Genomic DNA, 57,671 nt, shown 5'->3' on the forward strand with positions numbered 1-57,671 from the left:
ACGTTTACCGCCACACTTGTGGATGAGGTCCTTACAATTTTAAGCATTCAGGCGCAGTCAAAAGGCCTGACCCTCCACAACAAAACCCACGACATGCACAAGCTGCTCATTGATCCTTTGCGCATAAAGCAGGTGATTTTGAATGTGATCGGCAATGCCATCAAATTCACCGATGCGGGGGAAATCACGATCACCAATCATTGCGATGAAACGGGACACAACATCTCCATAACGGACACCGGCATCGGCATGACTGAAGAGCAAATCAAAATTGCCTTGCAGCCCTTTCGCCAAGTCCACGGAACCGCTCTTGCCAGACGTTACCAGGGCACCGGATTGGGACTTTCTTTCAGCCAGAAAATCATGGAACTGCATGACGGCGCGTTAATTGTGACCGGCACCCTGGATACGGGCTCAACGATCACGCTTCACTTCCCGCCAGAAGCAACTGAGGGCTGCGACATATAACCCACGACTAAGCGATGTCTTCCGCCTTCAGCATTTGACCGATTTTTTTGGCTTTGAGGGTTTCGCGGGCTTTTTCGTATTTTTCGTCGTTCCAAAACATCAAGCAACCGTTACACCCCAGACCGCAACAACTGTCCAGCCCTTGGGCCGGGGTTTTGCCCGTGTGGGCGCGGCCTTTTAAGGTCGGGCGCGCTTCAGATCCGTCACGCAATCCGCGTTCCACATCCATGCTCATCAAGTTGCCTTGCAGCAGTGCTTGACGGTCTTCATTGAGCACCGCCTCGGTGCGGCCAACGCTGAACGGCGGCAACATGCGTTTTAAGTTGGCGCTGTCTTCGTTGTGAAACAGCGACGCCGGAATGCGCACCGCACGGCCTTGGCCGGGGGATGCTTTTTCCGTCACCTTGCCGGACGCCGCATCGATAAACTCGTAAAGGCGCAAACGAATGGGTTCAATGTCGTTGGGACCCAAAAACTCCACAACCGAGCCCGACACCAACGGATTGCGCAGACCAAAGATGATGTCGTCGCCGTCCCAGCGTTCAATCACGCCCGCAAACAGCCAGCCACCGACGGTGTCGGTGCGCTCATAATTGTGTGCGATATTGGTCAGTCGTCCTTCGTGAAAGCCCAAGGAATAGCCGCGATTTTGCAGGGTATAGATTTCGCGCAAATAAGGATCCGGCGTCCAACTTTCCGGGTCAGCGTACCACGCATCGATGGCCAAACGGTAGGCACGCGCCGTCACCGCGGCGTAATATTCACTTTTGTTGCGCCCTTCAACTTTTAAGCTGTCGATGCCGATGCGCAGATACTCATCCAACTTGGGCATCAAACACAAGTCTTTGGCGTTCAAGATGTAAGAACCGCGATCGTCTTCTTCCAGCTTCATCAATTCACCGGGGCGGAACTCTTCTTCCAAGAAAAAATCGAAGTCGTCTTTATTTTCAGGTGTGATCTCAACTTCGCTGCCGTCTTTGCGCCGTGCCCTGACTTTGTAATTCCACCGACAACTTTGCGCGCAATTGCCCTGGTTGGCCCCCCGTTCCGCCAGATAATTCGACAACAAGCAGCGCCCCGAATAGGTCATGCACATGGCCCCGTGAATGAACGCTTCCAATTTGATGTCGGGACATTTTTCGCGAATTTCCTTCAGTTCTTCAAAGCTGACTTCGCGCGCCAGCACGCATAACTTGGCCCCCATCTTGGCCCAACTTTGCACCGTCAGCCACGAACACGCATTGGCCTGGGTGGACACATGCACGTCCAGTTCCGGGGCGTATTCGGCCAGGTAATGCAGCACGCCTTGGTCCGCCACGATGACCCCATCGGGGGCCACTTTGCGCACGGTTTGGACAAATTCCGGCAGCTTTTCGATATCTCTGTTGTGGGTGAACAGATTCAGCGTCAGATAGATGCGTTTACCGTGGGCATGGACAAAGCGCACGCCTTCCAACAGCTCTTCCAAGCTGAATTCCGACTGGGTGCGCAACGACAAATCGGGCGTGCCAGCATAGACCGCGTCTGCGCCGTACAAAATCGCCGTTTTCAGCTTCGCCAAAGAGCCAGCAGGCATCAACAGCTCAGAACGGTGGGGGATGTTTTTTTGGGTCATGCGTCCTCATATCACTTTGCCTGCGATCATACCACGAAACAGTGCAGCTCTACTGTACCCGCCCTGCCATTTCGCTTAGGCTAGGCTCAATACCTATGTGGAGACGAAAAGCCACCATGTCACCCCTTGAAAAACGCGCCCAAATCCTGACCCTTTGCGCGACCGTACTGGTTTCCACGTCGTTTCCCGTGGGTGCTGCCATCGCGCCGGAACTGGACAGTGTGGTGCTGACCTTGCTGCGGTTTGCCTTGGCGGCGGTGATTTTCGGGCCGTTGGTGGCGTGGCGGATTGGTCTGCCCCGACCTACCCTCAAAGACTTGGGCCGTTATGCTTTGGTGAGCGCGGCGATGGTGGGCTTTTTTTGGGGCATGTTCGAAGCGTTGCGCTTCACCACCCCGCTCAACACCGCCACCATCTTCACCTTCACGCCGATGATTGCCGCCGCGGTGTCGGCAGTGTTGTTGAAAGAACGGCTGAAAAACCGTTCGTTCGTCGCTTTGGGGCTGGGCTGTGTGGGGGCTATTTGGGTTATTTTTCGCGGTAATTTTGCCGATTTAGGCGCGTTCGACCTCAACCGAGGCGACGCCATCTTTTGCGCCGCCACCGTGTCCATGGGCTTTTACGGTCCATTGGTGAAGTACCTGCACCGGGGCGAACCCATGGCGCGGATGAGTTTTTGGATCCTCGTCACCGGGACCGCGTGGTTATCCCTGTTGGCGCTGCCACGCATCGGCCATGTGGATTGGGCCAGCGTGCCATTGAACGTCTATGGGGGGATTTTGTATCTGGCGGTGTTCACCACCGTCATCACCTTTTTTGTGTTTCAGTGGAGCGCCCTGGTGCTGGGGCCGACCAAAGTGTTGTCATACACGTACTTAAACCCCGTGCTGGTGCTGATCATCGGTTTGGTGCTGGGCCATGACATGCCGCCCGCCCTCACCTATCCGGGACTTGTGTTGGTGTTGGGGGCAACGATTGTGTTGCAAATGGCTCAACCTAAATCAGCTAAAAGCGTTTAGGCGTTGTCGATTTCTTCGCGCAGCATTTCCAAAGTGAGCCACTGTTCTTCGGCCGCTTTCAATTCGGCTGACTTGGATTCCAATTTCCCCGCCAGCTTGTTGAAGGCTTGGGGATCGCGGGCATAAAAACCGGGGTCGTCCATTTTGGCCTGTAGGGCGTCAATTTCGCCGCTCAGCGTTTCCATGCGCGCGGGCAGGGTTTCCAGAGCAAACTTTTCTTTGTACGACAGCTTCAGCTTTGAAGGCTCCGCCGGGGCTTCCGCCTGTTTTGGCGACCTAACGCGCTTGCTCTGGCTGGCTGCAACGGGAGCACGGGCGCTGACGCCATGGCCGCGTTGCATGACCATGTCCGAATAGCCGCCCGGATATTCCTGCCATCGGCCTTGACCTTCGTTGATGATGACGGACGTCGCCACCCGATCCAAAAAGTCGCGATCATGGCTCACCAAAATCACCGTACCATCGAATTCGGCAATCATTTCTTGCAGCAAATCCAGCGTTTCCAAATCCAGATCGTTGGTCGGTTCGTCCAACACCAACAAATTGGCCGGCTGGGTCATGGCGCGCGCCAGCATCAAACGACCGCGTTCGCCCCCGGACAACGCCTGAACCGGCGTGTTGGCTTGTTCCGGGGCAAACAGGAAGTCTTGCATATAGCCCATCACGTGCTTTTGCTGTCCGCCGACGGTGACACTGTCGCCGTTGCGCCCGGTGAGCACATCCACCAACGTCCAATCGGGATTGAGCGCGTCGCGCATTTGGTCCAGGCTGGCCATTTCAATTTTGGTGCCCATCAACACGGTGCCGCTATCGGGCTCCAACGTGCCAATCAACATTTTCAGCAGCGTGGTCTTGCCCGCCCCGTTGGCCCCGACGATGCCCAGCCGGTCGCCGCGCAAAATGCGAGTGGAAAAATCTTTGACCACGGTGTTATCGCCGTAAGATTTGGAAATACCCTCGGCTTCCATCACCCGCTTTCCCGATTTGCCGGATTCTGACGCCGTCAGCTTGACGGAGCCCGTCGGCCCCATCTGGTCGCGGCGGTCTTGGCGCAATTGGTCCAAGGCGCGCAAACGGCCCATGTTGCGTTTGCGCCGCCCGGTGACGCCGCGTTGCAGCCAATGCAATTCGCGCACGATCTTGCGGTCCAGCTTGTGCTGATCCAGTTCGATTTGCCCCAAAGTTTCATCGCGCCAGGCTTCGAAGTGGGCAAACGATTTGGGCAGTTTGTGGGTCACGCCTTGGTAAATCCACACGCTGGACTGCGATACATTTTCCAAAAAGCGCCGATCATGGCTGATCACCACCAACGCTGCGTTGAGGGCATTCAGCTCTTGTTCCAACCATTCGATCACCGCCAGATCCAAATGGTTGGTGGGCTCGTCCAACAACAACACATCGGGTTTGGGAGCCAAGGCCCGGGCCAAAGCCGCGCGGCGCGCTTCACCACCGGAAAGCGTTTTGGGGTCTTCTTGACCATTAAGACCCAAATCCGTCAGCAACACCTGGGCGCGGTACAGATCATCATGGGGACCAAGCCCCGCTTCGACGTATTCAAGCGCCGTGGCAAAGCCGCTCAAATCCGGCTCTTGAGGCAGGTAATTGACCGAGGTTCCGGTTTGCAGCACCCGCTCCCCGTTGTCGGGTTCGATCAAACCTGCCGCGATTTTCAACAAGGTGGATTTGCCGCAGCCGTTGCGCCCAACCAGGCACATGCGTTCGCCCGCCGCCACGGTCAGGTCGGCACCTTCCAACAGCGGCGTGCCGCCAAAGGTCAGATGAATGTCGCGAAGGGTGAGTAAAGGTGCAGCCATGGGCCGTGTGTAGCGCGCCCAACACTTGGGAGCAAGGGGCTATTGAGAACTAGGGCGCAATATCGGCCTTGATACGATCAACCGTATCCAAAACAGCCAATTCCACATCCTTCGACAGCGGTGCGCCCAGGTTGAAATTATGCCCTTCAATGGCATAAATGATCAGATTTCTGGGCAATCGGTCGAGAACCCGCGCCATTTCAACGGCTTCGGCAACACCGAATTGATGGCTGGAATGGCGAAAAAAGTTGCGCGGCAAGACGTCAGAGTTGGCGTCAAAGCGGTGCACCGTGCCCAAGGGCGCGCCCGACACCGCCGCGTCGATGAGGATCACTTGCCCCTGATGCGCCCACATCTCCATCAGTTCCGCGCCATCGCCATCAAAATCAAACGCTTCGATGTTGTCAGCGCGCAACTGCGCCGCCACCGCCGCTCCCACACCGTCATCGCCGCGCATGGGGTTGCCGACGCCGATGATCCATGGACTCGGTTGTGTTGGAATTTCAGTCACGGGTTACGTTCAATTTCAAAAAATGCGTGGCGCACGAAATACAGGGGTCATAGTTGCGAATGGTCTGCTCACAGCGCCATTTCAATTTTTCGTCCGCCAAGTCCATATAACGCTCGACCACGCCATGCAAGTCAATCTCAATTTGTTTTTGGTTTTGCGCGGTCGGCGGCATGATGGTGGCCTTGGTGATCAAGCCGTTTTTGTCCAAACTATAGCGATGATAACAAATGCCCCGCGGCGCTTCGGTGCAGCCATGTCCGGTGCCCGCACGAGGCGTCACCTGAACACACGACGCGTCGGGTTCTTCGTAAGCCAAAGCGATGCGTAGAGATTCTTCAAAGGCATAGAGTGTTTCGACCATGCGCACGATGATGCTTTGAAACGGATTGATGCAGATTTTACCCAACCCGGCATCTTTAGCCGTCGCCTTGGCCAATTTTGACAACTGATCGAAGTTGTTGTTGTAGCGCGCCAACGGCCCCACCAAATACGCTTCGCCCGTTTTGGTCTTGCCGTGCAGGGCGTTGGAATGGGCGACATGTTCTTCCACAAAGTGATCGGGAAATTCAGACACCCCGATGTCCAGCCCCCGGTTCGAAATGATCCGTCCATCTTGAATGGCGTATTCATCCGGGTGGCGCATGGATACGCAGGTGTAATCATATTCATAGTCGGGAAATTCAAAACCACCGAACGCCAACGCCAAATCGCGGGATGCATCGATGGCCCATTTTAATGGTTCGATCAGCGAGCGCACGCGGGCCTTGGTGGGGACTTTATAAAAGCCGCCGACTTTTAAGTTCACCGGGTGCACCGCCCGCCCGCCGACAACTTCCAAAATTTCGTTGCCGAGCTTTTTCAGCTTCAAGGCTTTTTTCACCAGTTCGGGATTGGCCTTGGCGATTTGCAAGGCGTCGTCGAGTTCCAAAAAATCAGGGGCATGCAGCATGGCCGCGTGCAACACATGGCTTTCAACCCATTCACCGCAATAAATCAGCCGCCGCAAGTCGCGCAACGGCCCAGTGACAGAAACGCCCAGCGCATCTTCCATGGCTTGGCTGGAGCCCAACAAATAGGCGATGGGGCAAATGCCGCAAATGCGTGAGGTGATGTCCGGCGCTTCGGAAAAATCACGACCCCGAAGCAGGGCTTCGAAAAAGCGCGGCGGTTCAAAGATGCGAAATTTCAAGTCTTTGATTTTGCCGTCTCGAATGTGCAAGTCCAACGCGCCCTCGCCTTCCACTCGCGACAGGGCGTCAACTTTGATGATGCGCGACGTCGTTTTAGTCATGCTTCACGCTCTCTTTCGCAAACGGTTCGGCGGCAGCGTTGAAGGTGCGGAACAGATCGCTGCGTTGTTTGGAATCTAACCCCAATTCGCCCAAGCGGGCGGCCAGCGCCGATGTGTTGGACAATTCTTTAGGCCCAAAGCAGCCATAACAGCCGCGATCAAAGGTCGGGCAGATGGTGCCGCATCCGGCTTGGGTGACGGGACCCAAGCACGCTTGTCCCTTGGCCACCATCACACACACTTGGCCGGACATTTTGCATTCCATGCATTGGCTGTGATTGGGCACGTTGGGTTTGCGGCCTACCAACGTTGCGCCCAAAACTTCCAACAGCTGAACTTTGTTGATGGGGCAGCCGCGCAGTTCCAAGTCCACCGGGACGTGATCGGCGATGGCGGTGGATTTACTCAAGGTCTTAATGTATTCAGGATGAGCATAGACAGCCGAAATAAACTCATCCACGTCGGCGAAATTTTTCAGCGCCTGAATGCCACCTGCCGTAGCACACGCGCCGATGGTGATGAGGACTTTGGACTGTTTGCGCACTTGGTGAATGCGCTCTTCCTCTTCGGCCGTGGTGATGGAGCCTTCCACCAACGAAATGTCATAGGGACCGCTGACCTTGGCACGGGTGGCTTCCAAAAAATAGGCAAACTCAACTTGCTCGGCGACATCCAACAGCTCGTCTTCGCAGCCCAAAAGGCTAAGTTGACAGCCATCGCAAGAGGAGAATTTCCAAACTGCCAGCTTGGGTTTTTTGTGTGCCATCAGAGCCCCCTCACCTGCAACAGGGATTCAATGCGGCCATAGGGAAACACCGGGCCATCCTTGCACACGAAGTGCCCGCCGAACTGACAATGACCACAGTGGCCGATGGCGCACTTCATGTTGCGTTCCATGGACACGTAAATATCGTCCTTGTCCACACTTTGCGCGGTGAGTTCCTGGATGGTGAAACGCATCATGATTTCGGGGCCGCAGATGAGCACCTTGGTGTGATGGGGATCAAAATTGGCGCGCCCGATCAAGCGCGTCACCACGCCCACATTGCCCGCCCAATCGTGCCCGGCATGATCCACCGTGACGTCGACATAGGTGTCCAAGCGCCCGCGCCACGTTTGCAATTGCTTCATATACAAAACATCAGAAGGAGACCGGGCGCCATACAAAATGACGAACCGTCCATACTGTGTGCGGTTGGCCAAGATGGCATCAATGGCCGGGCGCAGTGGGGCCAAACCGATGCCGCCCGCGACGATCACCACGTCATGACCGATGGCTTCTTCTACCGGCCAGGCGCTGCCGAACGGGCCGCGCACCCCCAACATGTTCCCTTTTTTGAGATTTGAGATGGCATGCGTCACGGCCCCAACATCGCGAATGGTGTGGATCAATTTATGCGGCTTGGCCGGATCTCCACTGATGGAGATGGGCACCTCGCCCACGCCAAAAGCATAGAGCATGTTGAACTGACCGGGCTGAAAGACAAAGCCTTCAGAACGGTTTTCCGGCTCCAACTCTATGGTGAAGGTGTCCGCCAAATCCTGGGTGCGTTTGGTGATGGTGAACGGCACCGGAGTCATTGCATCAAGCGTCGTGGTATCAGATTCAGATTTTGAGCTTGCGATCATACCACCCCCTCAGGACTTGCCGTACATGTCGGTCAATTGCTGGCGCGTGCTGCTGAGACGTCTCGCCATCACAGGCACGAAGCGGCTATACAGCTCAAAGCCCAAACTGTGATCCTTTTTCAATTTTTTGCGCAAACACGTGGCGTCCAGACTGAACACGCGGGTGAGTTCAACCGCGCGGATGTCGTTGGACCATACATAAGGTTCCACCATCCACGACCAACCAAACACGTCGCCGTCATGCAGGGTTTCCAAAATCAAGCCATCGCGTCCCGGCACGTGATATTCCAACGCCACCGTGCCGGAGCGAATAAAATAAAACCGATCCGCCGGGCTGCCTTCATGGGCGATGTATTCACCCGCCAAAAAGCGTTCATTGCGCGCACACCCCGCCAAGGTCTTGCGCGAAGTATCGTCCATGCCTTTGAAAAAAGGATGGTCCGCCAGCAGCTTGTCAAGACCTTCAACTTTCACCATGGTGCACGCTCCTCATTTGTCTTTCGCAATCGCTCGAACTTCGGCGGTGATGTCGATGCCCACCGGGCACCACGTGATGCACCGCCCGCAGCCCACGCAGCCCGACACCCCAAACTGATCGTGCCAATGGGTTAGCTTGTGGGTCATCCACTGGCGATAGCGCTCAGCACCGTCGCGGCGAATGGCACCGCCGTGGATGTAGCTAAAATCCAACGTGAAGCACGAATCCCAGGTGCGCCAGCGTTCCGCATTTTGACCATCCAAGCTGGTGCTGTCCGATGTGGTGGAGCAAAAACACGTTGGGCACACCAGCGTGCAGTTGGCGCAATCCAGGCACCGCTTGGCGATGTCTTGCCAACGCGGGTGCTGTAAATGGTTCGCCAATGTTTTCGCCGCCCCCTTGGGCATCTCCCGGCCCATGGATTGAGCCGCTTTGTCAGAGGCTTTTTGGGCGGCTTTAAAATCAGCCGCCGCAGCAGGGCGACCCGTTAGGCGTTTGAGAATGGTTTGCCCGCTCGCACTGCCCGCCTCCAGCAAAAACTCATGGACTCCTTTGCGGGTCAGCTCGCTCAAGGCCAAATCATAACCGTCTTTGACTTTGGGGCCCGTGTCCATGGAGGTGCAAAAACAAGTCCCGCCTGCACGCCGACAGTTCACCGCCACAATCAGCGCCTGTTTGCGGCGCTGGGCGTAGCCGTTTGAGACATGCTCTCCTTCAACAAACACTTTGTCTTGAATGCGTATGGCCGCCAATTCGCACGCTCGCACGCCGATGAAGGCGTATTTGGGAGCGTCTATAGAGGCTTCGACCTGAAAGCCCTCTGCAGTTTTGTGCGCTGACCACAGCTTTTCTTTGGCGGGAAACAGAAACTGCTTCCACGACTGCGCGCCGTGGGTGAAATCAAAATAGGCGGGTTTTTTGGCTTTGCTGAGACGGTACGCACCCGGTTGTTGGTCATCAACCAACCCCAATGGCAGTTGGGCGGCAGAAGAAATTTCTTCCAACACGATGGAACCATCCCGCGTGGTGGGCGCAATTGTGGCGTAGCCGTCTTTGCGCAACACCTTCACCAAGTCGTCCAATTGGGCGGCCCCAATGACGATCGCAGCATTTTGTTGCGTGTTTTTAGTGTTCATTTCCGGAAAAGACCCCAGACCCCCCCAGGTTAAGGCGCAGCAACAGAAAGATCACACACAATTATAAAGGACTTATGACACGACGTCGAAAACATTCGTGCCTTGAGCCAAAAGGATTGGCGTTATTTTTTCTGAGCACGGGCAAAAGCTTCAGCAAGCGCGCCCCCGGATGCAGGCGCAGACGGTTTCGGTTTTTGCGGGGCGGGTCGCTTGGCTTCACGCGGCGCAGACGGTTTTGCCGGCATAGATGGCGCGCCGTCATCTTCTTTGGTGCGCATGGTCAACGAAATGCGTTTGCGTGCGGGGTCAACCTCTTGCACCCGCACGTGCACCACATCGCCCGGCTTGACCACTTCACGGGGGTCTTTGACAAACCTGTCCGCCAACTGGGAAATGTGCACCAGACCGTCTTGATGGACGCCGATGTCGACGAACGCGCCGAAGTTGGCGACGTTGGTGACGACCCCTTCCAAGCGCATACCCGGTTTCAAATCGCTGATTTTTTCCACGCCGTCTTTAAATTCAGCGGTTTTGAATTCCGGACGCGGATCGCGGCCGGGCTTTTCCAGTTCCGCCAAAATGTCCTTCACGGTTTCAACACCGTGGTTTTCATTGGCGAAATCCTGCACCTGAAGGGCACGCAACACTTTGGCGTTGCCCATCAAATCGGCCAAGGTCGTTTTTGAGACGGTCAAAATGCGTTCCACCACCGGATAGCTTTCCGGGTGCACCGACGATGCATCCAACGGATTGTCGCCGCCTTTGATGCGCAAAAAACCTGCGCATTGTTCAAAGGCTTTGTCACCCAGGCGCGGCACCTTCAACAACTCCTTGCGATTGCGAAAGGCCCCGTGAGCGTCCCGATAAGCAACCACGTTCGCCGCCAAGCTATCGCCCAGACCCGACACTTGGGCCAACAAAGGCTGTGACGCCATGTTCAAATCCACGCCCACGGCGTTGACGCAATCTTCCACCACCGCTTCCAAGGCGCGGCCCAGGCGATGCTGGGACAAATCGTGCTGATATTGGCCCACGCCGATTGCCTTGGGTTCGATTTTCACAAGTTCCGCCAACGGGTCTTGCAAACGTCTGCCGATGGATGCGGCCCCACGGATCGACACGTCAACGTCAGGGAATTCCTGGGACGCATAAGCCGATGCCGAATAGACAGACGCGCCCGCTTCCGACACCATAATCTTCTTCAGCCCCAGTTCCGGGTAACGCGCCATGATATCGCTGGCCAGCTTGTCGGTTTCGCGTGACGCCGTGCCGTTGCCGATGGACAGCAGCTCCACGGCGTGCTTTTGCGCCAAGGCGCCGATGACGGCGATACTTTCGTCCCACCGTTTTTGCGGTTCATGGGGATAAATGGTCGCCGTGTCCACCAGCTTGCCGGTGCTGTCCATCACCGCCACCTTGACGCCGGTGCGAAAGCCCGGGTCCAGGCCAATGGTGGCGCGCTGTCCGGCAGGGGCCGCCAGCAACAAATCGCGCAAGTTTTGGGCGAACACGCGGATGGCTTCTTCTTCGGCATCGGACCATAGGCGTTGCATCAAATCCAGTTCGATGTGTAACGAGATCTTCACCCGCCAGGCCCAGCGTGCCGCGTCCAGCAAAAAGCCATCCGCCGCACGACCGCCTTCGCTCAAGCCAAAATGCGCGGCGACTTGCGCCTCGAAAGGGTGCGGATACGGGGGCTGTTCTGGGTCGCCCACCACCATGGAAACCCGCAACACTTCTTCTTTGCGGCCGCGAAACAGCGCCAAGGCGCGATGCGACGGCACGGTTTTGATGGGCTCACTGTAACTGAAATAGTCAGAAAACTTGGCGCCGTCCGTTTCTTTGCCCTCAACAACTTTTGAGCACAACAGGGCTTCCCCCCACATGGCGTCGCGCAACCGCCCCACCAGTTCCGCGTCTTCGGCAAAGCGTTCAATCAAGATTTGCTTGGCCCCTTCCAGGGCGGCGTCCACGTCGGCAACTTCACCAACCACATAGGCTACCGCTTCGGCGCGGGGGTCCAGGCTCGGGTTTTCCAGCAAGCCCAAAGCCAACGGCTCCAGCCCGGCTTCGCGCGCGATTTGCGCCTTGGTGCGGCGTTTGGGCTTAAACGGCAGATAAAGGTCTTCCAGACGCGCCTTGGTCTCGGCTGCGTTGAGCTTGGCGCGCAACTCGTCGCTGAGTTTGCCTTGTTCGTCGATGCTTTTGAGGATAGCGATGCGCCGCTCTTCCATATCGCGCAAATACTGCAGCCGCTCTTCCAAGGTGCGCAGTTGAATATCGTCCAGCCCGCCCGTGGCTTCTTTGCGGTAACGCGCAATAAACGGCACCGTTGAACCGCCGTCCAACAGCTCAACCGTGCTCACAACCTGGGCATCGCGAACACCCAGTTCTTCCGCTATTTTTTGCGCAATGGTCTGCATCGTATCGGTCAAGGGCTTCTCCTGAAGGACGGTAAAATCCGATGCTATGTACGGCCTGCATGGCGTTGGTGCAAGACGATTGTGTAACATCCCGTCAAACCACCAGAAAGCCCCAGAACTGGGGACAAACACCACCCTGTAGACCATCATTTTACGCGAATCGAAAGGCCCCTCCAGTTCAATACATTTATCCATCATCACATAACCGTCATCATTTGCGGTTATGGGGTGGCGATGAACCATCTTTCGATTGCCACCTTCAACACTTGGAACTGCCAAGGCAGTCTGGATCGGCGTTTGCCGCTGATGGTGGCTGGCTTGGCCGCTCTCGACGCGGATATCATTTTGATGCAAGAGGTCTTTGCTCAAATCCCCCGCGGTTTGAATGTCGCCCAGCGTTTGGCGAATGAGCTCAATATGGATTTCGTCTATAGCCCTGCACGGGAAAAAATCCGTCTGCTGGGCGACGCCCCACTGTTGTGCCATTCAGGGTTAGCCGTGTTGGTGAAGGGCGCTGTCAAAAAACATGAAACGGTTTCTCTTCCCGAAGACGCCCGCGACGGTGAACGCTTGGGCCAGTGGGTATCGGTCAAAACAGGAGACATGAGCGTCTTGATCGGCAATACGCATCTCAGTCATCTGCAAGACGAAGATCAACTGCGCGAAAAACAACTTCAAACCCTGATCCATCACAGAGAAACCCAGGGACGACACGACGTGTGTCTCCTCGGCGGGGATATGAACCTCAAAACGGAGCACCCCATTTTTCAGCGCCTCCTCAAAAGCAGTGGATTACAGGCCATTTCGTTTGCACAAGACCAAAGCCCCAGAACGTCCCTCAATCCCATTGACGACAAAGCACCGGACGCTGGGATCATTGATCATCTGTTTGTGAAATCAGACAGAAAAAACATTGTCACGGCGCACGCCCGTCCCGCATTGCACACACTGGATGGCCGCAAAGGGCTTTATCCCAGTGATCACATGGCCATCGTTGCGGATCTTGAACTGCGTTAACGCCGCAATTGGTATTACCGTCATGAAACGGCAACGCGTGTTTCATAGAGTTCTGCCCCTAAATTCAAGAATTAGGAACGACAATGGACAATCAATGGTCACGCACGCTGGGAACACAAGCGTGCATCCACCCCACCGCCAACGTAACGGCAGATTGCACCTTGGGCCTTTGGACGGAGGTTGGCGAGCGGACAAAGTTGTCCGAAACGGTGATGGGCGACTATTCGTACATCTGTAACGATGGAGATGTCATTTACACCACCATCGGAAAATTTTGTTCCATCGCAGCCCATGTGCGGATCAATCCCGGCAATCATCCTTTGGAACGCGCCGCGCTGCATCACTTCACCTATCGCACCGCCTTGTTTGAATTGGGCGAAGACGATCCCGGTTTTTTTGATTGGCGGCGCGGTTTTCCCGTCACCATCGGCAACGACGTCTGGGTGGGCCACGGGGTGACGGTTATGGGCAACGTCACCATCGGCGACGGGGCCGCCATTGGCTCAGGGGCCGTGGTGACAAAAGATGTCGCCCCTTACACGATCATTGGCGGCGTGCCCGGCAAACCCATTCGCAAACGCTTTGACGACGAAACGTGCGAAAAGCTGGCGGCTTTAAAGTGGTGGGACTGGCCACGCGAGTTGATCAACGAACGCATGGACGATTTTCGTCGCCTCGATGCCGGTGCGTTTGCCGATAAGTATTTGTAGCGGTCCCAAGGCCTCAACAAATCCCCAACTTGTCGGCACTTGTTCACACGGCTGTTACACGAGCGACCAACAAGAGTCATACGACACGGATAAATTCCCCCAAATAGTATGGAGGAATTCGTGATGACCAACAGCATTCAAGTCACAGGTCTCAATAAGACCTTTAAGGGCACCAAGGCTCTTGATGTGATCGACTTCACCGCAGCCCAAGGTGAGATGGTGGCTTTGATTGGCGCGTCCGGCTCCGGCAAGTCAACACTGATCCGTCACATTGCCGGGTTGATGGCAGGCGATCGCCATCGCGACAACGGAACGGTCGAAGTGCATGGCAAAATCATTCAATCCCAAGGCCGCATCATGCGCAATGTGCGCCAGCATCGCCACCACATCAGCGTAATTTTCCAGCAGTTCAATTTGGTCAGCCGCATGTCGGTGATGAACAACGTGCTGCTGGGCAAGCTGGGCACCATCCCCAATTGGCGCGGCTCCTTGGGCACGTTCACCAAAAGCGAAAAGCTGGAAGCCTTGAACGCACTTGATCGCGTCGGCATGGCGAAATATGCAGGTCAACGCGCTTCGACATTATCCGGTGGACAGCAGCAACGCGTCGCCATCGCGCGGGCCTTGGTGCAGAAATCCGACATCATCCTCGCTGACGAACCCATTGCATCGCTGGACCCGGAATCATCCAGAAAGGTTATGGAAACCCTCGCCCGCATTCACAAAGAAGACGGCAAGACCGTGGTTGTGTCCCTGCATCAGGTTGATTACGCCCTGAAATATTGCCCACGCACCTTAGCCCTCAAAAATGGCAAGACTCATTACGACGGCCCCTCACGAGATCTGTCGGTTGAGTTTCTCAACAATCTATATGGGGCCAGCAGCCTCGATATGCACATTCCTGTAGAGCTTGAAATCCCCGATGAAGCACCCATTTTGGCGGCGCCTCATACAGTGGCGCGCCCTACACCAAAATTCGACGTTCGCTCGGAGCCCGTCATGGGTTCGGCATAAACGTCGACATTTCTCGGGGGCGGGTGGTCCGTCTCTCGAAACATTTAAGGAGCTACGTTACATGATGAAGAAAACCCTGTTGGCCGTTTCAGCCGCAGCCATGATGATGGCAACCGCCGCCAAAGCTGAATTCAAACCGTTGGACAAAGATCCCGAAGTCATCAACTTCGGCATCATTTCCACCGAATCCACGTCCAACTTGAAAGACCAGTGGATTCCGTTGATGCAAGACATGGAAAAAGCCATCGGCATGCCCGTGAAACCTTTTTTCGCCCCCGATTATGCGGGCGTTATCGAAGCCATGCGCTTCGGTAAAGTTCACGTCGCTTGGTTCGGCAACAAGTCCGGCATGGAAGCTGTTGACCGTTCCGGCGGTGAAGTGTTCGTGCAGACGTCCAAAGCCGACGGTTCGCAGGGCTACTACAGCCACATCATCACCAACGTGAAAAACACCAACATCAACAAGCTTGAAGACATCTTCAAATGCGACAAATCTTTGAACTTCGGCATTGGTGACCCGAACTCCACGTCCGGCTTCTTGGTCCCGTCTTACTATGTGTTCGCCCAAAACGGCGTTGACCCGAAGACGTGTTTCAAGACCGTTCGTTCCGCCAACCACGAAACCAACTTGATGGCCGTCGCCAACGACCAAGTTGATGTCGCGTCCAACAACTCCGAACAAGTTGGTCGTTCACAGTTGAAGGCTCCCGAAGCCGCTGCAAAAATCAAAATCATCTGGACTTCTCCGCTGATTCCGTCCGATCCGATGGTTTATCGCAAAGACATGTCCAAAGAACTGAAATCCAAAATCAAAGCCTTCTTCTTGGGCTATGGCCGCCTGGGCGACACCGCACATGCGACGAAAGTTCTGCACGATATCTCTGATGGTCAGGGCTATTTCATGGAAAGCAACAACACTCAGCTTTACCCGATCCGCCAGCTCGCTTTGTTTAAAAACAAGCTGAAAATCGAAGGCAGCGATGCCCTTTCCAGCAACGACAAGATGGAACAAGTCAAAGCCATCGATTCTCAACTGGCTGAACTCGACATCCTCGTTAAAAACCAATAAGACGCTTAAAGGCTGGACGCCGGGGTTTGTGCCCCGGCGTCCTTTCTTTTTATGCCCCGTAAATTTATTTGATGATTTTAATGGAGAGCCCCGATGACCAGTCACACTGCTCACGTTCCCGGCACCCTGACCGAATTGCCGACACGTGACCTCAAACGCTCTGTCACCACCATTATTTTGTGGGGCGTACTGGCGGCGTTACTGATGTATTCGTGGAAAGGTGCCGATATGCGCCCCATGGCCTTGTACGATGATGCCGGAAATATGGCTGATTTTGCAGCGGGTTTTTATCCACCGAATTTCACTGAATGGAAGATGTTTGTCCATGAGATGATCATCACCATTCAGATCGCCATTTGGGGCACAGCCCTGGCGATTGTGACGGCCATTCCCTTTGGCATTTTGTCGTCGGAAAACATTGCCCCTTGGTGGATTTATCAGCCCGTCCGTCGTTTGATGGATGCCGCGCGCGCCATCAACGAGATGGTCTTCGCCATGTTGTTTGTTGTCGCGGTCGGTTTGGGGCCGTTTGCCGGCGTTTTGGCGTTATGGGTTCACACCACTGGCATCTTGGCAAAATTGTTTTCCGAAGCCGTCGAGGCTATTGACCCCCACCCTGTTGAAGGCGTGCGGGCCACGGGTGCTACGCCGCTGCAAGAAGTGATCTACGGCGTCATCCCCCAGGTCTTGCCGTTGTGGATTTCCTATTCGCTGTACCGCTTTGAATCCAACGTGCGCTCCGCCACGGTTTTGGGCATTGTCGGTGCGGGCGGCGTCGGCATGTTGCTGTGGGAATACATCCGCGGTTTTTATTATGCCGAAACCGCTGCCGTGATGATCATCATCATCATCTGCGTTACAGCCCTGGATATGATTTCTCAGCGTCTGCGTAAGATGGTGATGTAATTAAAAATGCCCCTACCCCGGTTCAAAGACCATCTGCACACGATCCCCGGCAAACAGCGTGCGTCCATATTCCAACGGCTTTCCGTCGGCCGTAACATTGACACTTTCGGCCATCAACACCGGGCGTTGAATGGGTTGCTGCAAAAGATCGGCTTGTTCCCGGTTGGGCATGCGCGCCGTGACGCGGGTCGATTGACGGGAAAAATCTTCAACGCCAAATTCTTTCAACGCAATGCTGATCGAGCCGCAGCGTTCAACCACGCGCGCCATGTCAGGGAATCGCCCTGCGGCAAAGTAATGGTCCGCCAGGCTCAGCGGCGTCGTATCTGCGCCCCCCAAGGTGCGAATGCACAGCACCCGCGCACCGCGGTTCAACTCCAACACCTTGGCTTGCTTAGCGTTGGCGACCTGGGTAAACGATTCGATCACCTGCAGGGTCGGCACGCGGCTTTGTTCGCTCACCGTCTCACTAAAACGGGTGCGTTTTTTCACCGCATAATCCACCACGGTTTCGGGAACGTAAGTTCCCGATCCTTGGCGGGTTATAACCAGGCCCGTTTCGCCAAGCGCTTGGATGGCACGACGAACCGTATGACGGTTGACGTCGAAGCGCGCCGCCAAGGTGTGTTCCGTGGGCAACATATCGCCGGGTTTGATCAAACCTTTGACGATGTCCGTTTTGAGCTGTTCATGGATTTGTCGCCACAAAGAAATACCAATACCGCGTTTCATGTTTCACCTGTCCTGTGCTCGTGCCCGTGCATGTGCCCGTGCCTGTGTGCGTCACAAAAAATTCATGTAATGACGCTTTGATCTCTGCGTCAGCGAGGGTATGTAAACATGATGATATATAGATGTCTAGACAAATATTGGAATTGTCCATGATCCATACAACACACAATGAGACCGCATCCCCGAAGGGTATTGATGCACACGTTGCAGCCCGTCAAAGGTGGATGGGGTTGCTGGCGCGCGCCGATGCAAAAGCGTTGGAAAAGGCCTGGGCCGAACTGGAAGACAAACCGGCCTATGTGGTTCTTCGCACGCCGGAAACTGGCATGGTGATGGTGCGCGCCCGTACCGGCGGCGAAGGCCAGCAGTTTAATTTTGGCGAAATGTCCGTCACACGCTGCGTCGTGCGCACCGACACAGGCCACCAAGGTCACGCCTATATTGCAGGACGCAACAAAACCCATGCGACCATCGCCGCCGTACTGGATGCCCTGCTCCAGGTTCCCGAACGCCACGAAGCCTTGGACGCGGACATTCTCGAACCCATCCGTTACCGCCTAAACCTCCAAGACAACGAAACCGCCGATAAAGTTGCGGCCACCCGCGTAGATTTTTTCACCTTGGTGCGCGGCGATGACTGAAGGATCTCAGAGCATGTTGATGAATTCTCAAGACGTTCGCCCCCTCCCTGGGCAACCCCTCCCCGGGTTTGCTGTCCCGGTGCACGATTCCCAACGCGTATTCAGAGGCATTCTCGACGCCATGGCGCATCCGGGTAAGATTGTCGAGCTGACGGACTTGCCCGATGCCCCCAAAGCGTTGAACAAGGCCAGCGTGGCGGTTTGTTTGGCTCTGGTCGATTTTGAGACTCCGCTGTGGGCCGACGACGCCATTTCAGCACAAGCCCAAGCCGTGACACACATACAATTTCATTGTGGTTGCCCCATCACGACAGCCCCTGAAAAGGCGCGTTTTGCACTGCTGTCTCAGGGAACCGACCTCACATCCTTGAAGGCGTTTTGCCACGGCACGGATGAACGCCCTGATTTATCTACGACGGTCATTGTTCAAGCCGAAGGGTTTGGCGGTGGCGAAGATGTGCGCCTCAGCGGGCCCGGTATCAAAACCGAAACGACGCTTTCCATCACCGGTGTGGGTACGGGGTTTTGGCAGGCGGTTCGTGACAATGCTCAACGGTTCCCCCGTGGCGTTGATCTGATGATTTGTACGGACGAAGCCATCGTGTGTTTACCCCGCACCATCGAAGTGGAGGACTAAGCCATGTACGTTGCTGTCAAAGGTGGGGAAAAGGCCATCGAAAACGCCCACCGCTTGTTGGCCCAAGACCGCCGCGGCAATCCGGGGGTTCCGGAGCTTACCGTTGTGCAGATCAAGGAGCAGATGAGCCTTGCCGTTGACCGGGTGATGACCGAAGGCTCGCTTTACGATCGAGACTTGGCGGCGCTGGCGATCAAACAAGCGCGGGGCGATTTGGTGGAAGCGATCTTTTTGTTGCGTGCTTTTCGCACCACGTTGCCGCGTTTTGCCACCTCCAACCCCATCGACACCACGGCCATGAAGGCGCGGCGGCGCATTTCCGCGACCTATAAGGATTTGCCGGGTGGACAGCTTTTGGGTCCAACGTTTGATTACACCCACCGTTTGTTGGATTTTGCCCTCATGGCCGAAAGTGAAGCGCCTGACGTTGCCACATCGCCCAGCAATGACGAAGCGTTGCCCCGTGTAACGTCTTTGCTGAATGCCGAAGGGCTGATCGAACAAGAAAATTCTGATGACACAGCCCCGGTTTCCGACCTCACCCGCGAACCGTTGGATTTCCCCGCCAACCGGGATTTGCGTTTGCAAAATCTGGCACGCGGCGATGAAGGGTTTGTGTTGGCCATGGGCTATTCCAGCCAACGCGGCTATGGCAACACCCATCCGTTTGCCGGTGAAATTCGTATGGGCGAAGTCGAAGTCGTGATTGAACCGGAAGAACTGGGCTTTGCCATTTCCATCGGCGACATCACGGTGACGGAATGCGAAATGATCAACCAGTTTAAGGGCTCAGCAACCGAAGCGCCGAAGTTCACCCGAGGCTACGGTTTGTCGTTTGGCGAGGCCGAACGCAAAGCCATGGCCATGGCCTTGGTGGACCGCTCCCTGCGCGCTCGGGAATTGGGCGAAGAAGTTCAAAACCCCGCTCAAGATGAAGAGTTTGTGCTCTATCACACCGACAACGTGGAAGCGTCCGGCTTTGTGCAGCACTTAAAACTTCCCCACTACGTCGATTTTCAAGGCGAGTTGGAAATGGTGCGCAATTTACGCGCTGAGCAAGCTCACGTGCACGCGCAGGAACAAATGCTGAAAGCAGGGGAATGATCATGGACGGCTATAACTTCGCTTACCTAGATGAACAAACCAAACGCATGATCCGTCGCGCCATTCTCAAGGCCGTCGCGATCCCCGGTTATCAAGTTCCCTTTGGTTCACGTGAAATGCCGCTGCCCTACGGTTGGGGCACGGGTGGCATTCAGGTGACCGCTGGTGTGATTGGACAAGACGATGTCCTCAAAGTCATTGACCAAGGGGCCGACGACACCACCAATGCGGTGTCCATTCGGCGCTTTTTTGCCAGAACAACCGGCGTCAAAACCACCGAAAAAACCACTGAGGCGACGCTCATTCAAACGCGCCACAGAATTCCCGAACGGCCGCTGAGTGAAGGCCAAATCTTAGTCTATCAAGTGCCGATCCCCGAACCGCTGCGGTGGCTGGAACCGCGCGAAACCGAAACCCGTAAAATGCATGCGCTTCAAGAATATGGCATCATGCATGTGAAGCTGTACGAAGACATTGCGCGCTTTGGTCGCATCGCCACGTCTTACGATTATCCGGTGGTGGTCAATGACCGCTACCTGATGAAGCCGTCGCCGATCCCCAAGTTCGACAATCCCAAAATGGACAACATGCCTGCCCTTCAATTGTTTGGCGCTGGCCGGGAAAAACGCATTTACGCCATTCCCCCCTATACCAAAGTCAAAAGCCTCGACTTTGACGATCACCCGTTTGAAATCCAGCAGTGGGACGAAAATTGCGCCCTGTGTGGATCTGAAAACAGTTATTTGGATGAGGTGGTCATGGATGATCAAGGGGGGCGCATGTTCGTGTGCTCGGACACTGACCACTGTGAAAGTCGCCAAAGTGATGGTCACGTCGGCCCCATGGGCACCCAGCAGGCGGCGGAGTGAAACTTATGAACAGACCAACACCTCTTCTCAGCGTCCAGGACCTGGGCAAGTCCTATGGCCCTCATTTGGGCTGCACGGATGTTTCGTTTGATTTGTGGCCGGGTGAAGTGCTCGGCATTGTCGGCGAATCCGGGTCCGGCAAAACCACCTTGATGAATTGTCTGTCGGCGCAAATTGAACCCACTTGCGGCAAAGTCATTTATGACACCCGCATGGATGGGGCGCGTGATATCTTTGACATGTCCGAATCAGAACGTCGCCTGTTGATGCGCACCGATTGGGGTCTGGTCAAACAAAACCCCCGTGACGGGTTACGCTTGGGCGTCAGCGCCGGGGCCAATGTGGGTGAGCGCTTGATGGCGGTGGGTGCCCGTCATTACGGTGACATCCGTAACGTTGCCAACGACTGGCTGAAAAAGGTCGAAATCGACGTCGGCCGCATCGACAATCCGCCCTCGACCTTTTCCGGCGGCATGCAACAACGCCTGCAAATCGCCCGCAATTTGGTAACCGAACCGCGTCTGGTGTTCATGGATGAACCCACCGGCGGGTTGGATGTGTCGGTCCAGGCGCGCTTGCTGGATTTGCTGCGCGGACTGGTCAACCGATTGGGCTTGAGCGTGGTGATCGTCACCCACGATTTGGCCGTTGCCCGCCTGTTGGCACATCGCTTGATGGTGATGAAGGATGGCCGGGTTGTGGAACAGGGTCTTACGGATCAAGTTTTGGACGACCCCCAGCACGCCTACACCCAGCTTCTTGTGTCTTCGATTTTACAGCCGTGAGGATGATCTTATGAACACCAACACACCGATGATCATGGCCGAAGGGATCACCAAGAACTTTGTCATGCACAATCAGGGGGGTCAAAAAATTCCTGTATTCGCCGACTTAAACCTCTGTGTCAATGCAGGCGAATGCGTGGTTTTGCACGGCCCTTCGGGGGCAGGCAAATCGACCTTGATGCGCGCCCTTTATGGAAATTATTTGGTGTCGGAAGGGGCTATTCGCATCAACCACCAAGGCGAATGGATCGACATCACCCAAGCGGAGCCGCAAGAGATTTTGGCGGTGCGCAAATACACTTTGGGCTACGTGTCGCAATTTTTGCGCGCCATCCCCCGCGTTTCAACCTTGAACATCGTTTCCGAGCCGATGCTGGCGTTGGGCGAAGACGAAAGCAAAGCCCACATCCGCGCGGGAGAGTTGCTGACCCGGCTACGGGTTCCCGAAAGCCTGTGGACGTTGGCCCCGGCCACCTTTTCCGGCGGCGAACAACAACGCGTCAACATCGCGCGCGGCTTTATCGTCGAATATCCGGTGATGTTGCTGGATGAACCCACCGCATCGCTGGATGCCATAAATCGGCAAACCGTTACGGATATGATCCGTGAGACGACCGAACGTGGCGCGGCCATCATCGGAATTTTTCACGATGAAGATGTGCGCAACCAAATCGGTACCCGGTTATTCGACATCCATCCCCAGGAGCAAGCGGCATGAGCCATCAAATTCTCACCAATGCAAAAATCGTGACCCGTGACGAAGTGATCTTTGGCACGGTCACCGCGGACAGTGGCCGGATTGTTTCCATCGATCGCGGCAACACCTCTTTACCCGGCGCACAGGATTTGGACGGCGATTATCTGATTCCCGGCCTCATTGAGCTGCACACCGACAATATGGAAAAAAGTTTTACGCCACGTCCCGGCGTGCGCTGGCCTGCCTTGCCCGCAGCCATTGCCCACGACGTTCAAGTGGTGGGGGCCGGCATCACAACGGTATTTGACGCCTTGTCCGTTGGCGACATTATGGATGGTTCGACGCGTTTGACACAGTTGAAAGACATGTCGCAAATCATCGCGAGCGCCAAAAAACAAAAAGTTTTGCGCGCCGATCACTATTTGCACATGCGCTGTGAACTCAGCTTTGAAACCGTCGTCGATTTGTTTGCCCCGTTCAGCGAAAACCCGTTGGTGAAGCTGGTGTCGCTGATGGATCACGCGCCTGGACAGCGCCAATTCGCGGACGTTGAAAAATACCGTGAATATTATCAAGGCAAGTACCATTTTTCCCCGGAAAGGATGGATGCCTTTATCGAAAAGCACCAACGCACATCACAAGCCTTCAGCGCGAAAAACCGCGCGTCCATCGTCGAACTTAGCCAATCCCACGACTTGCCCCTGGCCAGTCATGACGATGCAACCGCTGCCCATGTGGATGAGGCGGGTGAAAACGGCGTGAGCATCTCTGAATTTCCGACCACGATTGCGGCGGCCCGTGCGGCACGGGACAAGGGGTTGCACGTTTTGATGGGGGCACCGAATATGGTTCGTGGACAATCACATTCCGGTAACATTTCCGCGCGAGAATTGGCCGCGGAAGGTGCGATGGACATTCTGTCGTCGGACTATTTCCCCGGTTCCATCTTGCAAGGTATCTTCACCATGCACCAAGAACTTGAAGGCATCAGTTTACCCCAGGCCGTGCGTGTGGCAACGTTGAACCCAGCCGCCGCTGCAAAAATGACGGACCGTGGCGAAATCTCACCGGGTAAACGAGCTGATTTGGTGCGTGTGCGCATGGCGGGTAAAATGCCTGTCGTGAACGAGGTCTGGTGTGCAGGGAACCGCGTTTACTGATTTAAGTTGAGGCCACCTTATGGGTAAAGCGCGCTACGCTATTTACTATACTCCGGACCCCGAAAGCCCTTTGTGGAATTTTGGATCGCAATGGTTGGGGCGCGACGCCGCCAAGCGCAAAGACGTCAAACGCATCGAAATCAAAGGCGTCAAGTCCAGCAATGTTGAAAAGGTGACACAAGGGCCTCGTCACTACGGCTTTCACGCAACTTTAAAGCCGCCATTTCGTCTCTTTGAAGACCATGACCGCTCTATGTTGGATGAAGCGTTGGAAGCCTTCTCCATGGCGCAAGAACCGTTCGACGTTCCAGCCCTTGAATTGGCGCAATTGGACGGCTTCATTGCTTTGCGTCCGCAAGAACCGTGCAAGGCGTTAGATGATCTGGCCGCGCATTGTGTGAAAGACTTCGATCATTTTCGGGCCACTCCATCCAAAAAAGAACTGGAGAAACGCACCTCGGCTAATCTCACAACGGCGCAACACAAGATGTTGGAAACATGGGGCTATCCCTACGTTATGGATGAGTTTCGTTTTCACTTAACCTTGACGGATCGCTTGCCCGATCAAGACCGCCTAGATATCTTAAAGGGCTTGGAAGATGCCATGGAAAACATTTTGAGCGCAAATCCATGGACGCTTGATGCCATCACCTTGATGCGCCAGAAAAAACCCGATGAGCCATTTTACGAGGTGAAGCGCTATCCTTTTACGCCGCATGCGAAGAATCGATGGCCTGTAAAAAGGAAGAAATAGAATCTTCCAAATCCCCTCCATTATCGATCACGTGAACGTCTTCACCCGTGAGTTCATATTCCCGCGCCCGCGCGACTCGTCTGGCGATGTCGGCTGGCGTCTCCCGTCCGCGCGCCGACAACCTTGCGGCCAACACGTCATCAGATACGGTCACATACAACACCGCCATCGGCGCAAGAGTCCGCCGCGCCTCATCGACAACGGTTCTCGACACGTTGACAATAATGTTTTGACCTTGGGCCAACAGCTTGCTGACCAGGGCGGGAATGCCGTAACGCAGATTATGGGCTTGCCAGCTCAACACCAGTTTGCCCTGCTGCTCCAACGTGTCGAACGCGGCGTCACTGACAGGGATATGGTCCTCGCCCCCTGCATCCGCTGGGCGCGTGATGTAGCGTTGGGGAAAAAGATAACGGCTGTCGGTTTTCAGCGCCGCTTTTGCGCCGTCGATCAAGCTGTCTTTGCCAGCCCCACTGGGACCAACCACCAAAAAAAGTGTGCCGCGTGCGTTGCTCATGAATTCATCCGTTCTCTGCTCAAGTTGCCGTATGCTCTTATGAGCCTAAAAATTACAAACCAGGACCTATAAATATGACGGCGGTGTTACGGATTGATGGCAAGTCCCATGTATAAAACGTTGCTTTCGACCCTGGCAAGCGCGGATAAATCGGTATGGCGTCTAGCGCTTGGTGAAACGTTGGTGTGGGCGGCGCTGTATTATGTTTTTCCGGCATTGCTGTTGCACTGGGAACAAGACCAGGGCTGGTCGAGATCGCAACTGAGCTTGGCACTGACCGTAGCCCTGGTGCTGTCGGCCCTCTCAGCGCCTTTGACCGGGCGGCTGATTGATCGGGGCTATGGACGCCTGACGCTCACCCTCAGCGCAATTGTCGGCGGCTTGAGCTTAGCCAGTCTTGCATTGGTGCACAGCTTCACAGCCTTTTTTGCGATTTGGGTGCTGATCGGCATTTCCATGGCCGGATGTTTGTATGAGCCGTGCTTCGCTTATTTGACCCATTGCAGACCCATGAGCGCAAAACGCGCCATCACGGTGGTCACCTTGGCGGCCGGGTTCGCCAGCACCTTGGCGTTTCCGCTGGCGAATGCCCTGGCCGATGCGTACGGCTGGCGGACAACCGTCGTCGCGTTTGGCGTTATCGTCGTGTTTGTCGCAGCACCGCTGTTGTGGTTTGGCGCCAATTCACCCCGTGGCTTTCGCCGGACACACTGCGCACCTCAAGACAAACGAAACATCAAGGTGATCCAGCGGCCCGTCTTTTGGCTGCTGGCCTTAGCTTTCACCTCCACCGCCCTCACCCACGGCATGTTGATGTCCCATCTGTTGCCGTTGCTGGACGAACGTGGCGTGCCCCAAGCCATGGCGATTTTAACGGCATCGCTGATTGGCCCCATGCAAGTTGTTGGTCGGGTGGTGATGTTGGTCTTTGACCGACGCGTGTCGGTGTTTTTCTTCGCCGGGCTTTCGTTTGTCTTTCTCGCCTTGGCCTCTTCAGCGCTTTTTGTCGCGGGGACACTCATCGGTGGCTTGGTGTGTTTCGCCATCCTCCAAGGTTCCGGCTACGGCGTCACTTCCATCACCAAGCCGACCGTCACGGTCAATATCTTGGGGCGCGCAAACTTCGGCGCAATCTCCGGGGCATTGGCGGTGCCTTACATGATGGCTTACGCCTTCGCGCCGACCCTCAGCGCCGAGATATGGAAACATGGCGGTTATGATCTTGTGGTCACGACATGCATTGTTTTACCCACCCTCGGGCTCAGCGCCTTTGTGGCCGCCGTAAGGACCAAACCCAATTAAGGTTTTTCTGTTGTGATCTCTTGTCTGACCTGAGCATAAGAGATCATGGCAAACAAGGTGGTACCGCCAACGACGTTGCCGAGGAACGTCGGTATCCCAAAGTGAACCACCGCATAGAAAATTGAAATATCGCCGTTGAGCACCAGAAGATAAGCCTCTACCGAACCCGCGATGATGTGGCTGGCCCCAATCAGCGCGATCACGTACGTAATGATCAAAACGACCCAGAATTCCGCCCCTTCGGTTGACGGTGTGAGCCACACCATAGAGGCAATCAGCCAACCGGCAAAAATGGCTCCGAAGAACATTTCCGAGGTGCTCTTGTCCATCAAATGCAGGGCAATTTTTCTGGCCGCCGCCAGCACATCGTCTGAAGCTGCGCCACTATAGGCCATAAAGATGGTGAAGACGAAGGTTCCGACAAGATTGGCGATCAGAACAATCGACCACAGCCGAGCCGTGCGATACAGATTTGGCCATGTTGTTTCAACCATCAACGGCAAGATGGCGGTGATGGTGTTCTCGGTGAACAATTGCTGACGCGCCAGCACCACAATCAAGAAACCAACGCTATAGCCTAGCGGTGTAATGAGCCCCCCTCCCAAGCCAGCATCGGAAACAAAAGTTTCGAGAACCGCCATAACCAAAACCGAAAAGCCCAAGGACAGCCCGGCGGCTATGCCGGACCACCACAAAGCACCGAACGTACGTTCCAGTTCCCGGCATCCTTCCTGACGCACGACCTCATACAACATAGCCGCGCGTGGACGTACGAGGTCTTCGACCTCGCTTTTTTCATGCTTGGTGAGTTTTTGCGGTTTTATGTCGCCAATATCGCTCATAGATCTGCTCCCTTTAGGAAAGTAGCGTTGACCTTATGTTCCCCGTGACGGGCTGCATCCACCAGGGCACGGAACAAGGCCTGCTGATGGGTGTCAAACACAAGAAATTCGGGGTGCCATTGCACGCCGATAAAAAAACGCTTATCGGTTCGTTCCAGCGCCTGTACAAAATCGCCCCGGTCGTGCGCTGATACGGTGATCCCCTTACCGAGCTTGTCCACGGCCTGATGGTGGAGGCTGTTCACGCGCACCGTATCCTGACCAAGGATTTCGCGTACCTTCGAGTCAGGCTCCAGGATTACGATTTTGCGGGCCAGAATGGTGCGCATATTCGTTTTATCTCGGGGCATTCCGCGAATGTCGCTGTACAGTGTTCCGCCAAAAAATACATTCATCATTTGTGCGCCGCGACATATCCCCAGAACGGGTAAATCCTTGTCGACAACGTAACGCAGCAGTTTCAATTCCAGCGCGTCACGCTCGGGATCAATACGCACATCAATGTTGATTTCGCCATTGTACAATTCGGCGCCAATATCATCCCCACCGCCGATGATGAGGCCGTCAAAACGTTCACAAGGATAAGGGCTCCCCGGAGCCAAAAACACAACGTCTCCCCCCGCGCGCCACACGGCCAGCCTGTCAAAGAACCGCATGATTTTACTTTTATGACGAGAGACCGTCATACCGATTACGGGTTTGTGAGGTTTTTGAACCATAAACGCACCTCCTTCAATCGCTCAGTAATCGGGCCGTCGGCTTGGGCAAGATAGCGGTCTGCCAGATGCCGCAAATTGTCCGCGTCTGCAGCCAGAAACTCCACGGCAACCCAACGGTTCCACTCTTGTGCAACGCTCCAATCTGGATCGGACAGAAATGTATTCGGCAGGCGATAATGAAATGTAGGACGCGCCTTGATGCGCTCATCATCGGTCAGGCGCGCCAAGACCTCGGGTGCCAAATGTTTAAACAACGGCAACATATCAAGTTCACGATTGCGCGTCGGATTCATCGCAAAATAATCCTTGATCAGCGCATCCAAATTCGGCGCGTAATCGGAGTCCAATATCTTAACCGCGAAACTCTGGGGGAACGGATCAATGTGCGGCAATATTTTTCGCGTCGGATCGATGTCAATTTGATCGCGCAGCCAATCCGACAGCAACACATAGGCACGCAGGATGGCCAACAGATAATCGACATCTTCACAAGCGACCTCGGGGTTGAGGTGCACGCCAAAACTATACATGAGTCCATCATCCGTACCTTTGGCATTGTGTGCGCGCAGGGATTCAAGCAAGCCAGAAAACATCCCCAATTCATTCAACGCCATAGGCGGAGAGACGATTTCCGTGGGCACCATGCCCGCCGCAGCCTTGCCGACCCATTCCCTGACCTGGGCATCCATATCACGCACAAGCTGCACATTTTCGTCGTTCACAGATAAACCACTTTCTTCAAGCGCATCCGCCAAATCTTTTTCCGGGTGAACAAAACGCGTATCAAGTTCGATGCGAAAATCGCCCCATTTGGTATCTTCCACGGAAAACACAAACGGCGTGTCGCCAAGCTTCACAACACCGCCAAAACATTCAGCGACCAATTGAGCCGCTTGTTTTGAGGACAGCCCCGCGAACTCAATCTCAACGCCGACTTTGCGGATATCGCCAGACATATTTTGAATAGACGGTGGCATACGGATGTCTGGGGTCTTATTGGCCATAATCAGTCTCCAACCAAATTATATCTATCTATGAACGCAAACGTTTTCTGCCGTTTCAAAATGCCCAAATGACCCGCAAAACGTTCCTCATTTCCATTGGACATCCGGTCAAATGGCGTTTCATACTTCAGCCGATGTCGTATGTGGCAAAGATCTGAGAGAAGGCGTTATCGCTACCGTTGTCTTGATACATGGTGATCAGGTTCAAGCTGGCAAGCGATGACAACACAGGAGACGCCACCAACGTGTCGATGGGCTCATGAAAGAGGAACGACGTCATATTGCGGTTTGGGTCATGGCACGCGCTCAGCCTGCGCTGATGACGATAACATCCGCCTGCGCAGCAAGTTTCTGATACAGTCGCCAATCACGCGCGTCAGAAAACGTCGGCGGAATGTGCACCGCCATTTTACCCACGTCGCGGGCGACATGCGTCTGACGGTCTCATCGAGCATCGTGCATGCTCCACCATATCGACTTAATGTGATCTGTCGCCCTTTTAAAGGTATCGGACAAATAGATCAGATTAAGAGGTTCGGAGACTAATCATGAGCAATGGTTTTTTTTGTGAACAGGCGATCTTTGAGTTCTTTTTCGAACACGCCGTCGTGGCGGCGGATCCATTCCAAAATCATGACGGCGTGTTCCTTTTCCTCATCACGATTGTGGGCGAGGATCTTGCGCAATTCCTTGTCCTTGCACGCATCAACCCGCTGGTTGTACCAATCCACCGCTTCCAACTCTTCCATCAAAGATACGATGGCGCGGTGCATATCGCGGGTGTCATCGCTCAATTCGTCGATGGGTTCATGGTAACCTTCGTTGGACATGTGATGTTCCTTTTCCTCTGCCAATGGGGATGGTTCTACAAAGGGCATTATGCGTCAACACGCCATATCTCCCTCCGTCCTTCATTGATGGCTTCAATGAGTTTGAGGGTCAACGCATCGACTTAAAATCATACACCGAAAGCAACGGCATCAAAAGCCGAAACACATAATGAATAATAGGACTTAATCATGACGACTTTGCCTATTCGGGCATTGTCTATCGCAGCCGCCATGTCAGCTTAAAGAGCAGTAGCAAATATACCAGACCAATAGGTTCTGCCCCTAATCTTTCGCCCGCTTGATGGTCGGCGTGTTATCGACGCTGGTCCATGGCCGCCCGTCGTCATCCACGGCGACATAGCCAATGTTGGTGTTATTGATAACATCGAAGCTATTGTTTGCACCGTTCCATTTGCGCAGGGCACTGTTGGTATCGCGGATATAAACCGTACCATCAGCTCCGACGTCAATTCTGCTAGCCTTTTGACCGTTGGCCGGACGTTTTTCGAATTTTGTTCCGGTCCATTGCTGGACATAATTACTGTTATCGACAATCCACACATCATTGCCAGGGCCAACGGCGATATCTAGCACATCGGAGTCGTTGCTGAATTTGGTGAGCACTTCGGAGTTCGGAAGTTTTTTGTAAATGATATACAGACCCCCGGTGAAACTAAAGACGGCATACAACGTATCATCTGGCGCAACGGAAACGGCTCTAACCGATCCGCCCGTAACTTTATATTCCTTGACCACCCGGTTGCGTTCGCGGAACAATCCGGTGTTAGGATTAAGCTCATACATCCAGATATCGCCGTTGGAAGCGACGTCGAAGTCAGTGAGGTCATAGCTGTTATCACCAGCGAACGTGCTTTTAGAGATGAATTTTTTCTGGTTCGAATCATAACGCCCCATGCCGCCGCCCATATTGTAAGCGTAAATATGACCATCGTTGCCGATACTCAATTTTGCCCACTCTCCGGACGAAAGAATATCGCTGTTGATGGTTTCAAACTGCATGGTTTTGGTGAAGGTGAAACCGGACACTTCGGCCGTAACGACGGTCTCTGTCGCACCTGTGCCAACCGTGTTCCCCGCCGTGGCTGCCGCCGTCGTGCGGTCGCCGCCTTCGTCACGTTCAAAATAGTTGGAGGCCAGTGCCAATTGCGTGCCGCTCACCACCCACGGATAGCCGTTCGGGCCGACCGCCACCTTGGAAGGCGTGTGCCCCGCCGTCTGCACCACTTCAAAAGATTTTCTGTCGGCCTTCAGACGCATTAATAAATTGCGATCTGACACCACCCATACACTGCCATCGGGACCGACGGAGATGCTCACCGCCTTCTGCGCCAGCACCGTGCACGGTGACGTGTCGCAGCGTTGTACAAGTTTATCGGTGCGCACCGTCCACGGATTGCCATCCGGGTCTGCGGCAACAAGAATCCCGCTACCGGTGATTTTTTGGAAGCGGGTTTGCTCCTCATTCAGTCTGTACAGTGCGCCGCTGGCATCGGTGATCAATACCGTGCCGTCGGCACCGATGGAAATATCGGAACCGGTCGCGCCAACAATTTGTTTCCACAATTGCCCCGTGTGACGAAACACCCGACCAAGCGCGGAAATTCCCCAAGGATTGCCTTCAGGGTCAACGGCGATGCGCACCAAGGTTCCGGGGAAGCTGTCAAAGGTCTTGCGCGCGTTGGACCAGCGCAACACCTTGCCGCCAGCGTCCAAACCGAACACGCTGCCGTCCTTGCCGATGGCAATCGAGGCGACGCTTTTGCGCGTATTGACGAACGTAATGTTGCTCTTGGTCGTCACCGCGGCGGGGTCGATGCTCGCGCTTGAACGCGGGGTGGTTGGTGCCGTCGGCGCTGTACTGGGGGGCACGACCACCGGCGGAGCGGTGACCGGCGGGGCGGTTTCAACCGGAGCCACACTCACAGGCGCTATACTGACCGGAACTGTTACGCCGGGTGCTGTAGCCTCTTGCGCGCGATCTTCTTTAACCTTCACCTCTTCGGCCGCAAGCAACGATGTTGCCATAATCGAACCATCGCGCGTCACAGCCCACGGGCCGCCATCCGGCGTCACCGCGACCGCCACGACGTCGGCGACGCCAGACACCACGGTCCAGCGGTTATCGGCAGCATTGAAAGTGCGCACCGCGCCATCTGTATCGGCAATCACCACCGCATCGGTCCCACCGACAGCAATGTCGAGCGCATTTCCCGAAAAGGTGGTCCAGGCCTTGCCGTCATACGAACGAATGGTCCCAGACGTCGTCACCACCCAGGGATGACCGCCGCTGTCGAGCGCGATGCGCCGGGCATTGCCATCAATCGGTTGCCATTCGCTCCGCAGCGGGTTCCACTTTTTGATCGAGCCGTCGCGCTTGGCACTATAGACATTGCCCGTTGCATCCGCTGCGACATCAGCCACGCCCTTGTCTTTATCTTCCCACCACAATCCGTTGTAGCGCATGACCACGCCGTCCGCGTCGATTGCCCAGGGGCGATTGCCTTCGGCTGCGGTGATACGCACAAATTTTCCCGACATACGCCGCCAGCGCTGCTCGACCTTGTCCCAACGCCACGGCGCGCCGTCAAGGGCCAGCGCATACGCCTGGCCCACAGCGTTGATCGATAAATCCACCGCCGTGCCCGGTAGCTTGGTCCAGGTGATGGTCTCACGATCTTGTGCCCTGGCATGAGCGGACACAAAAAGCGCGGCAACCAGCACCATCAAATGAATAGCACGAGCAATGGAACAGACACCTTTCACGGTGATCACCCCTAAATTTTTTAGCGTGAAATCGAACGCATTAATTGCGAGTCACCCGGTCTTGCACCATGGCAATGTGCTTTTGTTCCGTCTCGTTGTTCTGCCAGGATTGTATCTGCACGTCGCCCGTGCGGAATTCTTCGAAAAACTCGCGCCCCTGCAATTTATTCAAAATTTCACTGAAGGTCGGATGCGGGGAGTACCAATCCTTGTGGCGCTGCTCCAGGCGTTCGATATCACGCTCTAAATCAGACATCTTTTGCTCGTTTTCATCTCGCCGGGCAGGGTCTTGGCGGGTGTATTGGGGGCGGCGCGGGGTGATCAAGATCAGCACAGAACGATCAAATTGGCGTTTCACACGCTGGGAAAACAGCAAATTGACCAAAGGGATATCCATCAGTCCGGGCACACCATCAGCGGACTTGGACGTTTCACGTTCGCTCAACCCACCCAGGATCAGCGTCTCGTCGAACTTCATGGTGACGGTCGAATTGACGTTGGTCTTGGTGGTGTCGAGACGAAAGTCGAAAACAACCGAATTTGACGGATCGGTCAAAAAGGTGCGTTCCGCCACCACATGCAGACGCAGCATATCGTTGGGCAACATCTCCGGCGTTACCGCCAGCTTCACCCCGACTTCTTTTTGCACCGACACGCTGTCGCCGTTGCCACCCGAAACGGCGGCGGCGAGAATTTCGGTACCAGAGAAAAACTCAGACGTCTGCCCCGCCTGCGCCACCAGACTCGGTTTGGCCAAAACCTGGTTATTGGCGTCGGCCGAGTTGGCGATGTTGAGCGAATACTTCACGGCCGGAATCGAGATCATACGGGTGATGGTCTGCGTGCTTTGCGCCAAGCCGCTGCCAAGGTTGTCCTTGGTGCGGGTTCGATTTAATCCAAAGCCCACCGTGCCCGTCAGGGGGTCGCCGAACTGCAATTGCAATCCGTTCAGCAGGTTGATGCCGCGCGAATCACGCACGTCTTCCTGGGTGCCAATCAGCACCACATCGACAACCACCATGTTAGAGTCAGCAAAGCCGTCGCCTTGGGCCGCAACAGCGCCATCGCTTTGCTGACTGGCCGACGCAGAACCGTAAGGATCGGATGCGTCAGAGCCGTAGGAATCTCCGCTGCCGCCGTACTGTGCCATGATGACTTTGGCATCCGTATCGTAAAAACCTTGCCAACCACTGACCCGGTTCTCCAGCTCGCTAACGTCTTGCGTATCAGCTGCGGCCTTGCGATAGGTCGCGACATATTCAGCAGCCCCAACACGGTCGTCCATCGCCGCCAGCGACAAAGCCGCGGCTTTGATCACTTCGGGATTGTCCCGCGCTTCAGGTGCCACTTCCATCAAGCGCCTGAGCGCCGCTTCCGCGGTTTTGGGGTCACGCGCGTAATAAGAGGCCGAGGCCAGATTATAAAGCACCGCCGGATCGTCGCCCCGATGCAGCGCAACTGCCGCAAAGTGCCCCTGGGCCAGACCGAAGCGGCGCTGATCCATATACAACAGGCCCAATTGATACTCCGCCGACAAATTGCCCGAATCAAATTTAAGCGCCTGCATATAGCCCTGTTCGGCCAAGTCGAACTTGCTGGCGTCTCCCGCCGTGCCCATCAGGTGATAGGTCAGGCCGTTGAGAAACTGCAGGTCCGAATTGGTGATGTCCATTTTCAAGGCCAGATTGATCAGCCGTGATGCTTCGTCGAGCTTTTGGTCCCGCAACGCCTTGGTGCTGGCCAGAACCAGTTCCTTGATCGCACTGGTTTGCGCGATGGTGCTGGTGAAGACAGGCTTCTTCGAACCTGCCTGTCCAGTCGGTCCCACACCGTTCAACGCGGTCGTCTGACAACCGCTCAAGGCAACCAAACCCACGACGGTGACTGTGCTGCGAAGGTACGTTTTAAACTTCATGTTGATGTCCATTTATAATGACTTGATTGCCTGTCAAAAGCTCATCCGAAAGAGGGCTGTCGCACCCCTTAAATCCTGACTTTATTTATGGCGAAAAATATTGTTCGCCTTATTCAGGCTCCATATTTCTCCACCGCCGACGGTGATGGCGATGTTGTCGCCACCTCGCGAAATCGGAGTCCATTTATTGGCCTTAGCGTCCCGCACATAGAGTGATCCATCGCGACCGACGATGTGCGCAAGTCCCGGCGCATCCACAGACACATCGAGTGCCGATTCCCCGGCAACTTTTTGCCACTTAAGATTATTGCCGTGCACAAAAACATGACCTGACTTGGTGACCACCCATGGCCGTCCATCTGAATCCACGCCGATCCGCTGCGCAGCGCCATCGGCCAGCTTCCAGTCGTTTCCGACGCGTTGATAAATTTTTCCGTCCACGCCAACGATCCAGATCCCCTTGGCGCTGGCGCCGATATCCTGAGCTTTGGGGCCTGCAACGCGTTTCCACCCAACGTCCGTTTGGATGTAAATGGATCCCTCGCGACCAATGATCCAGACTGTGTTCCCCGCAACTGCTATACGGCTGGCGGAACCGGACACCTGGGTCCACTTGCTCACCACTTTATCTTGTTTGTAGATTTTGAATGTGGCCTGAAACGGTTCGGTGCTGACAATATACGTGGTACCGTCATCCGCCCGGGCGATGTCGTTGGCCGCCCCCGGAATCTGGAACCACTTATCTCCCATCACGCTCGCCATCGTCTGCACGGAAGCGACCGCGCTGGTCATGCTGCCGGACGTCGTTGGAGCCGACTGTGAAGCATTGATCGGGGTGCCGCCGGTGATCGTTGGCATGGTCGGCTTGGATGTTGTGCCTGACTTCAATGCCGCGAGACGCGTTTTGAAATTCACGCTCGGCTGGGTCTTTTCACTGAGCGCGGTTGTCCAATGGAACCAAAACTCTTCCTTGCCGTTTTTTTGTTGAAGCATCAGCGCCAAATCAACCGGACGATTGGCGATATCGATGGCTTGGCGGATTTCGCCTTCTGCCTTTTGCAGTTTTGCAAATTTATCAATTTCCATCGTCACGATAACGCCAATGGCCAACGTAACGGCAAGCGGTGCCGCGGCAGCCCCGGCAGCCCCTGTGGAAGCCAGTACGCCACTGCCGCCGGTCGTCAGAAAGGCGCTGCTGCCTGACTCTGCTGCGGTGATTGCGGCTAGCCCATGGCTATAGGGGAACATGTAAGCGAATGTTGGCAAGAAATAGCTTGCCGCAGCGGAACCCACCATACTCACCGCCGCCGACCCTTGAATGGTGTTCGCGACCATTTCGTTATAGTCCAGCGGTGTGATCATGCTGTCGGAATAGATGACCGCTGCACCCATTTCCTTGGATCGTGCGGCGTAAAACGCTTGACCAGCCGCCACCCAGTTTTCATGCGCCTGCTTTGCTTGATAGGCGATAAATTGACGGTTCCATTGAAAGATCTTTGAGATCGCCGCCAAGAGACTTTGCTCAACCTTGCTCCGCTGTGAAGCCGGTTTTTGGGCGGCATCGATCGCTTTTTTCGCCAGAAGCGTGGCCAGATACGAGCTTTCCCAGGGCTTTGTGTCGATCAAGTCCCAGGCCGTTTTAAGAGCCCGATCCCTGGAATACTTGCCTGTTTTTGCCGCTTCGCTAACGATTGCATCGATTTCGCTGCGATCGGCAATCAATTCAGCCAAGATTTCGTCCGCACCCGAACCTAGACCGAACAAGCCATACATGGTGCGGGTCGGCGTCACCCACTTCATTTTCTTATTTCGACAGGCTTTGTTTGACTTGACGTTATTCAAGGTCCGGTCTGCCCCTTCGGGACACGACCAACACGTTCCGCCATCGATAAAATCAAAGTGCTGGCCTTTTTCACAGGTGAGTGCAGCCGCCTTGGTCGCTGGCTTAAAATCGATAATTTTTTTGCATGATTTTGCACCCGTGACGGTATTTCCCGTGCGGTCGAACCCTTCGGGGCAGACCCAACATTCACCACCATTGCGGGGATCGGTGAACGCCCCCTCAGGGCAAGCCCTTCCTTTGAAAACGGCGCTGGTTGCCTTCTTCCCGATCATGCCACAAGCATTGTACTTATCCACGGCCACTGCGGTCCGGCCAAAACCCGATGGGCATTTCCAACATTCACCACCATTGCGGCCATCCAGGAAAGAACCGCTTGGGCAGTTTTTAGGACCTTGAAATTTTGCCGGACTGCTTTGGGGCGCCACGGCCTTATCGCAGGCCTTTTCCCCGGTTATGCTTTTGGCGTTGCGGTTGTAGCCCGACGGGCATGCATAACAAGACCACGTCCCAAGATCGAAAAACGATCCTTTGGGACATTTCCCAAGGGCCTTCGCTTCAAACTTTGCCGGCTCATAATCGCAAGGGTCTTGCAGCTTTCCGTTTTTATCAACGCCACCGCACGCGGAATAGCCATGTAAGTTTTTCCACGATGAATTGGCCTTGAGCTCACCCCCGAACGTGCTCATCACCAATACGGTTAAGAGCAACACGCCCAAATACTTCAGGTGAGATTTAACGGTAATGACTTGCATATTATGGTCCATCTTATTGTTTGTCTTTATGGGTCATGCGTCCCCGGACGTGTTGGCGCTTTTCACCTCATTTGGCGGGAAGCGAAGCCAATACGGCGCTGGCAGCGCTGGTAATGGCCGCCATCTCTTTTGCATTGGCGGACACTTCGCCGCCCATCAATGCAGACCATTGTGAATTGACTTCAGTCGCACCTTTGACCGTGGCCAATAGACGGGCAACCTCGAACGGACGCTGGGCTTCGGCCACGTTGGCTTTCAGGCGCGGTTCAGCATTGGCGCGTTCAATCTGCATCTCGATGTAGGCGACGACCGTATCGATGGCCACCTCAACCAAGATTTGCGGACCTGCGGCGGCAAAAGCCTTCGCCACCATCTTGGCCGTGACCTTTGCCCCGGCTTCGGTTGCTTCTTGGGCAATTTTCTTCGATAGCTTTTGCAAAATGAATTGCGTCAACTTCTTCTCGTATTGCTCCGTGGCCTCGGTGAGCGCCTTTTTGGCCACCTTGGCGGCAGCGTCAGACGGGAAGAATTTTCCCAGGACCTTTGGCGATAACAAAGCCTTCGTGTAAATGAACCCAATGGCCTGACCCTTGATTTCATCTTCAATAACGGACCTGAGGGTGATGTCCGTGAAATCCGGCAATGGCCACAACTCGTTCTTCAAAGCCTCTGCGCCCATCGCGTACAGACCGGCGCTCGCACCGAACCCGGTCGCGAGAGAAGCCGTCGTGACACCTGCGACCATCACAGTTTTATAGACTTCATTCTTTTTCTGATCTGCCACATCCCAAGCCTGATAGGCCTCAAGCGCCTGATTGGCGAGGAAGGTTTGATAGTGAACGACAGATTCTTCGAAACTTTTCAGCAGTTCGCGTTCGGCACGACTGCCAGCAGAAGGTTTGACGGCCGTCGCCTGTAAGCGTGAGTAGGCCGCCAACTTCAGAACCGCACTGTCCAACGGATGGGTACTGATTTCATCCCAAACTGAGCGTGTGTAATCCGCCACGGGGTGCTTGAGTTCCGTTGCAAGCTCGGCAGCAAACGCATTAATCAGTTTGCGTTCCTTGATCAGTTCAAGCACCACTTCGGCACCGCCCGCCAAGCCAAACAGTCCGGGCTGCTGATACGTGGGTGGCTGCCAGTTAATGCCGTTCGATTCACACGCAGCCTTATCCCAGACGGCCAATATGGTGCGCCGATAGAGCCGCAGGGTTTTTGCAGCTTTCCATTTACCAGACCGCCGCAAGTCGTCTTGCCTGATCCTTCATAGCCGTAGGTTTTTGCCGACAGGCTGCCCGCTTGGGCGCTGGCACCATACGTCGTCACAATGGCAACGAGTAAAACCCGAATGAACGATGTGAATACGGTGCTTTTACCGAAGATTGAGTTGATTGGGGTGGCGAAAAGAAACGCCGCCAATGCCTTCAATTGTATCGTTACGCTAAACCCTTGCATTTACACCCTCCTGCGACACCCGACGTCAAGCCTGCGTCAAATTCTCTAACGGTATTCATTATGCGCCATGAGAACGCCACGATGCGCACTCAGCACTTCCATGCGAGAGACGTTAGATGCAATGTTTGCAAAGCGTTAGAAACAAAACGAGAATTGTATTATTTCTTAACGCAAAATGGACAGGGACTGCGCTTAATGGATGAAATCCGGGTGCTCACCCTCGGGAGCGCAGAGTCTGCGAGGGCGTAACGCCAAATTGTTGTGTGTATGTTTGGGCAAATCGGCCCATGTGGACAAAGCCCCATTTTAGGGCCACGTCACGAACCGTGACGCCATCACCTGCGCAAAGCAGGTCTTTGTGTACACGGCTTAAGCGCACCGTTTTGACATAGGCCATCGGCGACATACCATGGGCGTCGTTAAAGGCAACCTGGAGCGTACGATACCCGCACCCTGCATAGCGGGCCAAATCCTCTAAGGTGATGCTGTCCTGAGCGTGGGCATGAATATAGTCACGGGCCCGTTTCACGTAATAGGGGACGGCACCCGACTTCGGCTGGCCTTGCAACAATTCCGAATGGGAATTGGGCAGAAGCGTTAAAATATTGGTCAGCAACAAATCTTTGAAGCCGTCCAAGACAATGGGATTGTCTAAATTTTGCAAGGGCCCATCCAAGGCATTGGCCACATAATACATTGTATCGCGCACATGCCGCCCACCAGAAGCGCTCAGGTCAAGCCTGCCATCAAACTGGAAATCAACCCAGTCCGCCGCCTCGCCAATAAGCATGCGGGCATGTTGTTTTAAAGTCGCAATGGGAAGCGGAAGACCAAAACAGGAAAACTGATCTTGGCGCGCCCCAATTGGCGTCCTGATATCTCTCATCAAACCAACATCCGGCGAAATATCAAATTCTTGCCCTTGATGCTGAACAACGCCCACACCTCCGGTTGGCATAATGAACAATAAGACGTCCTCTTCACCCCCCTGATCCTCAATCGAAGTCGTAACCGCGCCATAGGTTACATGGGTGAGCGTTAGATTGCTGAAAGAAACGCTATGAATAGACGCATCAATTTCGTGCCCCTTACCAACCACATCAATCCCAGACGTGTTGGCCAGCGCGGCAAGCAACTCACGCATCTCATGCAGATCGGTTGAGGTTAGTACCTGATGGTTCTTTAGATAACTCATATGATTAAGGGTGGGCCCCTGAATGTTGTGTACGCGGCGCTGAGCCTCTCATCTCTAAACGGTTGGCGGCGCCAGTTCATTCTGCCTCCAATGGCAGCACAGCAATGGGTTGAGCGTGACATAACTCTTCTACAGTTTCCAGCGTCATGTAACGTACAAACCCTTTTCCCATCCACAGTTCAGTTCCTTGCCCCATGGTGAAAAAGGCCGTTACGGCCCCCGGCGCAAAAGAGCAAGAGCACGCCCAGCGTCTTGTAGACCTGACCAATAGTCGGGCCTTATGCCAGGCTGGCTTCCGGCATATATTTTTGGTTTGAGCGCGACAGGTATATGCCAAAGTGCTAAAATAACGGAAGAATGAAATGCCGGATACGCAGGGGTATAGATCCTTTCCGGCAGGGCTTAGCTCCTCTTCAATTCAACTCGGAGGGTCACGGTCATGAACACTCTCTTTAATGGTCGCGAATTGGCTTTCGAAGCAAAGTTAAAGTGCGATCAGGACCTGAAATTCCACGCACAGGCTCTGAGCAACATGCGCTTCGGCGTGTGGCTGGGCGGTAAGCTCGGTCTATCAACTGAAGAGTGCGAAGCTTACGGACATGAACTGGTTGATACACGCCTCAATGCGATGGTTCGCGAGGAAATGATCAAAAAAATTATGAACGATTTGGCCGAACGACATGCTGACATCAATGAAGACGAGGTGCATAAGGCACTCGACCGATTTTATGCGGATGCACTGAAAGAAGTCACCTGTAACGGTGAATAGGAATATCCGTCTCGTTCATCAATTGAGCCACCTGACCGCGATGAAACGCCGAAAGTCAACTGCTTGCCCGGAGATTACGCGGACATCTTATCCAATTAAGCCCTTGAAAAGAAATGGTGCGGACGGCCGGACTTGAACCGGCAAGGGCTTGCGCCCGACAGATTTTAAGTCTGTTGTGTTTACCAATTTCACCACGCCCGCGCACGATGGTTTTGGAAGTTAGAGAACCTAGGACGTCGGGCGTTTTCATGCAAGTTGAAGTGTGCCGCTTGGGGCATTTTTGTTTATTTGAGCTCTTCGCCCTCGGTTTCGCCATCTAACGGCGTGCCGCCCGCAGCTTTAATCATGGCGCGAATGTCTGCGCACGCGGCTTCGACTTGGGCTTTGTCTGCACCGCGGACAACCAAATTGGTACCGAATCCACCGAATTTCAAAAACGGGTACGAGCCGATGTCGACGCTGGCGTGGTGGTCTTGCAGGACGCGCAGCTCTTCGCCGATCATGCCTTCCGATATGCCGATGGTCGACACCGTTTGCACCACCATAATCCGGCCGCCCTTGAGCGTGCCCTTAATGCCGTCGAACATGGCGCGCGCAATCACCGGCACGCCCGCCATCACATAGACGTTTTCGACCCGAAATCCCGGCGCCTTGGACACCGGATTGTCGATCAAGTGAGCGCCTGCAGGGGTCATCGCCATGCGCATGCGCGCGGTATTGGCTTTGTCACCGTAATGAGCCAGCAAAATCCGTTCGGCTTCGGGGTGGGTGCCGAAATCAAGGCCAAACGCCGCCGCCACGGATTTGGCGGTGATGTCGTCGTGGGTTGAGCCAATACCGCCTGTGGTGAAAACGTAGGTGTATTTTGCGCGGCATGCATTCACAGCCTCAATGATTTCCGCCTCAACATCGCGGATCACCCGGCATTCGACCAAAGGGATGCCGAGCTTGGTGAGCTCTTCTGCCAGATAGTTGATGTTGGCGTCTTTGGTGCGCCCCGAAAGCACTTCGTTGCCGATCACCAGAACGCACGCTGTGGGGCCCGCAGTGGAGCCCGCCTGGGGAGATGTGTCATTCATGACGTTGAGTGTAGGCCTTCACAGGTAATCCATCAACAAGGCAACCATGGGAATGTCGGCGGGCGGCATGGGCAGCTGGTTGAGGCGCATAGGCTGCACCCACGCCAGCTCTTGGCCCTCTACGGGCGTGGGCGTGCCTTTCCAGGTGCGACACAAATACAAAGGCATCATCAGATGAAAGCTTTCGTAAGCGTGACTGGCGAAGGTAAACGCCGCCAAGCAACTTTCGGAGATATCGATGTCGAGTTCTTCTTTCAGCTCGCGCACCAATGCGCTTTCGGGCGTTTCGTCATCGTGCACCTTGCCGCCGGGAAATTCCCACAGCCCGGCCATCGATTTACCTATGGGCCGTTTGGCCATCAACACCCGACCGTCCACATCGATCAAGGCCACCGCCACCACCAAAAGCTTGGGCTTTGCGGCTTCACGCGCGAACCAGTCCTGAGCCGATTGAGTGAAGATGCGGGCTTCGATTGAAGAACATCGACCCGGCAGATTGTTGGAGGTGTGGCTATAGCTGAACCCGGCTTTTTCCAACACCCGCGCCGAGGCAGTATTGTCCGGATGCACAGCGGCCGCGAGTTCGGTTTTGTCGGCCCGATCAAAGGCAAAGCGCACCATCGCCTGGGCGGCCTCAGTGCCATAGCCCTGGCCCCAAAAAGGCACGCCGAGCCAATAGCCGAAGGTCTCGCCGCCGGTGCCCATATTGACTTCGATGCAGCCGATCAAATCCCCTTCGATGCGGCGCTGAATGGCAAACACGTGACGGGAATTGTTGGCCCGGTCCTCCATCGCACCGGCGATGAAGGCTTGGGCGTCAGTGGGCGTATAGGGATGGGGGATCAAGGCCGTGTAGCGCGCCACCTCCCACGCACCCGCCAGCTCCACCAGCGCCGGAACGTCGGTGTCGACCAATCGACGCAAGATGAGCCGCGGCGCTTCCAAAACATGGATGTTGGCGGCCTGAAATGCCGCCATACACGCGCTGTCTTCAGCCATCTCTAGGACCTGTAATCGCCGTTGATAGAGATGTAGCCGTGGGTGAGATCGCACGTCCACACCGTCGCGCGACCATTGGCGATACCGACTTCGACCTCGATCTCGATCTCTTGGCCTTGCATGTGTTTGACGACCGGGGCCTCGTCATAACCTTCCACGCGCATGCCGTCTTGGGTGACTTGCACGCCGCCGATAAGAATACCCATTTTGTCGCGATCGGCCGCCTCACCGGCTTTGCCCACCGCCATGACGATCCGCCCCCAATTGGCGTCTTCGCCCGCAATGGCGGTTTTGACCAAAGGTGAGTTGGCGATGGACAGACCAATGCGCTTGGCCGCCAAATCATTTTCCGCGCCCGTCACGGTGATGGCGACAAACTTGGTCGCCCCTTCTCCGTCACGGACCACTTGGTGGGCTAAGTCCAGTGTGACTTCATCCAAAGCGCGCTTGAAATCGTTTAGCGCCGGATCGTTCACACCTTGGGGTGCTGCATTTCCGGCCTGGGCGGTGGCGAACATCATCACGGTGTCACTGGTCGAAGTGTCGGAATCCACGGTTATGCAGTTGAACGACGCATCGGATGCGGGCGCCAACAGTGCCTGCAACACGTCCGCGCCAATGGCCGCATCGGTGAAGATATAGCCCAGCATGGTCGCCATGTCCGGGGCGATCATGCCGGAGCCTTTGACAAAGCCGTTGATGTGCACCTCAGTGTCGCCGATTTTTGTGGTCCGACTGACACCTTTGGGGTACGTGTCCGTGGTCATAATGGCCTCGGCGGCTTGCTGCCAAGTGGTGCCCCCAAGCGCACCCTGGAGACCCGGCATAGCGTCCACAATCAGATTGTGCGGCAAGGGTTCGCCGATCACGCCTGTGGACGCGGAAAAGACTTCGCTCTCAGCGCAACCGACCGCATCCGCCACGGCTTTTAAAATGTGATCGACCGATTCTTCACCACGCCGTCCGGTAAACGCATTTGAATTGCCGGAATTGACGACCAAGGCCCGCGCTTGACCACCGGGCAAATACTCACGACACTTCAACACCGGCGCAGATGCTGTTTTCGAGTTCGTAAACACCCCCGCCACGGTGGTGCCGGGAACAAATTCAGCCAGCATCAAATCTGTGCGGCCCTTATACTTGATACCAGCCGCAACGGTAGCGAAGCGCACACCGGAAATATCCGCCATAGGGGGAAAGGATGCCGGCGCGAGTGGAGATTTCTGTAAGTCCATTTTTTCTTTCCCGTTTAATTTTGAAGGGCTTTGACAACCTCTTCAAAGCTCTTTTTTTCGATTGAAGCCTCAGCGCGGAGCTGTTCCATAAACTTTTGACCCAGTTCCCCAGACAGTTCGTTGGCCAAGATTTCACGCGCTTCTTGATAACTGGGAATGGTCATGGCTCGTCGCTCTTCGACCTTGATCACGTGCCAGCCGAATTGGGTCTGCACCGGGACCTCTGAGAACGCCCCTGTGGGAATGGCGACTGCGGCCTCTTCGAAAGATTGCGCCATTTCACCCGGACCGAACCAGCCCAAATCGCCGCCGTTGCTTTTGCTCGGCCCTTGAGACTGTTCACTGGCCAGCTTGCTAAAATCCGCACCATCTTTGAGACGTTGAATCAGCGCTTTGGCGTGATCTTCGCTGTCCACCAAAATATGGCGGGCGTGAATTTCAGACTGCGTCTTGGCACGTTCAACCACTTGGTTGTAGCGTTTTTTAATGTCTGCATCCGTTAGGCTTTGTTCAATGTGTCGCGCAAGCAAAATACGCTCCAAGATTTGATCTGAAATGCGCGCCATGCGATGAAGATATTCAGGCGTTTCATTAAATCCAAGTTTGACGGCCTTATCCGCAGCCAGGCGCGAATTGATCAGAGATTCCATCAACACCGGATAAACGTCGCGCAACGGCGCACCTTGCATTTTTGACGGCAACAAATTGCGGGCATTTTCCACATCGCTCAAACGCACTTCGTGGTTATTGACCGTGGCAACCACGGGGTCGGTTTCGACACCTTGAGCGACATGCCCCAAAAACAGGAGCGCCGCCAAAACCGCTAAAAGAACAACACTACGCTTCAAAAACATAACAATACTTCCAAAAATTATAAGCTTCTGACTTAACCCCAAGACGCCCGCCCCGACAAGGGCCGAGCCAATCCACAATCTCATTTTTGTTATGTGCCCGTCATATTATTACTATATGATGCTCTAAGCCGATATCAAAACCCTCATAAATTGAAGCTCATGGCGCGTTTTCTCCCTCCATTTTTTGCTTTATCGTGTGTGCTGATCACCGTATTGGGGCACGTGACACCACTGCACGCTGGCGATTTTCTATTCCAACTCGATAATGACAAAATCGCCGACACCGACCGTCACTACACCAACGGCGTGCGCTTTAGCTATGTGCCGACGGACCCCATACTTCAACTCACCAATACCACTGATTTTTTGATCGATTGGTTCGGCGTTGGCGGATTCGACGATACCTCTGCCTCATCGCGCCGCGTTGGTTGGGCCTTCGGTCAGGAAATGTATACACCCGAAGACACGAACTCCACCGTTCCAGATCCCCAAGACCGCCCATATGCCGGCTGGACCTATTTGGCCGCAACGGTACAAAGTGAACGGCAAGACGGATTTGGTGGTTTTGACCAGCTCGACACGCTGGAACTGGATATCGGCGTCGTCGGACCAGAATCACGCGCAGGTGAAACGCAAAACTGGATTCATCGTCTTATGAACGTTTCTGAATCAAATGGCTGGCGCTACCAGATCGACACGGAACCGGGGCTGTTGTTGTCTCGCACCTTAAAGCTTCGCACTCAAACTTGGGCACCTTGGGGGCAAAATGCCCTCCCCCACACCACCGGCTTTGATCTCATCGGTCACACCACGGGGCAGCTTGGCAACATCAAAACGGGGGCCGCCGTGGGCGCCACCCTGCGCTTTGGCGGAAATTTATCACAAGACTTTGGCACCAGTTACGGCACCTTTGACCCTCCCCATAAACCTTCCAGCAGCTTTATGTGGTCCCTATACGCCGGGACTGAAGCACGCGCCGTCGCCCACGACATTTTTCTCGACGGCAACACCTTCAAAGGGGAGCCGAATGTTAAACGCAAGCCTTTGGTTATGGAGAGTCGTGCTGGCGTGATGATCAATGTACCCAAGTTTGACCCGTGGGGCACACCTGGCTTTCGCTTCGACTTGAGCCACGTTCAACGCAGTCGAGAATTCACCACCCAAGATAAATCAGATCGCTACGGCAGCGTCAAAATTACATTGAATTTCTAGGGACTAACCCCAGGACCAAGCCCTGCTCACCTTCATCTAACGAACGGCGATAGACGCCAATTCACGCGGCGTGAGGGTCTTGCGGGTCATTTCACTCTGATCATTATTGTCAAAAACATCAATTGCCGAGATTCGACTTTGGCGCTGGTAAAGTTCTGCCGTCGTGCAGCGGTCGGGATCAAAGACATTTTCGATGATTTCCGCCATCCGTCCCATCAGTTTAAAGTCGTCATCGCTGAGACCTTCCTTAATGGCTTGATCCGCCAAATCGTTTAAGGTCAAACATATCCCGGCGACATGGGCAAAACGGGTACCTTTGATGCGCTGACAGGTATCTTGTGCCACGACCTGAAGACGCTGAAGGTTGACCGGCACATCCAGGCACAAGCCATCTCGAATAGCGACAATTTCAGGCATGACAGAATCCAACAGCCACACCGATTGATAGGCGTTGCGATGGACCTTTTCTTCATTGATTTTGTGTTTGGCCACCTCAATGGCGCGTTTGATTTGAGCCGTATTGCTTTCGCCGCCGCCCTGCAAATGAAGGGGATTGGGCACATCGACCAAATTTATAACCATAGCGCCGTCTCTGTGTGTGTTACGACGGTCTGGACCGATATAATCCGCCGTCACCGCAAAACGCTTGCGAGACTGCGTGAGCTCGTCAATCCGGTCAATAAGGGCCTGTGCGGCAAATGGCTTGGCGAGAACGTGATCCGTGCCCGAGTTGATTGCACGATGAACGGCTTCACGGCTCGGGTTATTCACCATCGTGACCACCACCAAAAAAGGATTCTTGCCGTGGCGTCCAAAGCGCAAGTCTTTCACAAAGTCATTAAAGTCCCCCTCAGGCAATGACGTATCCGCAATGATCAGGTCAACCTCACCCGCATTTACGGTGCTGACGATGCGCGCCATATTGCCCGTGGTCACGACGTTTTTCGCGCCCCACTCATGCAATCGGTCTTTCAACTCGGCGCGAAGATCACTATTGGGTTCAGCCAGAACGATACGAACTTTGCTAAAATCAAACATTTTAGACATGAATATCGTCCTTTCCCCGATTTGCCCCCCAAACGCGGGAAACTTTTTCGCCAAAAGCCGTTTCAGTACGCAAACACCACGCCGTTCATTGCGATACCGGAACGATAAAGTCCTTTTTTTAGGGGCAGTTGGCTGCCCCTTTTGAATAAACTAAGTTTCAGGCAATCCCTTCAAACTGTCAAGTTACAATTTAAATTGAAGTGCTTTTAAGGTATTTCATTTCCTCCGGCACGGATATTTTTTGGGAAAAATGACCATCTGGGACGGCCATGCGTTGACAGACGTGTCCGGCCTCTCTAATTCTTTGTCACCGCTGGGGGAAATTGCGCTCTATAAATTGCGCTCCCTACATTTCAACCCTTGTCTAAGGTATCCGCATCCATGCTCGGCGCGCTCGCCAAAAAGGTTTTTGGCTCTGCCAATGACCGCTACATCAAGGGGCTGAAAAAATCGGTCGAAGCCATCAATGCGTTGGAGCCGACGGTGCAGGCCTTAACGGATGACGCGCTCAAAGCTCGCACGCCGTGGCTGAAAGGCCGAATCGCCGCGGGGGAAAGCTTAGACGATATTCTCCCCGATGCCTTCGCCACCGTGCGCGAAGCCGCCAAACGGGTCATGGGCCAGCGTCACTTCGACGTGCAATTGATGGGCGGTATCGTCTTGCACCGAGGCCAAATCGCAGAAATGAAAACCGGTGAAGGCAAAACCCTCACCGCGACCTTGGCGGTTTATCTGAACGCACTTAGCACCAAGGGTGTGCACGTCATTACGGTGAACGATTATCTTGCCAAACGCGATGCCGAATGGATGGGCCACGTTTACAGCTTTTTGGGCCTCACCACCGGGTGTATCGTCCACGGCCTGTCGGACCAGGAGCGCCAAGCCGCTTACGGTTGCGACATCACCTATGGCACCAACAACGAATTTGGCTTTGATTATCTGCGCGACAACATGAAGTTCACCCTGGGCGAAATGGTTCAGCGCGACTTTAACTTCGCCATCGTCGATGAAGTCGATTCCATCTTGATTGACGAAGCCCGCACACCGTTGATCATTTCCGGTGCCGCAGAAGATTCTTCGGCCATGTACAAAGCCATCAACAAGCTGATTCCCAAGCTGGTCGATGCCGACTATGAAAAAGACGAAAAGTCCAAATCCATCACGTTGACCGAAGACGGCAACGAGCATGTGGAAGTCATCTTGCGCGATGCTGGTTTGTTGACCGAAGGCTCCATGTACGACTTGGCCAACGTTTTGTTGGTTCAACACGTCACCCAGGCCCTGCGCGCCCACAAGATGCATCTGCGCGATATCGACTACATCGTGCAAAACGACAAGGTTGTGCTGATTGACGAGTTCACCGGACGCATGATGGAAGGGCGGCGCTATTCCGAAGGCTTGCACCAGGCGCTGGAAGCCAAAGAAGGCGTCACCGTGCAAAACGAAAATCAGACCCTGGCGTCGATCACGTTCCAGAACTATTTCCGCATGTATCCCAAGCTGGCAGGCATGACCGGAACGGCGATGACCGAAGCGGGTGAGTTTTCAGAAATTTACAAGCTTGAAGTGGTCGAAATGCCCACCAACCGCCCGTGTATTCGTGACGATCAAAACGACGTCGTGTACCGCACCGCGGCTGAAAAATACACCGCCATCGTTGAGCTCATCGAAGACTGCCAGACCCGCAAGCAACCGGTTTTGGTCGGCACCGTATCGATTGAAAAATCCGAAGAACTGTCCTCCATGTTGAAGGCCAAGGGCATCAAGCACAACGTGCTCAACGCACGTCACCACGAACAAGAAGCCTTTATCGTCGGCGATGCCGGCTTGCCTGGTGCAGTCACCATCGCCACCAACATGGCCGGACGCGGCACCGACATTCAGTTGGGCGGCAACCAGGAACTGCGCATTCAACGCGAACTCTCTGAGCTCGGCGAAGGGGCGGATCGGGAAGCTGCGATTGCCAACATCACCAAAGAAATCGCCGCGAACAAAGCCATCGCCTTGGAAGCGGGCGGGCTGTTCATCGTCGGCACCGAACGCCATGAAAGTCGACGCATTGACAACCAGTTGCGCGGTCGTACCGGACGTCAAGGCGATCCCGGCGCGTCGGTGTTCTTCTTGTCTTTGCAAGATGACCTGATGCGCATTTTTGGCTCGGAACGCATCGACAGCATGTTGGTCAAATTGGGTTTGGAAGAAGGCGAAGCCATCATCCACCCGTGGATCAACAAAGCGCTGGAAAAGGCCCAGCAAAAGGTCGAAGCGCGGAACTTCGAAATTCGCAAAAACTTGTTGAAATTCGACGACGTCATGAACGACCAGCGCAAAGTGGTTTATGCGGAGCGTAAAGAACTCATGGCCGCCACCGATGTCTCCAACGACATCATCGGCATGCGCCACGACTTGATCGAAACCCTGGTTGCGCGCGCCATTCCGCCCAAGGCCTACCCTGAAGAATGGGACATGGCGATGCTTCATGAAGAAGCGCTGCGCCTGTTCGGTCTCGACCTTCCGCTCACCGATTGGGCCAAGGAAGAAGGCATCGCGGATCAAGAAATTCTCCACCGTTTGATGGATGCCGCCGACCGTAAAATGGCGGAAAAAGTGGCCCAATACGGCCCAGAAGTCATCCGTGATGTGGAAAAGAATCTGTACTTGTCGATCCTTGATCAACTGTGGAAAGACCACCTGTTGACCTTGGATCATCTGCGTCAAGGCATCGGACTTCGCGCCTACGCACAAAAAGACCCGCTCAATGAATACAAGCGCGAAGCCTTTGGTTTGTTTGAAGAATTGCTGACCAACATCGGCGAGCGCGTGACCATGGTGCTGTCACATGTCGAGCTGCGCATGATGCCGCCCGAAGGCCTCACCCCCCATGGCCCGGCGTCCATGACCGAAACCCACGAAGACCCGGCATTGGCCCACGACCCCCTGGCCGCCGCCGACCCCCAACGCCTGTTGCGCGGCCACGCACCCGCACCACGCGACGCCGAAGACGCCAGCACCTGGGGCCGCGTCGGACGCAACGAACCGTGCCCATGCGGATCTGGGAAGAAGTTCAAGCAGTGTCACGGTAAGGTGAGCTAAGCTTATTTCCAAATCACCGGACTTGACCCGGTGATCTACGTCTTAGCCTGCTGCAAAGACAAAAAAGACCGCCTCACATTTTTGCGAGGCGGCCTTTTGTTTTTTTTCGAAGCGAGGTGCGCCTTAGCCCAACCCCACCTTGCCCATGTCGATAAACTTTTCCCGCCGTTTGGCGCGCAGTTGGCCGCCGTCGAGCGGCGCCAGGGCGTCGAATTGGCGTTGGATTTCATCGGCCACGGCCCCCATGGCACCGATGGGGTCGCGGTGTGCGCCGCCCAAAGGTTCGGGCACAATGGCGTCGATGGTGCGCAGTTCGATCAGGTCTTGGGCGGTGAGCCGCAAGGCTTCGGCGGCTTCTTTGTTCATGGTGCCGTCGCGCCACAAAATCGACGCGCAGCCTTCCGGCGAAATCACCGAATAAATGGAATGTTCCAGCATCAAAATCGCATTGGCCGAACCCAGCGCAATCGCGCCGCCGGAACCGCCTTCACCGATGATGACCGAGATGAACGGCACCCGCAGTTGGAAGCTGACTTCAATGGATTTGGCGATGGCTTCGGCTTGACCGCGGGCTTCCGCGTCGGCACCCGGAAACGCGCCGGAAGTATCGACAAAGGTGATCACCGGCATCTTGAAATGATCGGCCATGAGCATCAGGCGTTGCGCCTTGCGATAGCCTTCGGGCTTGGCCATGCCGAAATTGTGCTTCACCCGACTTTCGGTGTCTTTGCCTTTTTCGATGCCAATCACCATCACGGAACGACCGCGAAAGCGCCCCAATCCCCCCACTACGGCGGCGTCTTCGCCATACAAGCGGTCACCGGCCAAGGGCGTGAAGTCATCGATCAGGGTTTCGATGTAATCGACGGCGTGCGGGCGGTCCGGATGGCGGGCCACCTGGGCTTTTTGCCAAGCCGTCAGCTTTGAATAGAGCTGTGAGAGCTGCTTTTCGACCTTAGTCTGAAGCTTAGCCACTTCTTCGGCAATGTTGACTTCGGTGCCCGTCAGATGACGAAGCTCCTCAATCTTGCCTTCCAGCTCAGCGATGGGTTTTTCAAATTCGAGATAATGATGCATAGGCGATTTCTAGCACGAGATTTGGGGTGAAAGAAGTGCAAAAACAACGCCGCCGGGCGTTCCCGGCGGCGTGTTGTCATTTTTCTTGGCCCCAAAAGGCAATCTGTTAGCGACCTTTAATGGCCGCCGCCGTCTGAACCATGACTTCGGCTTGCTTGATCGAGGCAATATCGATCAAACGACCATCCAGCGTCACCGCGCCTTTGCCTTCTTTTTGCGCCTGCTCCATGGCAGCCAAAATGGCGTTGGCCTTGGCCACTTCCGCATCAGACGGACTGAACACATCGTTGGCGGCGTCCACTTGGGTGGGGTGAATAGCCCATTTGCCTTCACAGCCCAAAATCGCCGCGCGCATGGCCTGGGCGCGGTAGCCGTCCAAATCCTTGATGTCGCCAAACGGGCCGTCAATGGGGCGCAAGCCGTTGGCGCGGGCCGCAACCACCATGCGGGCAATGGCGTAATGCCACATATCGCCCCAATGGAAATCACGCCGTCCCGCATCGTCCAGCGCATCGGTCAACACGCCGTAGCCCGGGTTCGGCCCGCCAATGGCAGTCGTGCGCGCTTTGGTCGAAGCCGCATAATCGGCAACGCCGAAGTGCAGGGATTCGTTGCGTGGGCTGGCGGCGGCGATTTCGTGGACGTTTTGCATCCCCAGCGCGGTTTCGATGATCATCTCAAACCCGATCTTGTTGGTGAAGCCCTTGGCGGCACAAATCTGCGTCACCAGCATGTCCACCGCATAGACGTCAGACGCCGTGCCGACCTTGGGGATCATGATCAAATCGATTTTGTCGCCCGCTTGCTCAACCAAGTCCACCACGTCACGATACATGTAATGGGTATCGAGACCGTTGATGCGCACCGACACGGTCTTGCCCGACCAATCCAAATCATTCAGCGCGGCAATGATGTTTTTGCGCGCTTGGGGCTTGTCAGACGGCGTGACGGCGTCTTCCAAGTCCAAAAACACCATGTCGGCGTTTGAGCCCGCTGCCTTTTCCAGAAAGCGGGTTGAAGAACCGGGCACAGCCAACTCGGACCGGTTTAAACGCGCCGGGGCCTGTTCGGGTACGGTAAAACTCATGGGAGGTCTCCAATATTTTTGTGGATTGGTTTGCGTAAAGCCAGGCCCCATTTAAGCGAACGTCGACGGAGAAATCACGTCTTTTTTGTGCAGGTGCGAAATGGATTGAATTGTGCTTTAAGTTCAATGACCTAAAGCAAGCGGGTGAACGCTGTTGACGAGCTGTTTCAGACGTTCGTCAAGCACATGGGTGTAAATTTGAGTGGTGGAGATATCAGCATGGCCGAGCATTTGCTGCAGGGCGCGCAGATCCACGCCGTGGGCCAGCAGGTGGCTGGCGAAGGAATGGCGCAGAACGTGGGGCGACACCCGGCGCGGGTCCAGTCCGGCTTCGACGGACAATTCTTTGAGAATCTGCGCGAACCGTGCGCGGGTCAGAAAGCCTTGTTTGGCGCGCGACGGGAACATATACAGCGAGCCCTTGCTGCCTTTGGGCGCAAAGCGGTCACGGACCTCCATATAGGCTTGAATGGCGTCGCTGGCGGGCTCCGACAGCGGCACCATGCGATCCTTTTCGCCTTTGCCACGCACCATCAGCATCAAGCCGTCCCGGGACATGGCGCGCAGCGGCAGCCCCACCAATTCCGAAACCCGCAAGCCCGTGGCGTAGAGAATTTCCATCAGCGCCACCAACCGCTTGCCTTCGGCACCGGGATGTTCGGCGGCGCACTGAAGCAAGATGTCGACTTCTGCCTCGCTCAAATACTTGGGCAGGGCGCGACCAATTTTAGGGCTGTCGATGACCGTTGTGGGGTCGTCTGGACGCAACCGTTCGGCATACAAAAATCGGAAAAACTGACGCAACGCGGACAAGCGCCGCGCCTGGGTGCGCGCCGCCATGCCTGTTGAATCCATATGTTTCAAGTACTTGCGAATGAGGTCCGCGCTGGCCTGGGCAGGGACCGTGCACTGAGACTTGGCGAACCCCGAAAAATCGCCCAAATCGCGCTGATAGCTTTCCAGCGTGTTCAACGCCACGCCGCGTTCCGCCACCAACATTTCGAGAAACATCTCAGCTTCACGTGGCAACGGGTCCGTCAGTTTGCGCCGTCGCCCCATGTTGTTACAACCCGGCGGCGACCACCGCCTCCAACGCCATGGTGCGGACTTCTTTTTCCAAACCAACGGCCAGCAACGCCCGCAAAATATGATTCAAAACAATGGGATCGGCTCGCGCCGGCCCGCCGTCGCCCAAACCGACCAGGGCCAGCAAAATCGTTTCCCCAACCCGGCCCTTGGACGCAGCCCCATCCAACAAGAACCAATGAGACGGATACGGTGCCAACATGGCCGAATGAGACGTGCCGTCAATCAAGTCGGCCCAGATTTCATCGCCAACAGGTTCCCCCAACGCATCCAAGGTCGCCGCCAAGGTAACGGCTTTGTCCCGTGCGCCTTCGGTGTGTTTAACGGCAAGCCACCAGGCGTGCATACGCTCCATGGTCCAATCAGACGCGCCATCATACCCGGACAATCGCGCAACCGGCATCAAGGCTTCCAGTTCCGCAGCCATATTGGGATCACGGCTTGCGGCAACCTGCAGCAACTCAAACCACGTCCGCGCATCCCCGTGACGGCCGGTGATCAAAAACGCGCGAATGGCTTCGGGGGCGAACCAGACCAGATCCTGAGTGGCGGGAACACGGCCCAGTTGCGGCAAAAAGGCCCGTGCGGCAGACGCATAACGACCGTTTTCACGGGCAATTTCAAGAGCCCGGTGCAAAGCTTCAGCTTGCGCGGCGGGCACCGTTTGCATCAACGTCGCGCGGTACAACAAGGCGCGGCTCATCGGCCCGCTGAGCTGAACGGCTTGGGTCAGTGGATTTTGCAACTCATCTTCGGAAAAGCTGATGCTCGCATACAATTGACGCAACGCATCAACCGGCAACGCCCCGGCAGATTCGGCGCGTTCCGCCGCTTCCAAGCGCAATTCGGGCGAAGCATTGGGGCTGATCGCAATGGCGCGCAGCACACTGGGGCGGTTCGACGAAATCACATCTGAGGGCAATTGCGTTTTGGCAACCCGCGCCAAGGCCAAATGCATCGGCGTCGGGTTCGCAAGGCTATCAATGACCGGGGCCTTGAACGCGGCATCGCCTTGATGTGCCAGCGCGTCAACCAGCTTAAACAGCACGGGGTCCGTTACGCCCTGCTCTTCCAACAACGAAAGGCCCAGCAGCGCAGCAGCGCCATCGCCTTCCACCGCTTGGCAAAAGATAAAGGCCTTCTGCCAGTATTCAGTGCGTTGTTCTTGAATATACGCATGGGTTAGTTGGCACGCGCGAGCGACGTCTCCGGTTAAAAACCGGGTATCGACGTCTACGCGCAACAAATTGGCATTTCCGGCGCGACCCGGTACCACGTCCAACAAAGACTTAACGCCGACAAAATCGCCCATGGACGACAACAAACCCGCACGCAGCGAAATCAACGAACCGGATTCCCCGCCTTCCGGCACATCAGCCCCGGTCAGCAGCAACCGACGCATCAAATCGCGCATCGCCATCGAAGACGTCGTCACCGGAACTTGCGGCAGCAAGGTCTCGATCACCGAAAGCGGCGTCCCTTGCCACATCGCCGAACCCAACCCCCCGTCGGCATCGCTGAGCACACCCGCAACGTCTGGATTGACTGAACCCAGCGTTTGCGACTCGACTGAACGACCGATCACGGGTTGGTTCGACCCGTTCATGTCGATACCCTCGACAGCGATGACGCCATCGGTGGGACGCGTTTGCTGGGACTTGCCAAATGCAGGTGCACCAAATGTAGGGGCGGGGCGCAGTGGGGCCGGGCGTGCGGGTGGGTTGGCACGTCCCCCCGCTGGCGGCACCAATTGAATGGGCGCGATCAAATCCTCAGCCGCGTCTTGAGCAAATGCCGCCATAGGCAGGCAGGCCAAAATGGCACCACCCGCTAATACCGCCCGCAAGGTGCGCTGAATGCGCAAGGTCGGCTTAACGGGGGAAGCGTTCATCGGGAATCACCTTTTCTACGGTGCTCACCGGTGCTGGAATGTCCCAAGTGGCGAGCCAACCAGCACCGCCAACGAGGCCGGCCAGCAACAAAAACAGAATAAACGCGGACATCTTACCCATGAAATCGATTTACCTTTATTTACGGTCCCCTGGAAAATGCACAGGAGGGGGCGGGTTATCTTGCGGTTCCGAGACGATATGCTAGGTTCCGAGTATGGCGATTTTTCGGCAGTGTATCGGCTCAGCCTCCAGCTTTCTAGAGGACTTTGCCCCCGAAAGCCTAAAACGAAGACCTAAGATAGCCCACAAAATGTTTAAGGAGAGTCAAATTTGCCCAACGTGCCCAAGATCACCCGCCCCATCGCCCTGATCGGCTTGATGGGCGCAGGCAAAAGCACTGTCGGGCGACGCTTGGCGAAACGCTTATCGGTGCCCTTTATCGATTCGGATGACGAAATTAAAAAGGCTGCGGGCAGCTCCATCGAAGATATCTTCGAACTTTTCGGTGAACAGGAATTTCGCGCTGGCGAACAACGCGTGCTCGATCGCCTCTTAAATGGGGGGGCGATGGTTCTGGCCACTGGCGGCGGGGCGTTTATAAATAACGACGTTCGCAAACGCATTTTACAATCCGCCACATCCGTGTGGCTCAAAGCCGGGTTGGATTCGTTGGTGGAACGCACCTCCAGACGGGGTGGGCGACCGTTGTTAAAACAAGGCGACCCCAGAAAGACGCTGGAAAAGCTGATCAATGACCGCTATCCCATATATGAACAAGCCACTGTCACCATTGAAACCGACAAGCTCAGCCACGACGGCGCGGTGGATTTGATCATTCAAGCTTTGCAGGACCGAGACGACATATGAGCACAGCCCCTTCACAAGATACGGAAACCTTGCGCGTTGAATTAGGCGAACGGAGCTACGACATCGTCGTCGGGGCGGGCCTGATCAAGGATGCGGGCAAATGGATTGCCCCGGTTCTGGCGCGCCCCCGGGTCGTCATCGTCACCGACGAAAACGTCGCCGCTCATTATTTGGCCCCGCTGACGAAATCCTTAAAAGACGCAAGCATTCGCGTTGACGCCATCACCCTGCCCGCTGGCGAACAGAGCAAAAGCTTTGCCCAATTTGAAAAGCTGTGTGAAAGCATTTTGGCGTTGGGGATTGAACGCTCCACCACGTTGATCGCGCTGGGCGGCGGTGTCATGGGCGATTTGGTGGGCTTTGCGGCGGCATCCATTCTGCGCGGCTTGGCCTTTATCCAAGTGCCAACCACACTGCTGAGCCAAGTCGACAGCTCGGTGGGGGGCAAAACCGGCATCAATACGGCGCACGGCAAAAACTTGGTGGGCGCGTTTTATCAGCCCAAACTGGTGTTGGCTGACACCGCGACCTTAAACACTTTGGACCGCCGTCAACTGCTGGCGGGCTACAGCGAAGTGGTCAAATATGGCTTGATCGATTCACCTGATTTTTACGAATGGCTGGAAAATCACGCCCAGGCGTTGATCGACGGAGACATGGACAAACGCCGCCACGCGGTTCTCACCAGTTGTGCCGCCAAGGCCCGCGTGGTGGCCGAAGATGAGCGCGAAGGCGGCAAACGCGCCTTGTTGAACTTGGGCCATACCTTTGGTCATGCCCTTGAGGCCGAAACCGGATACGGCGATGCTTTGTTGCACGGGGAAGCCGTCAGTATCGGCACCGTCATGGCATTTGACTTGTCCCAACGCTTAGGCCTCTGCCCCGGTCAAGACTTTGGCCGCATGTTGGCCCACTTTGACGCCCTGAAATTGCCCACGGATCTACGTCGCTTGAACGCAGGCGATTGGACTGTGGATCGCTTGATGGCACACATGAGCCACGACAAAAAAGTTGAAGACGGTAAGCTCACGTTTATTTTGGCAAACCGCATTGGTCAGGCGTTTATTTCGCGCGATGTGCAAAACAAAGACGTCCGCGAACTGCTCGATACCTGGCTGAAAAACAAAATCTGATGAGGAACATCTAAAGGCATGATTTACGTCGCCGCCGCTATTTTTGTCTTGTTGATTTTGTCTGCGTTTTTTTCCGGATCGGAAACCGCATTAACGGCCGCCTCGCGCCCGCTGATGCACCAGTTGGAAAAAGATGGTAACCCCCGCGCCCAACTGATCAACAAGCTGCGCCATCACAAAGAACGCCTGATCGGCGCCATTTTGCTGGGCAACAATTTGGTCAATATCTTGGCCAGCGCCTTGGCCACCAGCTTGTTGATGACCATGTTTGGCGAGGCCGGGGTGGTCCTGGCCACGGTGGGCATGACATTGCTGGTGCTCATTTTTTCGGAAATTCTGCCCAAGACTTATGCCATTCGCCATGCCAATCGCGCCGCTCTGGCGGTGGTGCCGACCATCAATATTTTGGTCATCGTGTTGCTGCCGTTCGTCAAAACCATCAACATCATCGTGCGCTTGTTGTTGCGCATGTTTGGCGTAGACCCCCACGCGTCCGACGGCCTGCATTCGTCAACGGCTGAGCTGCGCGGTGCCATTGAACTGCACGCCAGCCACGCCCAGGGTGAAGATAAAGAATCCGGGGTTATGCTGAGAAGCGTGCTCG

At 55.2% G+C, this 57,671-nt stretch carries 53 protein-coding genes, 1 tRNA gene and 1 pseudogene (1 of these 55 running past the window's edge); 22 read left to right on the top strand and 33 right to left on the bottom strand.

What is annotated here, in order from left to right:
• The coding region (locus BEN30_RS13940) for a sensor histidine kinase (RefSeq protein ID WP_170827069.1) at window positions 1-468 on the top strand (468 nt) is incomplete at its 5' end.
• Window positions 469-475: 7 nt separating this feature from the next.
• Here the strand turns inward: BEN30_RS13940 and BEN30_RS13945 are convergent.
• The gene (locus BEN30_RS13945; RefSeq protein ID WP_069958944.1) at window positions 476-2,083 is read right to left on the bottom strand and encodes a U32 family peptidase; all 1,608 of its coding nucleotides are present in this window, start codon (window positions 2,081-2,083) and stop codon (window positions 476-478) included.
• 116 nt (window positions 2,084-2,199) lie between these two features.
• Here BEN30_RS13945 and BEN30_RS13950 point away from each other — a divergent pair, with 116 nt between their 5' ends.
• Window positions 2,200-3,102, top strand: a complete 903-nt coding sequence (locus BEN30_RS13950) for a DMT family transporter (RefSeq protein ID WP_069959041.1) — start codon at window positions 2,200-2,202, stop codon at window positions 3,100-3,102.
• Here BEN30_RS13950 and BEN30_RS13955 read toward each other — a convergent pair.
• The 8 genes from BEN30_RS13955 to BEN30_RS13990 form a co-directional block, all read right to left on the bottom strand.
• Window positions 3,099-4,916 (bottom strand): ATP-binding cassette domain-containing protein, encoded by a 1,818-nt coding sequence (locus tag BEN30_RS13955; protein WP_069958945.1) that lies wholly within the window; start codon window positions 4,914-4,916, stop codon window positions 3,099-3,101. The genes BEN30_RS13950 and BEN30_RS13955 overlap by 4 nt on opposite strands.
• 49 nt (window positions 4,917-4,965) lie before the next feature.
• Window positions 4,966-5,427, bottom strand: coding sequence for a hydrogenase maturation protease (locus BEN30_RS13960; protein WP_084005584.1), 462 nt, complete (start codon window positions 5,425-5,427; stop codon window positions 4,966-4,968).
• Window positions 5,420-6,718 carry a Ni/Fe hydrogenase subunit alpha gene (locus BEN30_RS13965; RefSeq protein WP_069958946.1) on the bottom strand — a complete coding sequence of 433 codons (1,299 nt, stop codon included), beginning with the start codon at window positions 6,716-6,718 and terminating at the stop codon, window positions 5,420-5,422. The genes BEN30_RS13960 and BEN30_RS13965 overlap by 8 nt, the downstream gene beginning before the upstream one ends.
• Window positions 6,711-7,484: an NADH-quinone oxidoreductase subunit B family protein gene (locus BEN30_RS13970; protein ID WP_069958947.1), complete on the bottom strand. Its 774-nt coding sequence runs from the start codon at window positions 7,482-7,484 to the stop codon at window positions 6,711-6,713. The genes BEN30_RS13965 and BEN30_RS13970 overlap by 8 nt, the downstream gene beginning before the upstream one ends.
• Window positions 7,484-8,347, bottom strand: a complete 864-nt coding sequence (locus tag BEN30_RS13975) for an FAD/NAD(P)-binding protein (protein WP_069958948.1) — start codon at window positions 8,345-8,347, stop codon at window positions 7,484-7,486. Before BEN30_RS13975 ends, BEN30_RS13970 begins: the two co-directional genes overlap by 1 nt.
• A gap of 9 nt (window positions 8,348-8,356) precedes the next feature.
• On the bottom strand, window positions 8,357-8,824 hold the full coding sequence (locus tag BEN30_RS13980; protein ID WP_069958949.1) for a cyclic nucleotide-binding domain-containing protein: 468 nt from the start codon (window positions 8,822-8,824) through the stop codon (window positions 8,357-8,359).
• A 12-nt stretch (window positions 8,825-8,836) separates the two neighbouring features.
• Window positions 8,837-9,961 carry a 4Fe-4S dicluster domain-containing protein gene (locus tag BEN30_RS13985; protein WP_084005586.1) on the bottom strand — a complete coding sequence of 375 codons (1,125 nt, stop codon included), beginning with the start codon at window positions 9,959-9,961 and terminating at the stop codon, window positions 8,837-8,839.
• Between the two features lie 122 nt (window positions 9,962-10,083).
• The gene (locus BEN30_RS13990; RefSeq protein WP_069958950.1) at window positions 10,084-12,384 is read right to left on the bottom strand and encodes a Tex family protein; all 2,301 of its coding nucleotides are present in this window, start codon (window positions 12,382-12,384) and stop codon (window positions 10,084-10,086) included.
• A 234-nt stretch (window positions 12,385-12,618) separates the two neighbouring features.
• Between BEN30_RS13990 and BEN30_RS13995 the strand changes: the two genes are divergently transcribed.
• The 5 genes from BEN30_RS13995 (at window position 12,619) to phnE (ending at window position 17,100) form a co-directional block, all read left to right on the top strand.
• Window positions 12,619-13,401: an endonuclease/exonuclease/phosphatase family protein gene (locus tag BEN30_RS13995; RefSeq protein ID WP_069958951.1), complete on the top strand. Its 783-nt coding sequence runs from the start codon at window positions 12,619-12,621 to the stop codon at window positions 13,399-13,401.
• Window positions 13,402-13,484: 83 nt separating this feature from the next.
• On the top strand, window positions 13,485-14,111 hold the full coding sequence (locus BEN30_RS14000; protein WP_069958952.1) for an LbetaH domain-containing protein: 627 nt from the start codon (window positions 13,485-13,487) through the stop codon (window positions 14,109-14,111).
• 123 nt (window positions 14,112-14,234) lie between these two features.
• A complete protein-coding gene (phnC, locus tag BEN30_RS14005; RefSeq protein ID WP_069959044.1) occupies window positions 14,235-15,125 on the top strand; it encodes a phosphonate ABC transporter ATP-binding protein in 891 nt (296 codons plus the stop codon).
• Window positions 15,126-15,186: 61 nt separating this feature from the next.
• Complete coding sequence (gene phnD / locus BEN30_RS14010; protein ID WP_069958953.1) at window positions 15,187-16,194, top strand: phosphonate ABC transporter substrate-binding protein; 1,008 nt, start codon at window positions 15,187-15,189, stop codon at window positions 16,192-16,194.
• A 93-nt stretch (window positions 16,195-16,287) separates the two neighbouring features.
• A complete protein-coding gene (gene phnE, locus BEN30_RS14015; RefSeq protein ID WP_069958954.1) occupies window positions 16,288-17,100 on the top strand; it encodes a phosphonate ABC transporter, permease protein PhnE in 813 nt (270 codons plus the stop codon).
• 12 nt (window positions 17,101-17,112) lie between these two features.
• Here the strand turns inward: phnE and phnF are convergent, their stop codons facing one another.
• Window positions 17,113-17,832, bottom strand: coding sequence for a phosphonate metabolism transcriptional regulator PhnF (gene phnF, locus BEN30_RS14020; protein ID WP_069958955.1), 720 nt, complete (start codon window positions 17,830-17,832; stop codon window positions 17,113-17,115).
• 149 nt (window positions 17,833-17,981) lie between these two features.
• Between phnF and phnG the strand changes: the two genes are divergently transcribed.
• The 8 genes from phnG to BEN30_RS14060 are packed head-to-tail and all read left to right on the top strand — an operon-like array spanning window position 17,982 to window position 24,479.
• Entirely contained in the window at window positions 17,982-18,473 is a 492-nt protein-coding gene (gene phnG, locus BEN30_RS14025; protein WP_084005588.1) for a phosphonate C-P lyase system protein PhnG, read from the top strand.
• A 13-nt stretch (window positions 18,474-18,486) separates the two neighbouring features.
• Entirely contained in the window at window positions 18,487-19,110 is a 624-nt protein-coding gene (phnH, locus tag BEN30_RS14030) for a phosphonate C-P lyase system protein PhnH (protein ID WP_069959045.1), read from the top strand.
• 3 nt (window positions 19,111-19,113) lie between these two features.
• Window positions 19,114-20,214 (top strand): carbon-phosphorus lyase complex subunit PhnI, encoded by a 1,101-nt coding sequence (locus BEN30_RS14035; protein WP_069958957.1) that lies wholly within the window; start codon window positions 19,114-19,116, stop codon window positions 20,212-20,214.
• A gap of 2 nt (window positions 20,215-20,216) precedes the next feature.
• Window positions 20,217-21,083 carry an alpha-D-ribose 1-methylphosphonate 5-phosphate C-P-lyase PhnJ gene (locus tag BEN30_RS14040; protein WP_407655974.1) on the top strand — a complete coding sequence of 289 codons (867 nt, stop codon included), beginning with the start codon at window positions 20,217-20,219 and terminating at the stop codon, window positions 21,081-21,083.
• 5 nt (window positions 21,084-21,088) lie between these two features.
• Complete coding sequence (gene phnK / locus BEN30_RS14045) at window positions 21,089-21,868, top strand: phosphonate C-P lyase system protein PhnK (RefSeq protein WP_069958959.1); 780 nt, start codon at window positions 21,089-21,091, stop codon at window positions 21,866-21,868.
• A gap of 10 nt (window positions 21,869-21,878) precedes the next feature.
• Window positions 21,879-22,586, top strand: a complete 708-nt coding sequence (gene phnL / locus BEN30_RS14050; protein ID WP_069958960.1) for a phosphonate C-P lyase system protein PhnL — start codon at window positions 21,879-21,881, stop codon at window positions 22,584-22,586.
• Window positions 22,583-23,725, top strand: a complete 1,143-nt coding sequence (locus tag BEN30_RS14055; RefSeq protein ID WP_069958961.1) for an alpha-D-ribose 1-methylphosphonate 5-triphosphate diphosphatase — start codon at window positions 22,583-22,585, stop codon at window positions 23,723-23,725. Before phnL ends, BEN30_RS14055 begins: the two co-directional genes overlap by 4 nt.
• A 19-nt stretch (window positions 23,726-23,744) precedes the next feature.
• The gene (locus tag BEN30_RS14060; RefSeq protein ID WP_069958962.1) at window positions 23,745-24,479 is read left to right on the top strand and encodes a DUF1045 domain-containing protein; all 735 of its coding nucleotides are present in this window, start codon (window positions 23,745-23,747) and stop codon (window positions 24,477-24,479) included.
• Here the strand turns inward: BEN30_RS14060 and phnN are convergent.
• Complete coding sequence (phnN, locus tag BEN30_RS14065; RefSeq protein WP_069958963.1) at window positions 24,433-24,996, bottom strand: phosphonate metabolism protein/1,5-bisphosphokinase (PRPP-forming) PhnN; 564 nt, start codon at window positions 24,994-24,996, stop codon at window positions 24,433-24,435. The genes BEN30_RS14060 and phnN overlap by 47 nt on opposite strands.
• Window positions 24,997-25,104: 108 nt before the next feature.
• On the opposite strand from phnN, the gene BEN30_RS14070 reads away from it, so the two are divergent.
• Window positions 25,105-26,298 carry an MFS transporter gene (locus BEN30_RS14070; RefSeq protein ID WP_069958964.1) on the top strand — a complete coding sequence of 398 codons (1,194 nt, stop codon included), beginning with the start codon at window positions 25,105-25,107 and terminating at the stop codon, window positions 26,296-26,298.
• Here BEN30_RS14070 and BEN30_RS14075 read toward each other — a convergent pair.
• The 10 genes from BEN30_RS14075 to BEN30_RS14115 form a co-directional block, all read right to left on the bottom strand.
• Window positions 26,295-27,140, bottom strand: coding sequence for a formate/nitrite transporter family protein (locus BEN30_RS14075; RefSeq protein WP_069958965.1), 846 nt, complete (start codon window positions 27,138-27,140; stop codon window positions 26,295-26,297). The genes BEN30_RS14070 and BEN30_RS14075 overlap by 4 nt on opposite strands.
• A complete protein-coding gene (locus BEN30_RS14080) occupies window positions 27,137-27,859 on the bottom strand; it encodes a gamma-glutamyl-gamma-aminobutyrate hydrolase family protein (RefSeq protein WP_069958966.1) in 723 nt (240 codons plus the stop codon). Before BEN30_RS14080 ends, BEN30_RS14075 begins: the two co-directional genes overlap by 4 nt.
• A complete protein-coding gene (locus tag BEN30_RS14085) occupies window positions 27,832-28,863 on the bottom strand; it encodes an amidoligase family protein (RefSeq protein ID WP_069958967.1) in 1,032 nt (343 codons plus the stop codon). Before BEN30_RS14085 ends, BEN30_RS14080 begins: the two co-directional genes overlap by 28 nt.
• Before the next feature lie 127 nt (window positions 28,864-28,990).
• Window positions 28,991-29,143, bottom strand: a complete 153-nt coding sequence (locus tag BEN30_RS18705) for a hypothetical protein (protein WP_170827070.1) — start codon at window positions 29,141-29,143, stop codon at window positions 28,991-28,993.
• 262 nt (window positions 29,144-29,405) lie between these two features.
• Window positions 29,406-29,693, bottom strand: coding sequence for an encapsulin-associated ferritin-like protein (locus BEN30_RS14090; RefSeq protein WP_069959046.1), 288 nt, complete (start codon window positions 29,691-29,693; stop codon window positions 29,406-29,408).
• 282 nt (window positions 29,694-29,975) lie between these two features.
• Window positions 29,976-32,477 (bottom strand): tectonin domain-containing protein, encoded by a 2,502-nt coding sequence (locus BEN30_RS14095; RefSeq protein ID WP_139135044.1) that lies wholly within the window; start codon window positions 32,475-32,477, stop codon window positions 29,976-29,978.
• A 40-nt stretch (window positions 32,478-32,517) separates the two neighbouring features.
• Window positions 32,518-34,392 carry a hypothetical protein gene (locus BEN30_RS14100; protein WP_170827071.1) on the bottom strand — a complete coding sequence of 625 codons (1,875 nt, stop codon included), beginning with the start codon at window positions 34,390-34,392 and terminating at the stop codon, window positions 32,518-32,520.
• A gap of 81 nt (window positions 34,393-34,473) precedes the next feature.
• A complete protein-coding gene (locus BEN30_RS14105) occupies window positions 34,474-36,987 on the bottom strand; it encodes a tectonin domain-containing protein (protein WP_069958970.1) in 2,514 nt (837 codons plus the stop codon).
• A 67-nt stretch (window positions 36,988-37,054) separates the two neighbouring features.
• Window positions 37,055-38,233: a hypothetical protein gene (locus BEN30_RS14110; protein WP_069958971.1), complete on the bottom strand. Its 1,179-nt coding sequence runs from the start codon at window positions 38,231-38,233 to the stop codon at window positions 37,055-37,057.
• Between the two features lie 423 nt (window positions 38,234-38,656).
• Entirely contained in the window at window positions 38,657-39,637 is a 981-nt protein-coding gene (locus BEN30_RS14115) for an AraC family transcriptional regulator (protein ID WP_084005592.1), read from the bottom strand.
• 439 nt (window positions 39,638-40,076) lie between these two features.
• Here BEN30_RS14115 and BEN30_RS14120 point away from each other — a divergent pair, with 439 nt between their 5' ends.
• The gene (locus BEN30_RS14120) at window positions 40,077-40,406 is read left to right on the top strand and encodes a DUF1476 domain-containing protein (protein WP_069958973.1); all 330 of its coding nucleotides are present in this window, start codon (window positions 40,077-40,079) and stop codon (window positions 40,404-40,406) included.
• Window positions 40,407-40,520: 114 nt separating this feature from the next.
• Here the strand turns inward: BEN30_RS14120 and BEN30_RS14125 are convergent.
• The 6 genes and pseudogenes from BEN30_RS14125 to BEN30_RS14145 form a co-directional block, all read right to left on the bottom strand.
• Window positions 40,521-40,607: transfer RNA gene (locus BEN30_RS14125), tRNA-Leu, on the bottom strand.
• Window positions 40,608-40,690: 83 nt separating this feature from the next.
• Entirely contained in the window at window positions 40,691-41,485 is a 795-nt protein-coding gene (locus tag BEN30_RS14130) for a competence/damage-inducible protein A (RefSeq protein WP_069958974.1), read from the bottom strand.
• 18 nt (window positions 41,486-41,503) lie between these two features.
• Window positions 41,504-41,947: a (deoxy)nucleoside triphosphate pyrophosphohydrolase gene (locus BEN30_RS19315; protein ID WP_456085419.1), complete on the bottom strand. Its 444-nt coding sequence runs from the start codon at window positions 41,945-41,947 to the stop codon at window positions 41,504-41,506.
• Between the two features lie 69 nt (window positions 41,948-42,016).
• Window positions 42,017-42,484 (bottom strand): annotated as a pseudogene (locus tag BEN30_RS19320) (GNAT family N-acetyltransferase); the annotation flags it as partial.
• 2 nt (window positions 42,485-42,486) lie between these two features.
• Window positions 42,487-43,719 carry a bifunctional glutamate N-acetyltransferase/amino-acid acetyltransferase ArgJ gene (gene argJ / locus BEN30_RS14140; RefSeq protein WP_069958975.1) on the bottom strand — a complete coding sequence of 411 codons (1,233 nt, stop codon included), beginning with the start codon at window positions 43,717-43,719 and terminating at the stop codon, window positions 42,487-42,489.
• Between the two features lie 14 nt (window positions 43,720-43,733).
• On the bottom strand, window positions 43,734-44,573 hold the full coding sequence (locus BEN30_RS14145) for a peptidylprolyl isomerase (RefSeq protein WP_069958976.1): 840 nt from the start codon (window positions 44,571-44,573) through the stop codon (window positions 43,734-43,736).
• A gap of 159 nt (window positions 44,574-44,732) precedes the next feature.
• Between BEN30_RS14145 and BEN30_RS14150 the strand changes: the two genes are divergently transcribed.
• On the top strand, window positions 44,733-45,785 hold the full coding sequence (locus BEN30_RS14150; protein WP_069958977.1) for a lipid A deacylase LpxR family protein: 1,053 nt from the start codon (window positions 44,733-44,735) through the stop codon (window positions 45,783-45,785).
• A 36-nt stretch (window positions 45,786-45,821) separates the two neighbouring features.
• Here the strand turns inward: BEN30_RS14150 and BEN30_RS14155 are convergent, their stop codons facing one another.
• Window positions 45,822-46,832 carry a response regulator transcription factor gene (locus BEN30_RS14155; RefSeq protein ID WP_069958978.1) on the bottom strand — a complete coding sequence of 337 codons (1,011 nt, stop codon included), beginning with the start codon at window positions 46,830-46,832 and terminating at the stop codon, window positions 45,822-45,824.
• 381 nt (window positions 46,833-47,213) lie between these two features.
• On the opposite strand from BEN30_RS14155, the gene secA reads away from it, so the two are divergent.
• A complete protein-coding gene (gene secA / locus BEN30_RS14160; protein WP_069958979.1) occupies window positions 47,214-49,925 on the top strand; it encodes a preprotein translocase subunit SecA in 2,712 nt (903 codons plus the stop codon).
• Window positions 49,926-50,048: 123 nt separating this feature from the next.
• Here secA and BEN30_RS14165 read toward each other — a convergent pair whose 3' ends face one another.
• From BEN30_RS14165 to BEN30_RS18710, 5 genes are all read right to left on the bottom strand, one after another.
• Window positions 50,049-51,002, bottom strand: coding sequence for an acetyl-CoA carboxylase carboxyltransferase subunit alpha (locus tag BEN30_RS14165; protein WP_069958980.1), 954 nt, complete (start codon window positions 51,000-51,002; stop codon window positions 50,049-50,051).
• A gap of 106 nt (window positions 51,003-51,108) precedes the next feature.
• Window positions 51,109-52,089 (bottom strand): HpcH/HpaI aldolase/citrate lyase family protein, encoded by a 981-nt coding sequence (locus BEN30_RS14170; RefSeq protein WP_069958981.1) that lies wholly within the window; start codon window positions 52,087-52,089, stop codon window positions 51,109-51,111.
• 123 nt (window positions 52,090-52,212) lie between these two features.
• Window positions 52,213-53,148, bottom strand: coding sequence for a site-specific tyrosine recombinase XerD (xerD, locus tag BEN30_RS14175; protein ID WP_069958982.1), 936 nt, complete (start codon window positions 53,146-53,148; stop codon window positions 52,213-52,215).
• A 4-nt stretch (window positions 53,149-53,152) separates the two neighbouring features.
• Window positions 53,153-55,066: a hypothetical protein gene (locus tag BEN30_RS14180; RefSeq protein WP_069958983.1), complete on the bottom strand. Its 1,914-nt coding sequence runs from the start codon at window positions 55,064-55,066 to the stop codon at window positions 53,153-53,155.
• Window positions 55,047-55,187 (bottom strand): hypothetical protein, encoded by a 141-nt coding sequence (locus BEN30_RS18710; protein ID WP_170827072.1) that lies wholly within the window; start codon window positions 55,185-55,187, stop codon window positions 55,047-55,049. The genes BEN30_RS14180 and BEN30_RS18710 overlap by 20 nt, the downstream gene beginning before the upstream one ends.
• Window positions 55,188-55,406: 219 nt before the next feature.
• Here BEN30_RS18710 and BEN30_RS14185 point away from each other — a divergent pair, with 219 nt between their 5' ends.
• The 3 genes in view from BEN30_RS14185 to BEN30_RS14195 are tightly spaced (at most 18 nt apart) and all read left to right on the top strand, a layout consistent with a single transcriptional unit that may run on beyond the window.
• Window positions 55,407-55,934, top strand: a complete 528-nt coding sequence (locus tag BEN30_RS14185) for a shikimate kinase (protein WP_245649062.1) — start codon at window positions 55,407-55,409, stop codon at window positions 55,932-55,934.
• Complete coding sequence (gene aroB / locus BEN30_RS14190) at window positions 55,931-57,067, top strand: 3-dehydroquinate synthase (RefSeq protein ID WP_069958985.1); 1,137 nt, start codon at window positions 55,931-55,933, stop codon at window positions 57,065-57,067. The genes BEN30_RS14185 and aroB overlap by 4 nt, the downstream gene beginning before the upstream one ends.
• Window positions 57,068-57,085: 18 nt before the next feature.
• Window positions 57,086-57,671 carry the 5' end (the start) of an HlyC/CorC family transporter gene (locus BEN30_RS14195; RefSeq protein WP_069958986.1) on the top strand. It continues 698 nt past the right edge of the window, so the window shows 586 of its 1,284 coding nt (coding positions 1-586); it begins with the start codon at window positions 57,086-57,088; its stop codon lies beyond the right edge, outside the window.

This window comes from Magnetovibrio blakemorei, from assembly GCF_001746755.1.
GTDB classification, from domain to species: domain Bacteria; phylum Pseudomonadota; class Alphaproteobacteria; order Rhodospirillales; family Magnetovibrionaceae; genus Magnetovibrio; species Magnetovibrio blakemorei.

What these genes read in the sequence shown, in the direction of transcription:
- BEN30_RS13945 (WP_069958944.1), bottom strand. Translation starts at nt 2,083, where the DNA reads ATGACCCAAAAAAACATCCCCCACCGTTCTGAGCTGTTGATGCCTGCT.
- BEN30_RS13950 (WP_069959041.1), top strand. Translation starts at nt 2,200, where the DNA reads ATGTCACCCCTTGAAAAACGCGCCCAAATCCTGACCCTTTGCGCGACC.
- BEN30_RS13955 (WP_069958945.1), bottom strand. Translation starts at nt 4,916, where the DNA reads ATGGCTGCACCTTTACTCACCCTTCGCGACATTCATCTGACCTTTGGC.
- BEN30_RS13965 (WP_069958946.1), bottom strand. Translation starts at nt 6,718, where the DNA reads ATGACTAAAACGACGTCGCGCATCATCAAAGTTGACGCCCTGTCGCGA.
- BEN30_RS13970 (WP_069958947.1), bottom strand. Translation starts at nt 7,484, where the DNA reads ATGGCACACAAAAAACCCAAGCTGGCAGTTTGGAAATTCTCCTCTTGC.
- BEN30_RS13975 (WP_069958948.1), bottom strand. Translation starts at nt 8,347, where the DNA reads ATGATCGCAAGCTCAAAATCTGAATCTGATACCACGACGCTTGATGCA.
- BEN30_RS13980 (WP_069958949.1), bottom strand. Translation starts at nt 8,824, where the DNA reads ATGGTGAAAGTTGAAGGTCTTGACAAGCTGCTGGCGGACCATCCTTTT.
- BEN30_RS13985 (WP_084005586.1), bottom strand. Translation starts at nt 9,961, where the DNA reads ATGAACACTAAAAACACGCAACAAAATGCTGCGATCGTCATTGGGGCC.
- BEN30_RS13990 (WP_069958950.1), bottom strand. Translation starts at nt 12,384, where the DNA reads ATGCAGACCATTGCGCAAAAAATAGCGGAAGAACTGGGTGTTCGCGAT.
- BEN30_RS13995 (WP_069958951.1), top strand. Translation starts at nt 12,619, where the DNA reads ATGAACCATCTTTCGATTGCCACCTTCAACACTTGGAACTGCCAAGGC.
- BEN30_RS14000 (WP_069958952.1), top strand. Translation starts at nt 13,485, where the DNA reads ATGGACAATCAATGGTCACGCACGCTGGGAACACAAGCGTGCATCCAC.
- phnC (WP_069959044.1), top strand. Translation starts at nt 14,235, where the DNA reads ATGACCAACAGCATTCAAGTCACAGGTCTCAATAAGACCTTTAAGGGC.
- phnD (WP_069958953.1), top strand. Translation starts at nt 15,187, where the DNA reads ATGATGAAGAAAACCCTGTTGGCCGTTTCAGCCGCAGCCATGATGATG.
- phnE (WP_069958954.1), top strand. Translation starts at nt 16,288, where the DNA reads ATGACCAGTCACACTGCTCACGTTCCCGGCACCCTGACCGAATTGCCG.
- phnF (WP_069958955.1), bottom strand. Translation starts at nt 17,832, where the DNA reads ATGAAACGCGGTATTGGTATTTCTTTGTGGCGACAAATCCATGAACAG.
- phnG (WP_084005588.1), top strand. Translation starts at nt 17,982, where the DNA reads ATGATCCATACAACACACAATGAGACCGCATCCCCGAAGGGTATTGAT.
- phnH (WP_069959045.1), top strand. Translation starts at nt 18,487, where the DNA reads ATGTTGATGAATTCTCAAGACGTTCGCCCCCTCCCTGGGCAACCCCTC.
- BEN30_RS14035 (WP_069958957.1), top strand. Translation starts at nt 19,114, where the DNA reads ATGTACGTTGCTGTCAAAGGTGGGGAAAAGGCCATCGAAAACGCCCAC.
- BEN30_RS14040 (WP_407655974.1), top strand. Translation starts at nt 20,217, where the DNA reads ATGGACGGCTATAACTTCGCTTACCTAGATGAACAAACCAAACGCATG.
- phnK (WP_069958959.1), top strand. Translation starts at nt 21,089, where the DNA reads ATGAACAGACCAACACCTCTTCTCAGCGTCCAGGACCTGGGCAAGTCC.
- phnL (WP_069958960.1), top strand. Translation starts at nt 21,879, where the DNA reads ATGAACACCAACACACCGATGATCATGGCCGAAGGGATCACCAAGAAC.
- BEN30_RS14055 (WP_069958961.1), top strand. Translation starts at nt 22,583, where the DNA reads ATGAGCCATCAAATTCTCACCAATGCAAAAATCGTGACCCGTGACGAA.
- BEN30_RS14060 (WP_069958962.1), top strand. Translation starts at nt 23,745, where the DNA reads ATGGGTAAAGCGCGCTACGCTATTTACTATACTCCGGACCCCGAAAGC.
- phnN (WP_069958963.1), bottom strand. Translation starts at nt 24,996, where the DNA reads ATGAGCAACGCACGCGGCACACTTTTTTTGGTGGTTGGTCCCAGTGGG.
- BEN30_RS14070 (WP_069958964.1), top strand. Translation starts at nt 25,105, where the DNA reads ATGTATAAAACGTTGCTTTCGACCCTGGCAAGCGCGGATAAATCGGTA.
- BEN30_RS14075 (WP_069958965.1), bottom strand. Translation starts at nt 27,140, where the DNA reads ATGAGCGATATTGGCGACATAAAACCGCAAAAACTCACCAAGCATGAA.
- BEN30_RS14080 (WP_069958966.1), bottom strand. Translation starts at nt 27,859, where the DNA reads ATGGTTCAAAAACCTCACAAACCCGTAATCGGTATGACGGTCTCTCGT.
- BEN30_RS14085 (WP_069958967.1), bottom strand. Translation starts at nt 28,863, where the DNA reads ATGGCCAATAAGACCCCAGACATCCGTATGCCACCGTCTATTCAAAAT.
- BEN30_RS18705 (WP_170827070.1), bottom strand. Translation starts at nt 29,143, where the DNA reads ATGACGTCGTTCCTCTTTCATGAGCCCATCGACACGTTGGTGGCGTCT.
- BEN30_RS14090 (WP_069959046.1), bottom strand. Translation starts at nt 29,693, where the DNA reads ATGTCCAACGAAGGTTACCATGAACCCATCGACGAATTGAGCGATGAC.
- BEN30_RS14100 (WP_170827071.1), bottom strand. Translation starts at nt 34,392, where the DNA reads ATGAAGTTTAAAACGTACCTTCGCAGCACAGTCACCGTCGTGGGTTTG.
- BEN30_RS14105 (WP_069958970.1), bottom strand. Translation starts at nt 36,987, where the DNA reads ATGCAAGTCATTACCGTTAAATCTCACCTGAAGTATTTGGGCGTGTTG.
- BEN30_RS14115 (WP_084005592.1), bottom strand. Translation starts at nt 39,637, where the DNA reads ATGAGTTATCTAAAGAACCATCAGGTACTAACCTCAACCGATCTGCAT.
- BEN30_RS14120 (WP_069958973.1), top strand. Translation starts at nt 40,077, where the DNA reads ATGAACACTCTCTTTAATGGTCGCGAATTGGCTTTCGAAGCAAAGTTA.
- BEN30_RS14130 (WP_069958974.1), bottom strand. Translation starts at nt 41,485, where the DNA reads ATGAATGACACATCTCCCCAGGCGGGCTCCACTGCGGGCCCCACAGCG.
- argJ (WP_069958975.1), bottom strand. Translation starts at nt 43,719, where the DNA reads ATGGACTTACAGAAATCTCCACTCGCGCCGGCATCCTTTCCCCCTATG.
- BEN30_RS14145 (WP_069958976.1), bottom strand. Translation starts at nt 44,573, where the DNA reads ATGTTTTTGAAGCGTAGTGTTGTTCTTTTAGCGGTTTTGGCGGCGCTC.
- BEN30_RS14150 (WP_069958977.1), top strand. Translation starts at nt 44,733, where the DNA reads ATGGCGCGTTTTCTCCCTCCATTTTTTGCTTTATCGTGTGTGCTGATC.
- BEN30_RS14155 (WP_069958978.1), bottom strand. Translation starts at nt 46,832, where the DNA reads ATGTCTAAAATGTTTGATTTTAGCAAAGTTCGTATCGTTCTGGCTGAA.
- secA (WP_069958979.1), top strand. Translation starts at nt 47,214, where the DNA reads ATGCTCGGCGCGCTCGCCAAAAAGGTTTTTGGCTCTGCCAATGACCGC.
- BEN30_RS14165 (WP_069958980.1), bottom strand. Translation starts at nt 51,002, where the DNA reads ATGCATCATTATCTCGAATTTGAAAAACCCATCGCTGAGCTGGAAGGC.
- BEN30_RS14170 (WP_069958981.1), bottom strand. Translation starts at nt 52,089, where the DNA reads ATGAGTTTTACCGTACCCGAACAGGCCCCGGCGCGTTTAAACCGGTCC.
- xerD (WP_069958982.1), bottom strand. Translation starts at nt 53,148, where the DNA reads ATGGGGCGACGGCGCAAACTGACGGACCCGTTGCCACGTGAAGCTGAG.
- BEN30_RS14180 (WP_069958983.1), bottom strand. Translation starts at nt 55,066, where the DNA reads ATGAACGCTTCCCCCGTTAAGCCGACCTTGCGCATTCAGCGCACCTTG.
- BEN30_RS18710 (WP_170827072.1), bottom strand. Translation starts at nt 55,187, where the DNA reads ATGGGTAAGATGTCCGCGTTTATTCTGTTTTTGTTGCTGGCCGGCCTC.
- aroB (WP_069958985.1), top strand. Translation starts at nt 55,931, where the DNA reads ATGAGCACAGCCCCTTCACAAGATACGGAAACCTTGCGCGTTGAATTA.